Origin of the sequence: Dactylosporangium sp. NPDC051485, assembly GCF_040682015.1 — a bacterium.
Classification (GTDB): Bacteria; Actinomycetota; Actinomycetes; order Mycobacteriales; family Micromonosporaceae; genus Dactylosporangium.
Genome location: NZ_JBFAZW010000021.1, coordinates 56788 through 112856, shown reverse-complemented (window position 1 = coordinate 112856; position 56069 = coordinate 56788). Strand labels below are relative to the sequence as shown.

Below are 56069 nucleotides of genomic sequence, written 5' to 3'. Positions count from 1 at the left end.
CTCGGGGCGGGCGAAACTCGCTTGGCGAAGGCCCGAGTTGCTGCCGCTGATTCGTGGTTGGGTCACCAGGCCGCGATCGTGGCTGGTGAGCGGAACCACGATCACCATGTTGATCGGCAGCGCGTGCAGCCCGTTCGACGACACCACGACGACCGGCCGACGGCCGCCTTGCTCGCGGCCGACCGTGGGATCGAGTTCGGCAAGCCAGATGTCGCCGGTGCGGACGTTGCTCACTCCCACCAGCCGGCTTCGTCGTCGGCGGTCAGCGTGTCCCGATCTGTGCCCGCTTGCCACGATTGTGACTCAGCCCGGTCCGACGCCCAGGCGTTTGGGTCATCCTGGCGGAGCCGTTCAAGCTGTTCCTGCGCACGCGCGAAGAAAGCCTGCCGTTCGAGGGTTTCCGTCGCCTCGGCGAGCAGGGCACCCATGGTGGTACCACGGTCCCGCGCCAGAACGGCCAGCCGGTCCCGGACTGTCGAGTCAACCTTGATCGTGGTGGTGCTCATACTGTCCAGTCTACCGCGCGGTATACCTGCAGGACGACCGTCGTCGGCTCGCTCGATAGCTCCGCAGCGGCAGGTCGCTCGCGCGGTCGAGATCTGAGCGGTTCCGGATTCGGATTCCAGGATCTCCCGTGCCGGATTGCCCGATGGGGCGGACGCCGTGGGTGAAACCGTCGACCACCCATTGCGGTTCGGGTTCACCGCAGGGTTGTAGCCGGCAACGACCGCGACGGCGGCGCCGCTCGACGTCGAGTGCGGTAGATGCGGAACGAACATGCCTGCAAATGCGGAAGAAGCGTGCTCAGAATGCGGAAGTCGCGCATCGTCGTGGCGTGGATGGGGTGATTGGCCTGGCCGAACGTCGATTGGCCGCAGTGCTCGCCGACCGGCTGGGTGATGGCATGTGACACATGCCGATGCGAGGCGCGGGTGTACGCCCGGATCTCGGAGGACGACTTCGGCACCGATAAGCGCGTGACCAGGCACCTTGAGGACGGACGGCAGCTGTCGGCGGCGAGGCGGTCCGAATCCTGCCCGTGACCCGGGCGAGGACCAGGCTTCGACCCGCGAACGGTAGCGATCGTCTGGCGACAGCGGACGTGAGGCGAGTCGACGTGACCGTGTCGGCATTCGCTGGATTACCGCTCCGACGCGAGGTCCTCCAGGTCAACGACCTTGATGAGGGAGACAATTTCCGGCTCGGTACTCAAGTCGACGGGGCCCAGTTCCTTGCTTCGGCCTTGCTGGTTCACCAGCTTCTCCCGAGCCGCCGCATTGAGGATGTCGACCGCATCCGCGTCGTTCCAGCGAATCCCGCGCAGTGCCTCGCGGGTGATGCCGAACGCACCGATGCATGGCATGGCAGGACGTCCGTAGACATCGCGGCCGTCGTTGCGCAGGACGACGACCCGGGCGGAACCTAGTCCAGGAGCAACTGCGAACGCCTCTCGCAAGGTCACTAGGACCTGCCCGCTAACGAATTGCTTGTAGAAGTCTGCCCTGGCGGCCTGCGCGAGCTTCTTCAGCGACACGTTGCCCGCCGCGGTCCGCGACGGCATCTGCTCCGGAATCACGTGTGAGGCCGGTGGCACGAGGAGGACCAGAGAGACCTCGGCACCATCGACGCCGACTGCCGCGGACGCTGCCTCGTTGTCCTCGAACGCTTGGGCCAGTGACTGCAGAACCGCGCCGGGATCGTTGCGGCAGAGGAGCTCCCAGTAGTGGTCGAGTGCCCGTTGCCACTGCGCCTGTTGGGCCTTCAGCTCCTGCCACCGTCGATGAACCTCGGCATCGGCAGATGCGGCAGCTCGCTGTTTGGCTGCCGCGCGTTCGGCCCGCTTCAAGATCCCGATTCCCGCGAGTGCGTGCTTCTCGAAGTGGGCATAGACCTCGGCCCGGTTCGGGGCTGCCGGTTCGGGCGCCACCGGCCGCTGCGCCGGTGGAAAGTCCACCCGATGAAGGCCGAGAATCCGTAGGAAGGCGTCGGCGAGCCGCTGGGCCGTCGCCTCCTTCTCCGCTTGCGCGAGTTGCCGCTGCTGGGTCGCCAGCTGCCGCTGGTAGGCGGCCTGCGCCGATGTCGCACCGCGACGACCTCCGCCACTTCGACGGCCGCCGCCCACGGTGGTGGAGTAGCCGAATGGGCCGACTCCGGTCGACACACTCGTCCGGCCGGCACCGAAATGTACGCGGGCCGCCCGTGGGCCGATGCTGGTCCGGACGCCCCGGGACGAGGCTCTGATGCGTACCCCGGGCGCAAGCTTGATCGAGAAACCCACGTCTCCAGACGCTACGTTTGCATGTGGCGGACTGGGTCGGCCGCATCGTCACGAAGGTCCGCCAGACGTGTGATACCAGGTAGCCAACGCGCAGCTCACGCCGCCCGAAGAAGCGACGACGCCGATGGTACGAAGCATCGTCTGACGCGAGCCGAAGCGCGCGTCCACTCGCTGAGTGGTTGCTGTCACGCGGTGCGGGGGCGTCAGAGTGCACTTGGTGTATCAGGGAGGCCCTCGTCGGCGAGGGCAGCCAGCATGCCGATCGTGCGGCGGAAGGCAGGTCGGGGGTCCCGAGCGGACGGGCTACCAGCCGCGTTCGCGCCAGTCCTTCAGGGACGGGCGCTCGGTGCCGAGGGTGGAGTTCTTGCCGTGGCCGGGGTAGAAGGTGACCTCGTCCGGCAGGCGGTCGAAGAGTTTCGTGGTCACGTCGTGGAACAGTGAGTCGAAGTGGGCCTTGTTGCCGTGGGTGTTGCCGACGCCGCCGGGGAAGAGGGAGTCGCCGGTGAAGAGGTGGCCGCCCTCCTCGGCGTAGTACAGGGCGATCGAGCCCGGCGTGTGGCCGACCAGGTGGATTACCGCGAGGGCGCAGTCGCCGACCTTCAGGGTGTCGCCCTCGTCCAGGGTGCCGGTGACGACCGGGATCTCCGGGGCGTCGGCCGGGTGGGCCAGAGACGAGGCGCCCGTCGCGGCCACCACCTCCTCCAGCGCCATCCAGTGGTCGGCGTGCCGGTGGGTGGTGACGACCGTCTGGATGCCGCCGGGGGAGACGAGGTCGAGCAGCCGGTGGGCCTCGTTGGCAGCGTCGATGAGGACGCCCGAGCCGGTGGTGCGGCACCGCAAGAGGTACGCGTTGTTGTCCATCGGTCCGACGGAGAGCTTGGTGATCTCGAGTCCGGTGGTCATTTCCAGGTCTCCAGGTCGGGAAGGTCGCCGGTCAGGCCGGTGCCGTCCGCGCGGCCCGTGAGCCAGGCGGCGAGCAGGTGGGGCGGGCCGGTGACGGTCGGGGCGGAGGGGACGTCGAGCAGGACGGTGCCGTCCGGGGCGTGCAGGGTGGCGGCGCGCGGGGTCGCCGGGTCGTGCAGCAGGCGCAGTGAGAAGGCCTCGGGCCAGTCGGACGGGGCGTAGGCGGTGGCCAGGTCGACGTGGTGCAGCTCGACCTCGCAGATGCGGGACCACACCAGGCGGGCGGCCGGGATCTCGGTGCCCGACGGGAGCGCGACCGTGGCCGACCAGGCCTCCGCCGGGGTGGCGTCGATGGCGGCGGCCAGGCGGTCCGTGGCGGCGGCGAGGTCGGCGCGCTGTTCGAGGAGGGGCCGGCCCGAGCCGGCCTCGATGTCGGCGTCGCGGGCCGTGGGGCTGGCGTAGGCGGGGGTGCGCACGCCGGTGCGGGCCCAGGCGAGCAGGTTGACGTACGCGTCGGCGTTGCGGGCCAGGTGGGTCAGCACGTGGCCGCGGGTCCAGCCCGGGCACAGCGACGGGGCGGCCAGCGCCGCGTCGTCGAGGCCGTCGACCGTGTCGAGCAGTCGTGCGGTGGCGCGTCGCAGCTCGGGGTGCAGCACCAGCGGGTCGGCCGTCACCGGACAACCTTAACGCTGGCGGACACCCACCGCGGGTGGCAGGTCGCCGACGGCCCAGTGCAGTTCGTCCTCCCAGTCGGCGACGCTGAGGTCCACGCGTTCGAAGCTCAGTCGCGCGCCGATGGGCTTGCCGAGGTACCCCGCGAAAAGGTCATGGACCACGACGAGGCGCTGGCCGACCGCGAAGGCCGCGGGGTCACGGCCGGCGGCGGCGCGCACCTCGAGGCGGCCGTAGACGCCCATGTCGGCGTCGGTGCCGCGCTCCTCCACGATCACGTCCAGGGTCTCGTCCTCGGCGCCGACGTGGAAGCCGTACGACATGCCGCTGAACGTCAGCCAGAAGCGCATCAGCGAGTCGTCCTGCCCGGGGGAGACGTGCCACTGCACGTCGGCCCGCTCGAGGCGGAGTCCGACGGCGCCGGCCAGCACATGCGAGGGGAGCACGTCCCTGACCATAGCCCCGATATTCGGTTTCGCGGCCAGGACGCGCTGCCTACCGTGGTTTTGTCGAACACGGGTACGGAAGGATCATATGGACATCGACCTGTCCGCCCTCGGGTGGGACGACACCTTCGCCGCGGAGTTCGGGCGCGGGTTCGCCCTGCCGGGGCAGCGGCCGGCGCGGGTGAGCCGCGTCGACCGGGGTGTCTGTACCGCGCTCGCGGCGGACGGGCCGGTCCGGGCGAGCCTGGCCGGCGGGCTGCTGGCCCGGGCCGCGCGCGACCCCGGCGCCCTGCCCTGTGCGGGGGACTGGCTGGTCGTGCGCACCTGGCCGGACGGGCGGCTGACGGCCGAGGCGGTGCTGCCCCGGCGCACGGCGATCGTCCGCGCGGTGGCCGGTGAGGAGTCCTTCGGCCAGGTGCTGGCGGCCAACATCGACGCCGTCGCGGTGGTCGAGCCCGTCGACCCCTCGCCCGACCTCGGGCGCATCGAGCGCCTGCTGGCGCTGGCCTGGGAGTCGGGGGCGAAACCTTATCTCGTACTGACGAAGGCCGATCTGGCCGCCGACCCCGAGGCGCTGGCGGCGCAGATGCCGGGGCGCGCCTCCGGCGTCAGCGTGCACGCCGTCAGCACCCGCACCGGGCTGGGCCTGGACGCCCTGCGCCCGCTGGTCGCGCACGGCCGCACGCTCGGGCTGCTCGGGCAGTCCGGGGCGGGCAAGTCCAGCCTGGTCAACGCGCTCGCGGGGGCCACGGTGATGCGCACCCGGGCGCTGCGGGCCGACGGACGGGGCCGGCATACCACCACGTACCGGGCGCTGGTCCCGATGCCGGGCGGCGGCGCCGTGCTGGACACCCCCGGCGTCCGCCTGGTCGGCATGTTCGACACCGTGGCCGGCCTGGACCGGGCCTTCGAGGATGTGACGCTGCTCGCGCAGGACTGCCGCTTCCAGGACTGCCGGCACGCCGACGAGCCGGACTGCGCGGTCCGGGCCGCGGTCGAGGACGGCGAGCTGAGCCCCCGGCGCTATGCGAGCTGGCAGAAACTGCAGAAAGAGCAGATGCTTGCAGCGGTACGGCGGGTGCGCCGGGAAAGCCGCGAACGCAGACGGCCGGCCCGGCCCTAGCTGGCGGGTATCCCCCGTTCGAGGGAGCCCTCGGGCCGGTGGGGCGCAAAAAATGTCATACCCCGTGGCTAGAGTTGCCCCTGGCATCCGTACTGGTGTTCAGTTCTCATCGCCGAGGGGAAGCATGTCGGACCGGTTGATCATTCGTGGCGCGCGCGAGCACAACCTTCGCGACGTCAGTCTCGACCTGCCGCGCGACGCGATGATCGTGTTCACCGGGCTGTCCGGCTCGGGCAAGTCGAGCCTGGCGTTCGACACGATCTTCGCCGAGGGGCAGCGGCGGTATGTCGAGTCGCTCTCCTCCTATGCGCGCCAGTTCCTCGGCCAGATGGACAAGCCCGACGTCGACTTCATCGAGGGCCTGTCCCCGGCCGTGTCGATCGACCAGAAGTCGACCTCGCGCAACCCGCGCTCGACGGTCGGCACGATCACCGAGGTCTACGACTACCTGCGGCTGCTCTACGCGCGCATCGGCGAGCCGCACTGCCCGGTCTGCGGCGAGGCGATCACCAAGCAGACGCCCCAGCAGATCGTCGACCGGGTGCTGGCCATGGACGAGGGCACCCGCTTCCAGGTGCTCGCGCCGGTGGTGCGGGGGCGCAAGGGGGAATACGTCGACCTGTTCGCCGAGCTGCAGTCCAAGGGCTACGCGCGGGCCCGGGTCGACGGCGTCGTGCACCCGCTGACGGAGCCGCCGAAGCTCAAGAAGCAGGAGAAGCACACCATCGAGGTGGTCGTCGACCGGCTCGCGGTGAAGGCCTCGGCCAAGCAGCGGCTCACCGACTCGGTCGAGACCGCGCTGAAGCTCGCCGCCGGCATCGTGATCCTCGAGTTCGTCGACCTGCCCGAGGACGACGAGCACCGCGAGCGGCTCTTCTCCGAGCACCTCGCCTGCCCCAACGAGCACCCGCTGTCGATCGAGGACCTCGAGCCCCGCTCGTTCTCGTTCAACGCACCCTATGGCGCCTGCCCGGACTGCACCGGCATCGGCACCAAGAAGGAGGTCGACCCCGAGCTCATCGTCCCCGACCCGGAGCGCACGCTGCGCGAGGGGGCGGTCGCGCCCTGGGCGACCGGGCACACGCTGGAATACTTCCTGCGCCTGCTCGACGCGCTCGGCGACGAGGAGGGGTTCGACCTCGACACCCCCTGGCGGGCGATCTCCTCCCGCGGGCAGAAGGCGATCCTGCACGGGTCCGAAGACCAGGTGCACGTGCGGTATCGCAACAAGTACGGCCGCGAGCGCTCCTACTACACCGGCTTCGAGGGCGTGGTGCAGTGGATCGAGCGGCGCCACGGCGACACCGAGAGCGACTGGTCGCGGGACAAGTACGAGGGGTACATGCGCGACGTGCCCTGCGGCACCTGCGGCGGCACCCGGCTCAAGCCCGAGATCCTGGCGGTCACCATCGCCGGCAAGAGCATCGCCGACGTCTGCAACCTGTCGGTGGGGGAGTGCGCCGAGCTGCTCGGCGCGATGACGCTCACCGACCGGCAGAAGCTCATCGCCGAGCGGGTGCTCAAGGAGATCAACGCCCGGCTGCGCTTCCTGGTCGACGTCGGGCTGGACTACCTGTCCCTGGACCGGGCGGCCGGCACGCTGTCCGGCGGCGAGGCCCAGCGCATCCGGCTGGCCACCCAGATCGGCTCCGGCCTGGTCGGGGTGCTCTACGTGCTCGACGAGCCGAGCATCGGCCTGCACCAGCGCGACAACCACCGGCTCATCGAGACCCTCGTGCGGCTCAAGGGCCTCGGCAACACGCTCATCGTGGTCGAGCACGACGAGGACACCATCCGCACCGCCGACTGGATCGTCGACATCGGCCCCGGCGCCGGTGAGCACGGCGGCCGGGTGGTGCACAGCGGGCCGTACGACGCGCTGATCACGACCGAGGAGTCGGTCACCGGGGCGTATCTGTCCGGTCGCAGGAGCATCCCGACGCCGGAGATCCGCCGGCCCCGCACGCCGGGCCGCGAGCTGGTCGTGGTCGGCGCCCGCGAGCACAACCTGCACAACCTGACCGTGCCGTTCCCGCTCGGGCAGCTGGTGGCGGTCACCGGGGTCTCCGGGTCGGGCAAGTCGACGCTGGTCAACGACATCCTGCACGCCGTGCTGGCCAACACGGTCAACGGCGCGCGGCTCGTGCCCGGCCGGCACACCCGCATCTCCGGGCTGGACCTGGTCGACAAGGTGGTCGGGGTGGACCAGTCGCCGATCGGGCGGACGCCGCGGTCCAACCCGGCGACGTATACCGGCGTCTTCGACAACATCCGCAAGCTGTTCGCCGAGACGACCGAGGCCAAGGTCCGCGGCTATGGGCCGGGCCGGTTCTCGTTCAACGTCAAGGGCGGCCGCTGCGAGGCGTGCGCCGGCGACGGCACGATCAAGATCGAGATGAACTTCCTCCCCGACGTGTACGTCCCGTGCGAGATCTGCAAGGGGGCGCGGTACAACCGGGAGACCCTCGAGGTGCACTACAAGGGGCGCACCATCTCCGAGGTGCTCGACATGCCCATCGACGAGGCGGCGGGCTTCTTCGAGGCCATCCCGGCGATCCACCGGCACCTCAAGACGCTGGTCGACGTCGGCCTCGGGTACGTGCGGCTGGGGCAGCCCGCGCCGACGCTGTCCGGCGGCGAGGCGCAGCGCGTGAAGCTCGCCTCGGAGCTGCAGAAGCGCTCGACCGGGCGGACCGTGTATGTGCTGGACGAGCCGACCACCGGCCTGCACTTCGAGGACATCCGCAAGCTGCTGCTGGTGCTGCAGGGGCTGGTGGACAAGGGCAACACGGTCATCGTCATCGAGCACAACCTCGACGTCATCAAGACCGCCGACTGGCTCATCGACATGGGCCCCGAGGGCGGGCACAAGGGCGGGACCGTGGTCGCGGCCGGCACGCCGGAGGAGGTGGCCGAGCTGCCGGAGAGCTACACCGGGCAGTTCCTGCGCCATGTGCTCGGGCTGTCCGGCGAGGCCAGCGGCGACCCGGCGGCGCGGGACCGGGCGGCGCAGGCCAACGGGGCCAAGCCCGCTCCTGCGGCCAGGAGGACCGCGAAGGCCGCGCCGGCGAAGGCTGCCGCTGTGGCGAAGGCTGCCGCTGCGAAGGCTGCCCCCGCCAAGGCCGCTCCAGCGAAGGCCGCTCCAGCGAAGGCTGCTGCGGCGAAGGCGACGACCAAGGCCGCGGCGAAGAAGGCGCCGGCCAAGAAGGCGGCCACCAAGCGGGCGTGACGGGTCCTTCCTCCTGGGATCGGCACGCAGGTTGCGCTGCTACGGTGGCCGCTGGCGAGGCCGACCTCAGGAGGAGACACGTGCCGGTCGAGTTCAACCCCTGCGCCACCGCCGCGCGGCGCACCCTGCTGCTGGGCGCGGGCGCCCTGGGCATCGCCGTGGTCGCCGGGTGCGGTGACGCCGACTCGCCGGCCCCGGGCGCGGCGGGCGGCTCCGGCGGGGCCAGCAGCACGCCCGCGGCGGCGCCGACGACGGGCAACCCGTTCGACGACACCGCCGGGGCGAACGGCGGCGGCGGGGCGCAGGTGCCCGCGAACGCGCTGGTCGCCACCGGCGAGGTGCCGGTCGGCGGCGGGATCATCGTCAAGGACACGGTGCTCGTGATCCAGCCGGCGAAGGGGACGTTCAAGGCGTACGACGCGGCGTGCCCGCACGAGGGGGCGATCGTCGATCCGCCGTACGACGGCAACCAGATCATCCAGTGCCCGCGGCACAACTCGAAGTTCAAGGTCTCCGACGGCAGCTGGGTCTCCGGGCCGGCGCCGCGCGGGTTGAAGGGGATCAAGGTCGAGGTCAAGAGCGGGTACGTCGTGCGGTCCTGAGGGCCGCTCCGCGTGTCGCCGTGGCTGCGGCGTTGGCGCTGGATTCTCAGACTTTGTTGAGGATTGAACCGTACGCTCCGGGTTCTGGGTATTCCTGGCCGCAGCCTGCGGGCCTACGACCCATTGGAGGAGCTTGATGAGCGACACGACCCGCCGCGCGGTGCTGGCCGGGGCCGTCGGGGTGACGGCCGCGTCCGTCATCGCCGCCTGCGGAGGCGACAGCGGATCGAACAGCACCGCCGGCAACTCCAGCCCCGGGGGTCCGGTGGCGAAGAAGTCGGAGGTCCCGGTCGGCGGCGGCAAGATCGTCGCGGACGGCGGCGGCACGGTCATCACCCAGCCGGCCGCGGGCACGTTCAAGGCGTTCACGGCGATCTGCACCCACCAGCAGTGCATCGTCTCGGACGTGGCGAACAACACGATCAACTGCCGGTGCCACGGCAGCACGTTCTCGGCCGTGAACGGCTCGGCGACGAACCCGCCGGCGACGGGGCAGCTGGAGGAGAAGAAGCTGCGCATCGACGGCGAGGACATCTACCTCACGACCTGAGGCGGCCACGAAAAATCCCGAACGCTGGCGCGTTCAGAATTTTTCGGACATATCACGATGTTGTGTGATCCTGTGGCGGGGCCGAGGTTGCTTCGGCCCCCGCCGTTTTTGTCATACCCGGCGGATAGTCTCGAACCGTGCCTGACCCGTCCACGTATCGACCCGCACCGGGAACCATCCCCGACACCCCCGGCGTGTACCGCTTCTACGACCCCTCCGGGCGGGTCATCTACGTGGGCAAGGCCAAGAGCCTGCGGCAGCGGCTCAGCAGCTACTTCGCCGACCTGTGGACCCTGCACTCGCGGACCCAGCAGATGGTCACCACCGCGGCGCGGGTCGACTGGGTCACCGTCGGCACCGAGGTCGAGGCGCTCCAGCTGGAGTACAACTGGATCAAGGCCTACGATCCGCGGTTCAACGTCCGGTATCGCGACGACAAGAGCTATCCGTATCTGGCCGTGACGCTCGACGAGGCCTACCCGCGGCTGCAGGTGATGCGCGGGGCCAAGCGCAAGGGCGTGCGCTACTTCGGGCCGTATGCCCACGCGTGGGCCATCCGCGAGGTGCTCGACCTGCTGCTGCGGGTGTTCCCGGCCCGCACCTGCTCGTCGGGCGTCTTCAAGCGGGCCGGGCAGATCGGCAGGCCCTGTCTGCTGGGGTACATCGGGAAATGCTCGGCGCCGTGCGTCGACCGCGTCAGCGAGGACGAGCACCGGCAGATCGTCGAGGCCTTCTGCGACTTCATGGCCGGGCGCACCGACTCCATGATGAAGCAGCTCGAGCGGGAGATGTACCAGGCCTCCGACGAGCTGGACTTCGAGCGGGCGGCCCGGCTGCGCGACGACGTCGGGGCGCTGCGCCGGGCGATGGAGAAGCAGGCCGTGGTGCTCGGCGACGGCACCGACGCCGACGTGGTCGCCTTCGCCGACGACCCGCTCGAGGCGGCGGTGCAGGTGTTCCACGTGCGCGGCGGCCGGGTGCGCGGCCAGCGCGGGTGGATCGTGGAGAAGACCGAGGACCTGACCCCCGGCGACCTGGTCCACCACTTCTGCACCCAGATCTACGGCAGCGAGGCCGGCGCCGACGCCGCCGACCTGCCCCGCGAGCTGCTCGTCCCGGAGCTGCCGGCCGACGTCGACGCGCTGGCCGACTGGCTGAGCCGGCTGCGCGGCAGCCGGGTGGCGATCCGCGTGCCGCAGCGCGGCGACAAGAAGACCCTGGCCGAGACGGTGGCCCGCAACGCCGAGCAGGCGCTGCAGCAGCACAAGCTGCGCCGGGCCGGCGACCTGAGCACCCGCAGCAAGGCGCTGGAGGAGATCGCCGAGGCGCTGGGCATGCAGACCGCGCCGCTGCGCATCGAGTGCTACGACGTGTCGCAGATCCAGGGGACCGACGTGGTCGCCAGCATGGTGGTGTTCGAGGACGGCCTGTCGCGCAAGAGCGAATACCGCCGCTTCGCGATCAACGGCGCCACCGATGACGTGTCCGCGATCTCCGAGGTACTGCGCCGCCGCTTCGCCCGCTACCTCGACGCCAAGGTCGAGATCGACGAGGCCGCCGACACCGACCCCTCCCGCCCCGGCATCGACCCGACCACCGGCCGGCCGCGCAAGTTCGCCTACCCGCCCCAGCTCGTCGTCGTCGACGGCGGCCAGCCCCAGGTCCAGGCGGCCGCCCAGGTCCTGCTCGACCTGGGCATCGACGACATCACCATCTGCGGCCTGGCCAAGCGCCTCGAAGAGGTCTGGCTGCCCGACGACGAGTTCCCGGTCATCCTGCCCCGCGCCTCCGAGGGCCTCTACCTCCTGCAGCGCGTCCGCGACGAGGCCCACCGCTTCGCGATCACCTACCACCGCCAGAAGCGCTCGAAGCGCATGACCGCCTCGACCCTGGACACCGTTCCGGGCCTGGGCGAGATCCGCCGCAAGGCCCTGCTGCGCCACTTCGGTTCACTCAAACGGCTGAAGGCGGCCAGCCTGGACGAGATCGCCGAGGTGCCGGGCATCGGCCGCCGCACCGCCGAGGCCGTCCTGACCGCCCTCGGCGGCGACCTCCCGCCGGGCACCGCCAGCCCGACCGCGACTCCCGCCCCGCCGCCAGCCGATGCCCGGCCTGAGCCGGTGGGGGGCACCTCTGAGCTGGACGATGTCCGGTCCGAGTCGGTGGGGGGCGCCTCTGAGCTGGACGATGCCCGGTCCGAGCCGGTGGAGGGTGCCTCTGAGCTGGACGATGCCCGGCCCGAGTCGGGGGCGGGCGTCCCGGAGCAGGTCGAGTCGGCGGAGCATGGTTCCGTGCGGATCGAGCCGACCGGGTAGGCGGTGGTCGGACGGAGCGGGCCGAGCTGGCGGAGCGCGGTTGCGAGGGGGCCAGCCGGCTGGGCAGGTGCCGGGCGGGTTGAGCCGGCGGGGCGCGGTTCGGAGGGGGCTGAGCCGACGGAGCGCGGTTGGGAGGGGTGCGTCGGCCCGGTCGGCCGGCGGGTTCTGGGCGGATCGAGCGGGTCGGTGGGCTGGGCGGTGGCGGCGAAATGGCAGGTTGACCGGCGAATTCGGCTGGGAAGTTCGATCAAGCAAAGGCGGCGGCGACGGAAGCCGTAGATACCGCTAACTAGTGCAAATGGACCGACTGTCCGATGCGGCGAGCCGATGGACATAAACTCGTCGACGTGTCGAGAGAAGGCGACGTGCCGAGAGACGCCACCGCGCCCGGCAGCGGCGCTCAGCCGCCCGGTGACGCGGCGGCCGGGTATGCCGAAGGGGCGGGGACCGGGTCCCGGGACGATGCGGTGACCGGGTCCCTCGGGGAGGCGTTCCGCCGCGGGTCCGGGGACGGGTCCGGGGACGGGTTCGGGCGTGTGCGGGAGGACGGCGGCGAAGGCGAGCTGCCGGAGCGCAACACCACCGACCTCGTGATCGTGACCGGGGTGTCCGGCGGCGGCCGCAGCACGGTGGCGCGGGCGCTGGAGAACGTCGGGTACTACGTGGTCGACAACCTGCCGCAGGCGCTGCTGCTCGACATGGCCGAGCTCGCGCACGCCGCGCGGGGGGCCGCGCGGCGGACGGCCATGGTGCTCGACGTGCGCAGCCACGCCTTCTCGACGGATCTTCCCGGGGCGGTGAAGTCGCTGCGCGAGCGCGGGTTCAATCCCCGGATGGTGTTCGTCGACGCCGACGACGAGGTGCTCATCCGGCGCTTCGAGAGCGTGCGGCGCTCGCATCCGCTGCAGGGGGCCGGGCGGCTGTCGGACGGGATCGCGGCCGAGCGCAAGCTGCTGCAGGAGGCGCGCGAGCAGGCCGACGTGCTGATCGACACGAGCCACCTCAACGTCAACCAGCTGCGCGGGCGCATCGAGGAGATGTTCGGCGAGGAGGACACGACCCAGATCCGGGTGACGGTGCTGTCCTTCGGGTTCAAGTACGGGTTGCCGCCCGACGCCGACTTCGTGCTGGACGCGCGGTTCCTGCCGAATCCGTACTGGGTGCCGGAGCTGCGCGAGCACACCGGCAAGGAGACGGACGTGAGCCGGTACGTGCTCGGGCAGCGCGGGGCGATCACGTTCGTGGAGACCTACGCGCGGCTGATCAACGCCACGGCGCCGGGCTTCGAGCGGGAGGGCAAGCGGTACCTCACGATCGCCGTCGGCTGCACCGGCGGCAAGCACCGCAGCGTGGCGATCGCCGAGGAACTGGCCCGGCGCCTGCGCGACATGCGGCTGTCCGCCTCGCCCCAGCACCGCGACCTGGGACGCGAATGACGAGCGCCAGCAGAAGCGGCCCGGCGGTGCGACCTGGGACGCGGATGACGAGCGCCAGCAGAAGCGGATCGGTGGCGCGGCCGGCGGTGCGGCCGGGGGCCCGAACGAGGGACAGGATCGACAACACGCCGGCCCTCCGGCGCAGTGCACGGCGCACGGTGGGCGGGAACACGACCATCCCGGCAGCGTGGCCTGGGGAGTTGGCATGACTGGCGGGGACGGCGGCCGGAAGGCCGTGCGGGTGGTGGCGTTCGGCGGGGGGCACGGGCTGTCCGCCAAGCTGCGGGCACTGCGGATCGTGCAGCGGGAACGGCCGCTCGACATCACCGCGGTGGTGACCGTGGCCGACGACGGCGGCTCGAGCGGGCGGCTGCGGGCGACGCGGGACATCCTGCCGCCGGGGGACCTGCGGCAGGCGCTGGCCGCGCTGGCCGACGAGACGGCCGCGGCCGACCTGTTCCAGCACCGGTTCGCCGGGGCGGACGACATCGCCGGGCACCCCGTCGGCAACCTGGTGCTCTGCGCGCTGATAGAGATGGCCGGCGACCCCGTCGTGGCGCTGGACCGGGCGGCGGCGATGCTGCGGTGCGGGGGGCGGGTGCTGCCCATGTCCCGCGATCCGCTGCACATCGAGGCCGACCTGTCCGAGGGTGGCGAAGTGGTCACCGTGCGCGGTCAGCACGAGGTGGCGGTCACGGCGAAGACCATCGACCGGGTGCGGTTGACGCCGGCCGAGCCCGAGGCGTGCGCCGAGGCGGTGCAGGCGGTGCTGGACGCGGACTGGCTGCTGTTCGGGCCGGGGTCGTGGTTCACCAGCGTGATCCCGCACCTGCTGGTGCCGGGGCTGGCGGCGGCGATCCGGGAAAGCCGGGCGCAGCGGCTGGTCACGCTCAATCTGGCCGCCGACAGCGAGACGGCGGGGCTGACCCTGCCGGAGCACCTCGCGGCGCTGCATCGTTACCTACCCGGGCTGCAGGTCGATGTAGTTCTTGCCGATGGGAAAGCCGTAGGCGACCCCGAACCGGTCCATCGTGCGGCAGAATCGCTGGGTGCACGACTGGTGCTCGCCCCAGTGGCGGTCGGCGACGGGGCCCCCCGGCACGACCCGCAGGCACTGGCGGCGGCGCTGCGGCCCCTCCTGCGCGCCCGCCCCGGCGGCGCTGGGGACGCCAGCGCGGGGGTGCGCGCCGTCGGCATTGCCGCGACCGGCCGTGCCGGCGTGAACGGGGGTGGCCCGGGAGCGGGGCACGCCGGGAACGGGGCCCGCGCCGGGGCCGCACAGCACGGCCCGACCCGGGCGGGCACCGCATGAACGTCCAGCTAGACGGACACCGGCTAGATGGACACGCTGACATGAATGCACCACACGACGCGACGCTGAACACGAACCGCGAGGTGACGACAGAATGGCGATGACCGCTGCGGTCAAGGACGAGCTGAGCCGGGTGGACGTGGCGAAGCCCTGCTGCCGGCGCGCCGAGATGGCGGCGCTGCTGCGATTCGCCGGTGGACTGCACATCGTCTCCGGGCGGGTGGTCGTGGAGGCCGAGCTCGACACCAACGCGGCCGCCCGGCGGCTGCGGCGCGAGGTGTCGGAGGTGTACGGGTACGGCAGCGAGATTCACGTCCTGGCCTCCGGCGGGCTGCGCAAGGCCAGCCACTTCATCGTGCGCGTGGTCAAGGACGGCGAGGCCCTCGCGCGCCAGACCGGCCTGCTCGACGTGCGCGGGCGGCCGGTGCGCGGGCTGCCGCCGCACGTCGTGTCGGCCAACATGTGCTGCGCCGTGGCGGCGTGGCGCGGCGCGTTCCTGGCCCACGGGTCGCTGACCGAGCCGGGGCGCAGCTGCGCGCTGGAGATCACCTGCCCGGGGCCCGAGGCGGCGCTCGCGCTGGTCGGGGCGGCGCGGCGGATCGGGATCACCGCGAAGGCCCGCGAGGTGCGCGGGGTCGACCGGGTCGTGGTCAAGGACGGCGACGCGATCGCGGCGCTGCTGACCCGCATCGGGGCGCACCAGAGCGTGCTGACGTGGGAGGAGCGGCGGGTGCGCCGGGAGGTGCGGGCGACCGCGAACCGGCTGGCCAACTTCGACGACGCCAACCTGCGCCGGTCGGCGCGGGCGGCGGTGGCCGCGGCGGCGCGGGTGGCGCGGGCGATGGAGATCCTCGCCGACACGGCGCCCGATCACCTGTCCAGCGCCGGCACGCTGCGGCTGGAGCACCGGCAGGCCTCGCTGGAGGAGCTGGGGGCGCTGGCCGACCCGCCGCTGACCAAGGACGCGATCGCGGGGCGGATTCGCCGCCTGCTGGCCCTGGCCGACAAGCGGGCCCGGGACCTGGGCATTCCGGACACCGAGTCCGCGGTCACGCCCGAAATGCTCGTCGGCTGAAGGCCGCCCGTCCATCGGCACAGCGGCGCCGCCGGGGGCAACGGCGCCCCGGCTGCGCGAAACGGAGTGATCACGTTCTGGAAACGTGTGCTCCGACACCCCGGCGGGATCGTGACCGGTTCGAGACGATAGGGTTCCAGTTGTTCGGCGATGAGGCCGACTCGGGTCGCTCCTCGCTGTTCGATCGCCGCCGCTAAACAACGCCGGACTGGCGGGACCAGGGTGGGCGAGCCAATAACACTCATCTGGCGCCCGGCGCCGGCAAACATCGGCCGGGGCGCGACCTGACGAGGAGATGTGTCGAAGTGACCATCCGGGTTGGCATCAACGGCTTCGGCCGTATCGGCCGCAACTTCTTCCGTGCTGCCCTGGCCAAGGGCGCGGACATCGAGGTTGTCGGCGTGAACGACCTGACCGACAACGCGACGCTGGCGCACCTGCTGAAGTACGACAGCATCCTCGGCCGCCTGGGCGAGGAGGTCAAGGCGACCGCGGACGAGATCACCGTCGCGGGCAAGACCTTCAAGGCGCTCGCCGAGCGCGACCCGTCGAAGCTGCCCTGGGGCGAGCTGGGTGCCGACGTCGTCATCGAGTCGACCGGCATCTTCACCGACGCGGAGAAGGCCAAGGTCCACGTGGCGGGCGGGGCCAAGAAGGTCATCATCTCGGCGCCGGCCAAGAACGAGGACCTGACGATCGTCTTCGGCGTCAACGAGCACCAGTACGACCCGGCGAAGCACACGATCATCTCGAACGCTTCGTGCACCACGAACTGCCTGGCCCCGATGGCGAAGGTCATCAACGACACGTTCGGCATCGAGCGTGGCCTCATGACCACGATCCACGCCTACACCCAGGACCAGAACCTGCAGGACGGCCCGCACAAGGACCTGCGCCGCGCCCGCGCCGCCGCGCTGAACATCGTGCCGACCTCGACCGGTGCCGCCAAGGCGATCAGCCTGGTCATCCCCGAGCTCAAGGGCAAGCTCGACGGCTACGCGCTGCGCGTGCCGGTCCCGACCGGCTCGGCGACCGACCTCACGGTCACCGTCGGCCGCGAGACCACGGTCGACGAGGTCAACGCCGCGATCAAGGCGGCCGCCGAGGGCGCGCTGCGCGGCATCCTGGTCTACACCGAGGACCCGATCGTCTCCACCGACATCGTGACCGACCCGGCGTCGTGCATCTTCGATGCGGGCCTGACCAAGGTCATCGGCAACCAGGTCAAGGTCGTCGGCTGGTACGACAACGAGTGGGGCTACAGCAACCGTCTCGTCGACGCCGTCACCCTGGTCGGCACCGGCCTGTGAAGACGCTCGACGACCTCCTGAGCGAGGGCGTCGCCGGTCGGCGCGTGCTGCTGCGCGCCGACCTGAACGTTCCGCTCGACGGAGACAAGATCACCGACGACGGGCGCATCCGCGCCGTGCTGCCGACCATCAACGCCCTGCGTGAGGCCGGCGCGGCCAAGATCACCGTCATGTCGCACCTGGGCCGCCCGAAGGGCGCGCCCGACCCGAAGTACACCCTCGCGCCCGTCGCCGCCCGCCTCGGCGAGCTGCTGGGCGCGCCGGTGGCCTTCGGTGACGGGGCCGACGGCGACCTGGTGCTGCTGGAGAACCTCCGCTTCAACGCGGGGGAGACCAGCAAGGACGAGGGCGAGCGCAAGGCGTTCGCGCAGGAGCTGGCCGCGCACGGCGACGTCTACGTCGACGACGCGTTCGGCGCCGTGCACCGCAAGCACGCCAGCGTGTACGACGTGGCCGCGCTCCTGCCGCACTACAGCGGCTACCTGGTCGCCAAGGAGCTCGAGGTCCTCTCGAAGCTCACCGGCGTGGCCGAGAAGCCGTATGTCGTCGTGCTCGGCGGCTCGAAGGTCTCCGACAAGCTCGCCGTCATCGAGGCGCTGCTGCCGAAGGTCGACAAGCTGCTCATCGGCGGCGGCATGTGCTTCACCTTCCTCAAGGCCCAGGGCCACGAGGTCGGCAAGAGCCTGCTGCAGGACGAGATGGTCGACACCTGCAAGGACCTGCTGCAGCGCGGCGGCGACAAGATCGTGCTGCCGACCGACGTGGTGACCGCGGACAAGTTCGCGGCCGACGCGGCGACGCAGACGGTCGGCGTGGACGCCATCCCGGCCGAGGAGCTCGGCCTGGACATCGGCCCCGAGTCGGTGGCGGCGTTCACGGCCGCTCTGGACGGCGCGAAGACCGTCTTCTGGAACGGCCCGATGGGCGTGTTCGAGCTGGCGCCGTTCGCGGCCGGCACCCGGGGCGTCGCCGAGGCGATCACCAAGGTCGACGGCTTCACGGTCGTCGGCGGCGGCGACTCGGCCGCGGCCGTGCGGGCGCTGGGCATCCCCGAGGACGGCTTCAGCCACATCTCCACCGGCGGCGGCGCGTCCCTCGAGTTCCTCGAGGGCAAGACCCTGCCCGGCATCGCCGCGCTGGAGGGCTGAGCCATGGCAGAGGTAACCGGACGCCGGCCGCTGATGGCCGGCAACTGGAAGATGAACCTGAACCACCTCGAGGCGATCTCGCTGGTGCAGAAGCTGGCCTTCACGCTCAACGAGCAGCAGCTCAACGACGTGGAGGCGGTCGTCCTGCCGCCGTTCGTGGACATCCGCAGCATCCAGACGCTGGTCGACGGTGACAAGCTGCTGATCGGCTACGGGGCGCAGGACATCTCCGCGCACGTCTCGGGCGCCTACACCGGCGAGGTGTCGGGGGCCATGCTGGCCAAGCTCGGCTGCCAGTACGTGGTCGTCGGGCACTCGGAGCGCCGGCAGTACCACCGCGAGGACGACGCCCTGGTCAACGCCAAGGTGAAGGCGGCGCTGGCCAACGGCATCGCCCCGATCCTGTGCATCGGCGAGGGCCTCGAGATCCGCGAGGCCGGCGAGCACGTGGGCTACACCCTCGCGCAGCTCGACGCCGGCCTGGAGAAGATCAAGACCGACGAGGTCGAGAAGATCGTCATCGCGTACGAGCCGGTCTGGGCGATCGGCACCGGCAAGGTGGCCACGCCGCAGGACGCGCAGGAGGTCATCGGGGCGATCCGCACCCGGCTGGCCGAGAAGTACTCCGGCGGCATCGCCGACCGGGTGCGCATCCTCTACGGCGGCTCGGTGAAGCACGACAACGTCGCGGCGATCATCGAGCAGCCCGACATCGACGGCGCCCTCGTGGGCGGCGCGAGCATCGACGCCGAGGGCTTTGCCCGGATTGTCCGTCTCGGCAAGTAGGTCCGGTAACAGCGGAAACACCCAGCGTCGCGCGGCCTCTCGCAGGTCGCGCGACGCTCTGTTGTGCGGGCCACTCCCTGTTCCGCGGCCGTCCACCGGCGCCTAGAGTGGCGGGGTCCACCACCCCTTGACCTGGCGACGAGCCATCGGGCGCCGGCTCATCCGCCACGAACGGGTGATCCCTCCCGCGGGCCGCGCCGTGAGGACGAGCATGTTGTTCGACAGGCGCCGCCGGCGTGCCCTTTTCGCGACGTTTGCCGGACTGGCGCTGCTGGCAGCCGCTGGGTGCGGCGACGCCGACGCGAAGCACGGGCCCCAGCCGCCGAAGCAGGGCGGCACGCTCCGCGTCGTGGTGAGCGCCAAGCCGTCGCACCTCGACCCGCAGCGGGTCGCCACGGCCACCGAGGCCAACATCAGCCGGCTCGTCTCTCGCACGCTCACCACGTTCCGCTCCGAGCCGGGCGCGGCCGCCAGCGAGATCGTGGGCGACCTCGCCACCGACGCCGGCCGCCCGAGCGAGGGCAACCGGGTCTGGGACTTCCAGCTCAAGGACGACGTGCGCTGGGAGGACGGCACCCCGATCACCTGCGCCGACGTCAAGTACGGCGTCGAGCGCAGCTTCTCCGGCCTGTTCTCGGTGGCCCAGCCGTACGCCAAGATCTACCTCGCCGGCACGGACGGCTACGCCGGCCCCTTCGTCGGCGGCAACAACGGCGGCAAGGGCCTGCAGTCCGTGCAGTGCGTGGACGCCAAGAACATCCGATTCGTACTGAACCAGCCGATCGGCGACTTCGGGTACACGGTGGCGATGTCGCTCTTCGCCCCCGTCCCGCCCAAGCAGGACACCAAGAACGACTACGACAGGAAGCCGTTCTCCAACGGGCCGTACAAGCTGCAGGAGGCCACCGACCAGCAGCTGGTGCTCGTGCGCAACTCCTACTGGGACGCCAGGACCGACACCGTCCGCAAGGCCTACCCCGAGAAGATCGTCATCGAGGCCGACGGCGACCTGCCGACCGTCACGTCCAACCTGATCACCAGCGACGGCGACTTCGCCGACACGATCGACCTGGACAAGAACGTCGCGCCCAACTTCGTGCAGCAGGTCGTCAACGACCCGGAGCTGTCCGCCCGGGCCGTGCAGGGCAGCTACGGCGGCATCCGCTACCTCGCGATCAACAGCAGGCGGATCCCGTCCCTGCAGTGCCGCCAGGCCCTCATCTACGCCTTCGACAAGCGCAAGTTCCGCGCGGCCGCCGGCGGCTCGGTCTACGGCGACTACGCGACCACGATGATCGCCCCGCAGCTGAAGGCTCACAAGGACTTCGACCTCTACGACAGCGCGAACAACCTCGAGGGCAAGCCCGACGTGGCGATCAAGCTGATGGACGAGGCCAAGAATGCCGGCCAGCCCTGCCCGGCCACGCTCACCCTGTCGATCCCGGACCAGAAGGACATCCGCCGCCTGGCCACCACGATCGTGGAGAGCTACCAGCGGATCGGCATCCAGGTCAAGATCAATGGGATCGACCCGGAGACGTACTTCGACGTCATCGGCAACCCGGCGAACACCAACGACCTGCTGTGGGCCGGCTGGATCCCGGACTGGGCGAACGGCTCCGCGGTCATCCCGCCGCTCTTCGACGGCCGGCTGATCCCGACCAAGGCCAACGCGACCAACAACCAGGACTTCGGCCTGCTCGACGACCCCGAGGTCAACGAGGCCATCTCGGCCGCGCTGGCCGAGTCGGTGCCGGACCGGCAGTACCGGGAGTGGGGCGAACTGGACCAGAAGATCGCCGAGAAGGCCGTGACGATCCCGATCGTCTACATGAAGTCCCTGCGCATGGCCGGCTCGAACGTCCGCGGCGGCTTCATCCACCCGCAGTTCGGCCAGCCCGACCTGTGCGCACTCGGCCTCGCCTAGTAAGCTTCCGTCCGGTACAGCTCAGAGACCGCCCACCGAGAGGACGACCGCGCCATGACGGCGTTCGCCTACACCCTGATCGTGCTGCTGGTCATCACCAGCGTGCTGCTGACCCTGCTCGTGCTCCTGCACCGCGGCAAGGGTGGCGGCATGTCGAGCATGTTCGGCGGCGGTGTCTCGTCCAGCCTTGCCGGCTCCTCGGTCGCCGAGAAGAACCTCGACCGCTACACCCTGCTGGTCGGCATCATCTGGTTCGCCTGCATCGTGGGCCTCGGCCTCTGGCTGAAGATCGTCGAGAGCGGCGGCGCCTGAGCCAGCACCCCGGGATGTTCCTCACCTGCGCGCGGTCGGTAGAGTGACCGCGCGCAGGTGTTTTCGCCCACACTCCTGCCTCCGCACGACGTCGCGCCCCCCGACGAACAGGAGCGAGTAATCGTGGCAGCTGGCAACGCCATCCGCGGGACCCGAGTCGGCTCCGGCCCCATACGCTGGGCCGAGCGCGGCGAGCAGGCCCCTCGGCGCAGCATCACCTACTTCTGCGTCAACGGCCACGAGACCTCCCCGGCCTTCGCCGCCGAGATCACGCCCCCGGCCACCTGGGACTGCCCGCGCTGCGGCCTCCCGGCGGGCCAGGACGAGCAGGCCCCGCCGCAGCGGCCCCAGCCCGAGCCCTACAAGTCGCACCTCGCGTACGTGAAGGAGCGCCGCTCCGACGCGGACGGCGAGGCCATCCTGCAGGAAGCCCTGGCTCGGCTTCGGCAGCGCCGCGGATAACGGCGCCGGCAAACCTCGCATAGCGGGAATTGGGCCGGAGCGGCGCAAAAGCATTGCCGGCGGCAATAGCGAACCGGTATGACGGGGCCGAAAGGCCAAGGGCGGCGACCGGGCCGCCATATCGCATGCTGCGCCCTTGTAGGGCGCCACCCGCCCCGCGAACGATATGCGCGTCGGCATCCAGGCCGACCTCTGTTTCCGCTGGGGGGACAGCATGCGCATGTACACGCGGAGAAGAACCCTGCGCGCCATCACCGCGTCGGTGGCCGTCGCCGCCATGGTGGGGGCACTCGTGCCCGGCGAAGCCCACGCCGCCGGCGCGGTCGACTGCACGACGGTGACGCAGCAGCTGCAGCACAGCGAGCAGCAGCTGGCCGCGGCCGAGGCGGCGTATCTCCAGGCCGAGGCCGCCCTCGGCAAGGCCGAGCAGGCCCAGCAACAGGCCCAGAAGGCGTACGACCAGAGCACCACCGCCAGCGACCGGGCCACCCAGGAGCTGGACGCGGCGACGAAGGCCCTCAACGACGCCAAGGCCGCGATCGCCGCCTACGACCGGACGCTGAACGCCGTCAGCACCGACGCGGCGGCGGCTCAGCAGCTGCTCGGCACCCTGAAGACCGGCCTCCCGCAGGAGGGCAACCCGGTCGAGCAGCAGCTCAACCAGATATTCGACCGCGTCGACGACGGGGTGGAGCACTCGGCGAGCTCGGTCAAGACCGGATCGGTCGTGTACGCCCTCACCAGGCTGATCCCGGTGCTGGGGCAGGCCGCCGCGATGATCGAGCTGCTGCAGAAGGTACGGGCGCCGCTGCAGGAGATCGGCATCGCGTTCGCGCTGACCGCGGCGCTGGGCAAGATGCTCTTCGACGAGCTGGAGCTTTCCCGGCGCAAGCCCGAGCACGACGACGCGATGCGGCGGCTGCCCGACCTCGAGCGCCGCTACCGCGCCGCGTTCCAGGCGGTCAAGGACACCGCCGCGGCACACGGACAGCGGCAGAAGGAGCTCGACGCCGCCAACGATGCGCTGAAGAAGGCCCAGGACGCCGACGCGGCGGCTCGCAAGGCCCTGGGCGACGCCTGGTCGGCCGACAACTCGGCCTGGCAGGCCGTCCGGCAGTGCAGCGGCGGCGACGCCACCACCTCCGGCGACCCGCACCTGACCACGTTCGACGGCGCGCACTACGACTTCCAGCAGGTCGGCGAGTTCATCGCGGCGCGCTCCGACCGCGACGACTTCGCCGTGCAGGTGCGCCAGGCGCCGTGGGCCGGCACGTCGCGGACCGTCGCCGGCAACACCGCGGCGGCGTTCCAGGTCGCCGGGCACCGCGCGGCGGTGTACCTCGCCACCGGCGGCTCCGCCGTGACCACGACGGTCGACGGCAAGGGCGTCACCGCCGCCTCGACGACGCTGCCGGGCGGCGGCACGCTCGCCAATGACACCGGCTCCCGGCGGGCGACCATGACGTGGCCGGACGGCACCTTCGCGATCGTGAGCTACGCCGGCGGGGGTTACCTCGACCTGTCCGTCGGGCTCTCGTCCGCGCGGGCCGGCCACGTCAGCGGGCTGCTCGGCAACGCCAACCGCGATCCCTCGGACGACCTCGTGACCCGGGCCGGTGCGGCGCTGCCCTACCCGGCCACCGCGGCGCAGCTCTACGGCGCGTACTCGGAGAGCTGGCGGATCACCCAGGCGGAGTCGCTGTTCGACTACGCCGCCGGGCAGAGCACGGCGACGTTCACCGACCGCACGTTCCCGTCCGCCGTCGCGACCGTCGCCGACCTGTCCGCCGCCGTGCGGCAGGCCGCCACCGCCACCTGCCAGGCGGCCGGGGTGACGGATCCGGCGTACCTCGGCGACTGCATCCTCGACGTCGGCCTGACCGGCAACGCGGCGACGGCGCTGTCCGCCGCGAAGTCCCAGACCGTCGCCGTGGCCCCGCCGGCCGCGGGCGAGCTCGTGACCAACGGCGGCTTCGAGGGCCCGGACGACGTCGGCAGCTTCGCCGAGTACGGCGACGGCTCCACCGCCATGCCCGGCTGGACGGTGACGGGCAGCGTCGACCAGGTCGGCAGCTACTGGGCGGCCCAGGACGGCACCCAGTCGCTGGACCTGGCCGGCTCCTCCTCCGGCACGATCACCCAGACCGTGCCCACCACGGCCGGCACCACCTACGTCCTGAGCTGGTACCAGGCCGGCAACCCCGTCTGTGGCCAGCCGCTCAAGACCTTGACGGTCACCTGGAACGGCGCCACGGCGGCCACCACCACCTTCGACACGACCGGCCACGACGGCACCAACATGGGCTGGACCCGCCATCAGGTCCAGGTCACGGCGACCGGCCCCACGGCCACGCTCGCCTTCACCGACGCCACCGCGGACCACAGCCAGTGCGGCGTCGCCCTCGACACCATCTCCCTCACCAAGTCCTGACGCGCGCGGGCGGCGGCCCGGACCCGGGGTCCGGGCCGCCGCCTACAGGCTGATCAGGACGATCCCGGCGGCCACGAGGACGGCCGCGGCGATGCGCCGCCGGCCCAGGCGCTCGCCGAGGAACGCCACGCCGATGATCGCGCCGATGACGATGCTGGTCTCGCGCAGCGCGGCAATGGCGGCGGTCGCACCGCTGGTCTGGGCCCAGAGCACCAGGCCATAGGCGAGCAGGGAGAGCACGCCGCCCGTCAGCCCGCCGGCGGCGCTCTTGCGCGCCTCGGTGATCAGCTCGCGGCCGCGGCGGGCCCACGCCACGAGCGGGAGCACCGGCCCTTGCAGGAAGAACATCCAGGCGGTGTAGAGCAGCACCGGCGTGGCGTGCACTCCCGCGGCGTCCACGACGGTGTAGGCGGCGATCGCGACGCCGGTCGCCACCGCGGCGGCCAGCGCCGGCAGCCGGGCGCGGGTCGGCCGGCCCCGGTCGAGGGCCATGCTCACCAGGCCGGCCGAGATCGTGAGCACGCCGATCAGCTGCACCGCCGGCATGCCCCGGTGCAGCACCACGATCTCCAGCATGGCGACCAGCCACGGCGCGGTGCCGCGGGCGACCGGGTAGGCCTGGCTGAAGTCGCCGAGCTCGTAGCTGGCCCACAGCAGCAGCTGGTAGACGACGTGGATCAGGGCCGAGCCGACGATGTACGGCCACGAGCCGGCCGGCGGGAGCCCCAGCACGGCGACGGCGAGCCCGCCGATGACCGTGGAGGCGACGTTGATCAGCGCGAAGCCGACCAGCCGGTCCGGCGTTTGGTGCGCGACCGCGTTCCACACCGCGTGGAGGACGGCGGCCAGCAGCGTGACGGCCACGACGGCAGGGGAGAAGGCCAGCATCGAGGATCGAGGATATCGTCCATCGATGCGCGGCGCTGACCCCCGGAGGCGACGGCGCCGCGCAAAGCCGGCTCGACAGCAGAAAAGCCAGAAAGAACGCTCAGACCAGGCTGCGGAACTTCGGCGGCAGGTCGTGCGCGGCGGCCGAGTCGAGCAGCCACAGCGTCAGGTCGCGGCCGTGCACGCCCGCGGCCGGGACCTGGCGCGGACCCGCGTCGGCCAGGGCCAGGCTCACCGCGCTCGCCTTGCCCGCGCCCGACGCGATCAGCCAGACCTCGTCGGCCGTGTTGATGGCGGGCAGGGTCAGGGTGGTGCGGACCGGGGGCGGCTTCGGGCTGCCCCGCACCGCCGAGACCGGGCGCGTCTCGAACGTGACCGGGTGCTCCGGGAACACCGAGGCCACGTGGCCGTCCTCGCCGACGCCGAGCAGCACCACGTCGAAGTGCGGCAACTCTGCCGAGCCCGGCCGGGCCGCCTGCGCCAGCTCGGTGGCGTAGCGGGCGGCGGCGGCCTCGGCGTCGTCGCCGTCCGGGCCGTCCGAGGGCGGCATCGGGTGGACGCGGGTCGGGTCGAGCTTCAGGGCGTTCAGGAAGGCGGCGCGGGCCTGGGTCTCGTTGCGCTCGTCGTCGCCGGCCGGCAGGAAGCGCTCGTCGCCCCACCACAGGTTGACCCGGGTCCAGTCGACCGCGTCGCGGGCCGGGCTGTCGCGGACGGCCTGGTAGATCTGGGCGGCGATGCGGCCGCCGGTCAGCACGACCGTGGCCTCGCCGCGTTCGGCCTGGGCGTCCGTCAGGCGGACGATCAGGCGGGCGGCGGCGGTCTCGGCCAGCAGGCGCGGCTCGGTGTGGACGATCACCTTGCTCTGGGTCACGACGCCACATGCTCCTCTACGGGCGCACCGGGCTCCGGCGCGGGGGCCGCCTCTGGGCGCTCGGCCAGGGCCGGGTCCTTCCAGATGTGCACGCGTGGGGCGCTGTGCTCGGCGAGGCGGCGCTTGCCGGTGCCGGCGGCCAGGGCGGCCGCGTACGGCTGGTCCGGGTCCAGCCGGCGCAGCTCCTCGGCCAGCTCGTCGCCCAGCGGGCGGCGGGTCAGCGGCAGGATGCGGTCCGGCTGGCCGGTGCGCTGCAGGGTGGCGACGCCCGCGTTGAGGTCGCGGACCAGCTTCATCTCGTTGCCGTCCTCGAGCTGCAGCTCGACCGCCTCCATGATCTTGCCGGAGCCGGTGCGGCGGGTCGGGTGGACGCCCAGGCGGGCCTCCAGCCAGCCGCCGAGCAGCAGTGCGGTCGGGTCGTGCTCGGGGGCCACGACGGTGACGGCCCGCACGCCGACCCGGTTGGCGTCGAAGGCGCCGGCCAGCAGGGTGCGCCACGGGGTGATCCGCGACCACGCCAGGTCGGTGTCGCCGGGCACGTAGTCGTCCGAGCGCACGCGCAGCGCGGCGACCGGGTCCTCGGCCTGGGCGCTGTCGGTGATGCGCCGGTCGGCCACCACGCCCAGCGGGTCGTAGGCGATGCGCTCCGGCGGGGTGCACTGCCACCAGGTCACCACCGGGACGTCCGGGGCGAGCAGCGGCATGACCACCGACTCGGCGTGCAGCGCCAGGCGGCCCTGCATGCGCATCACGACCGCCTCGCACGGCCCCAGCCGGCCGCCGACCACGATCTCGGCGTCGAGCCGCGAGCGCTGCTGCGTCACGTCGGCCCGCACGATGATGAGCAGCCGGCACGGGTGGGCGGAGGCGGCGATGGTGGCGGCCGCCTCGGCCTCGCGGACCTGGCGCTCGTCGACCGCCGCGATCAGGGTCAGGGCCAGGCCGCTGGTCAGGCCGCCGGCGCTGCGCCGTTCGTTGGCCAGGGCCTTGACCACCTCGATGCCGGTGGTGTCCCACAAACCGATCATGTCCATGTCTCCCTTGTTGGCCCTACGCCCGGCGCCAGGCGCGGCCCTCGCGGGCCAGCATCTCGTCGGCGGCCCGCGGCCCCCACTCGCCCGCGCGGTACGGCTCGGGCGTGGAACCGGCCCAGGCCGCCTCGAGCGGGTCGATCACGTTCCAGCTGGCCTCGACCTCGGCCGAGTCGGGGAACAGCGTCTTGTCGCCGATGAGGACGTCGAGGATGAGCCGCTCGTACGCCTCCGGACTCGCGTCGGTGAACGCCTCGCCGTACTGGAAGTCCATCGCGATGTCGCGGACCTCCATCGTGGTGCCCGGCACCTTGGAGCCGAACTTCAGCATCACGCCCTCGTCCGGCTGGACCCGGATGACCAGCTGGTTGTTGCCGAGCATCTCCACGTCGGCGTCGTGGAACGGCAGGTGCGGGGCCTTCTTGAACAGCACCGCGAGCTCGGTCACCCGCCGCGGCAGGCGCTTGCCGGCCCGGATGTAGAAGGGCACCCCGGCCCAGCGGCGGTTCTGGATGCCCAGGCGCACCGCCACGTACGTCTCCGTCTTCGACTCCGCCGGGACGTCCTTCTCCTCGATGTAGCCGGGGACCCGCTCGCCGGCCACCCAGCCGGTCAGGTACTGCCCCCGCACCGTCTGCGTGGACACGTCGGCCGGCACCTTGATGGCGTTGAGCACCTTGAGCTTCTCGGTGCGGATCGCCTCGGCGTCGAAGGCCGTCGGCTCCTCCATCGCCACCAGGGCGAGCAGTTGCAGCAGGTGGTTCTGCAGTACGTCGCGGGCCGTCCCGACCGTGTCGTAGAACCCGGCGCGGGTGCCGATGCCGACGTCCTCGGCCATGGTGATCTGCACCGAGTCGACGTAGTTGGAGTTCCACACCGGCTCGAACAGGTTGTTGGCGAACCGCAGCGCCATGATGTTCTGGACGGTTTCCTTGCCCAGGTAGTGGTCGATGCGGAAGACGTCGCGGGCGGTGAAGGCGTCGTCGACGAGGTCGTTGAGCTGCTTGGCCGAGGACAGGTCGTAGCCGAACGGCTTCTCCACCACGACCCGGCGCCAGCCGCCGGACTTCGCGTTGTCCGACATGCCGGTCCGCTCGAGCTGCTTGAGCACGACCGGGAAGGCCGACGGCGGGATCGACAGGTAGAACGCCGCGTTGCCCGGGATGCCGGACTCGTCGTGCAGGTCGCTGAGCGTCTGCGCCAGGTGGTCGAAGGCCTGGTCGTCCTCGAACGAGCCGGGCACGAACTTGATGTTCCCGGCCAGGCGCGCCCACACCTCCTCCCGCCACGTGGTGCGGGCGCCGTTCTGGGCCGCCTTGCGGGCCAGGTCCTCGAAGTCGCCGTCGCCCCAGTCGCGCCGGGCGAAGCCGAGCACCGCGAAGCTGGGCGGCAGCAGACCCCGGTTGGCCAGGTCGTATACGGCCGGGATGAGCTTCTTGCGGGCCAGGTCACCGGTGACGCCGAAGATGACCAGCGCGCACGGCTCGGGAATCCGAGGCAGTCGCCGGTCCTGCGGGTCCCGCAGCGGATTGGTCATCAGTCTCACCCTCCGAGGGCGGCCAACAGTTGGTCGATACCGGTTGCCCGGTCGGTCAGATGGAGCCGGAGCCGCGGCCCGCGCCCCTCCGCCGCCGCCTGGGCGGCCAGGAGCCGGTCGAACGTGTAGGGCCGGCCGGGCACCGGCACGTCGTCGCCCGCGGCGGTGATCTGGATCAGCGCGCCGAGCCCGGGCAGCGGCGGGCGCGGCCCCCAGCCGAACGTGACGGCCCGCGCCACCCTCCCGGCGAGGGCGTCGCGGACACCGGCCGCCGCGGCGTCGGCCTCGCGGTCGAGGTGCGCGGCAACCGCCACGTACCCACCTTCGGGCACGCGACGCATCAGTTCGTCGACCGCGCCGATCACGGTCGTGGCGCGCGTCTCGCCGTACACCTCGATCGCCCCCTCGACGAGGGCGGGTCCGGGGCCGAGCGCGCCGGCCACGAGCGCGGCCTGCTCCCAGGCGAGCAGCTGCGCGCCGAGCGGGCCGTTGACGGACAGGTCGGGGGCGAGGCTGCGGACCTGGTTGCGGCCCAGCACCCCGCCGACGGTCACGCTGAGCACGTCCGGGCCCTCGTGGCCCCAGGAGGACGGGTTCTCGAGGACGACCGGGACGACGTGGGGCGCGACGGCGGCGAACAGCCACTCGAGCCACTCGCCGAGGCCGTCGATGCCGGAGCCGTCCGGGGCCACGGCGAGCTTGTTCCGCCCGTTGCGGGCCGCCTCGCCGACGGCCACGCCGAGGGCCAGCCCGGGCGAGAGATCCGGAGCTTCCGACCTGCGCGGCGTGGGCACGGGACCGACCGGGCCGAAGCCGATCGGGTGCGGGCGGCCGGGGGCCAGGGACGGGGCGAGCAGCGACCGCGCCTGGTCGAGCAGCGCGGCGATGTCGGCGCCGGCCAGGCCGGGAGCCACCAGGGAGTAGGGGCTCAGGGCCGAGTGGGGCGGCGCGGAGGTCAGGAAGGTCTCGGCGCCCAGCGCGGCCCAGGGGGAGCCGGGGGCGGCCACGACGACCAGGTGGCGGGTCAGCTCGTCGCCGAGGAACGCGCCGAACATCCGCAGGTAGGCATCGATCTCGGGGTCGGGCTCGCCGGCGAGCACGAGGGCGGTCCGCGCGAGCGACTCCGGGGACAGGGCCTGCTGCGGGGAGAGCAGCGACAGGCCCAGGGTGGTGGCGATGGCCCGGGACGCCGCGGCGGGCGCGCCGGTCGCCAGGAGGGCGACGCGGTCGAGGCCCCGCGAACGCAGGGCCTCGATCCGGTCGGACAGGTCCGGGCCGGGCAGCGCGGGTGAGGCGGGGAGCAGGGTGCGATCGCCGACGGGCGCGGCGCCGAAGACCGTGAGACCGGCGGCCGCGACCACGTCGTCGAGCAGCTCAGACACCCAAACCCCCTGTATGCCCTCATCTTGGCGCCCGCGGGTGGCGGGCGCGTCGAGAACCCGTGAAACCTCAGGCCGCGGAGTCCAGCGCCTTCTGCACCGTCTCGATCATCTCCTTGCCGCTGACGGTGAACTTCTCCACGCCCTCGCGCTCGAGGACCTCGACGACGTCGTCGTAGTCGATGCCCTGGGCGGCCAGCGCGTCCATCACCTGCTTGGCCTCCTCGTAGCCGCCGGTGACGGCGTCGAGGCGGACCTCGCCGTGGTCGGCGAACGCGTGGATGACCGACTCGGGCATGGTGTTGACCGTGCCGGGCGCGACGAGCTCCTCGACGTAGATCACGTCGCGGTACTCCGGGTTCTTCGTCGAGGTCGAGGCCCACAGCGGCCGCTGCGGGTTCGCGCCCGCGTCGGCCAGGACCTGCCAGCGCGGCTCGGCGAACTTCCGCTCGTAGAGCTGGTAGGCGAGCTTGGCGTTGGCGATCGCCGCCTTGCCCTTCAGCGCCTTGGCCTCGTCCGTGCCGATCTTGTCGAGGCGCTTGTCGTACTCCGTGTCGACCCGCGACACGAAGAAGGACGCCACCGAGGCGATCTTCGTGAGGTCGTGCCCGTTGGCCTTGGCCTGCTCGATGCCGGCGAAGAATGCCTCGATGACGGCCTCGTAGCGCTCCAGCGAGAAGATCAGCGTGACGTTGACGCTGATGCCCTCGGCCAGGGTCGCCGTGATGGCCGGCAGGCCCTCCCTGGTCGCCGGGATCTTGATGAAGAGGTTGTCGCGGTCCACCAGCCACCACAGCGCCTTGGCCTCGGCGGCGGTGCGGGCGGTGTCGCCGGCCAGCGCCGGGTCGACCTCGATCGAGACCCGGCCGTCGATGCCCTTGCTGGCGTCGGCGGCGGGCTTCATCACGTCACAGGCCCAGCGCACGTCGTAGCCCATGACCGAGCGCATCGCCTCGGCGACCGAGGTCTCGCGCAGGGCGAGGTCGCTGACCTGGGAGGCGTAGTCCTCGGCCGAGGTGACCGCCTTGGCGAAGATGGTGGGGTTGGTGGTGACCCCGGCCACGTGCTGGTCGCGGCGCAGCTTGTCCAGCCCGCCGCCGCTCAGCCGCTGCCGGGAAAGGTCGTCGAGCCAGATCGCCACGCCAGCGGCAGCGAGTTCGGCCAGCCGATCGGAACTCATCGCGGTCTCCTTCTGGTACTCAGTTGCCGGAAGTGCTGCCGGTGATCTCGCCGGCCTTGGCGAGGGAGGCGTGCGCCGCCGCGACGACGTGCTCGACGGTGAAGCCGAACTGCTCGAACAGCACCTGGTAGGGGGCGCTCGCGCCGTAGTGCTCGATGCTCACCGGCACGCCGGCGTCGCCGAGGTACTTGTGCCAGGACATCGCGATGCCGGCCTCGACGCTGACCCGGGCCTTCACGCCCGTCGGGATCACCTGCTGGCGGTAGGCCGCGTCCTGCTCCTCGAACCACTCCTGGCACGGCATCGACACCACGCGGGCCGGGATGCCCTCGGCCTCCAGGCGCTCCTGGGCCTTGACCGCGAGCTGCACCTCGGAGCCGGTGGCGATGATGATCACCTGCGGCTGCCCGTCGGAGGCGTCCTTAAGGACGTAGCCGCCCTTGGCCACGTTGTCGGCCGGCGCGTAGACGGTGCGGTCCAGCGTCGGCAGGTTCTGCCGGGTGAGGGCCAGCGCGACCGGCTGGTCCGTGCGCTCCAGCGCCACCTTCCAGGCCTGCGCGGTCTCGTTGGCGTCGCCGGGGCGGACCACGGCGAGGTTCGGGATCGCCCGCAGCGCCGACAGGTGCTCGATCGGCTGGTGGGTCGGGCCGTCCTCGCCGAGGCCGATCGAGTCGTGCGTCCACACGTAGACGACCGGCTGCCGCATGAGCGCGGCCAGGCGCACCGCGGGGCGCATGTAGTCGGAGAAGACGAGGAACGTGCCGCCGTAGGGGCGGGTCGGGCCGTGCAGCTTGATGCCGTTGAGGATGGCGCCCATGCCGTGCTCGCGGATGCCGAAGTGCAGCGTCCGGCCGTACTCGTTGCCCGGGAACGTCTTGGTGGCGAACTCCGCCGGCAGGAACGAGGGCTCGCCCTCCATCGTGGTGTTGTTGCTCTCGGCCAGGTCGGCCGAGCCGCCCCACAGCTCCGGCAGCACCCCGGCGAGCGCGCCGAGCGTGTCGCCGGACGCCTTGCGGGTGGCCACGCCCTTCTCGCTGGGCGGGAACTCCGGCAGCGCCTTCTCCCAGGCGTCGGGCAGCCCGCCCGCGAGCAGCCGGTCCAGCAGCGCCGCCCGCTCGCCGGCGCCCTCGCGCCAGGCGGCGAAGCTCTCGTCCCACGCGGTGTGCAGCTCCCGGCCGCGCACGATGGCGCCGCGGGTGTGCGTGAGGACCTCGTCGGTCACCTCGAAGGACTGCGCCGGGTCGAAGCCCAGGATCTCCTTGGTGGCGGCGATCTCCTCGGCGCCGAGGGCCGAGCCGTGGACCTTGCCGGTGTTCTGCTTCTTCGGCGCCGGCCAGCCGATGATGGTGCGCAGCGCGATGAACGACGGCTTGTCGGTCACGGCCTTGGCGGCCTGGATGGCGTCCCACAGCGCGTGGACGTCCTCGGTGTAGACGCCGTCGCCGGCGTCGTGGCCCTTGCGCCAGTCGACGACCTGCACGTGGAAGCCGTACGCCTCGTAGCGCGCGGCCACGTCCTCGCTCTTGGCGACCCGGGTGTCGTCCTCGATCGAGATCTCGTTGTCGTCGTAGATGACGGTCAGGTTGCCCAGCTTCTGGTGCCCGGCCAGCGCGCTGACCTCGTGGCTGATGCCTTCCTCGATGTCGCCGTCCGAGCACAGGACGTACACGTCGTGATCGAAGAGGCTCTCCCCGGCGGCCGGCTGCGGGTCGAACAGGCCCCGCTCGCGGCGGGCGGCCATCGCGAAGCCGACCGCGTTGCCGATGCCCTGGCCCAGCGGGCCGGTGGTGGTCTCGACGCCGGCGGTGTGGCCGTGCTCGGGGTGGCCCGGGGTCAGGGAGTTCCACTGCCGCAGCGACTTGAGGTCGTCGAGGCTCAGGCCGTAGCCGGCCAGGTACAGCTGGATGTACAGCGTCAGGCTGGAGTGGCCGCACGAGAGCACGAAGCGGTCCCGGCCGAGCCAGTTCGGATCGGTGGGATCGTGGCGCATCACCTTCTGGAACAGAAGGTAGGCGGCCGGTGCCAGGCTCATCGCGGTGCCGGGATGTCCGTTGCCGGCCTTCTCGACGGCGTCCATCGCCAGCACCCGGACCGTGTCGACCGCACGCCGGTCGACGTCGGACCAGGACAGCTCGGGACCCTTGACCTCTTCATCGCTCACGGCGGTGCTGCTCCTGTCGAACGGGGAGGTTGCGTTTTCCTCGAAGGGGTTATCAGGTCGACCCTACCCACCAACGGGTGGCGCCACGCTCGGTCGACCAGGTTTCGGACATCGGCGACGCTGCCGGCGGCAACCGTAGTCGATACCCGCATCCGCCCCGGCCAGTCACCAGGGGCGCGCCGGGGCCGAACTTGATCGATTCAGCTGTGCGCGAAATCCGGGGCGCGCCGCCTTTCCCGGGGTGTTCCCGCGGCCCGGACCGGCGCCTCCGGGCCCCGTCCGCCCGGGGGTGCCGTCCGACCTGCGCCGATCCTGTTCTACGATGCGGAGGCCCGCTGGTCTCGGCGGGACCCTCGCTCCGCCGCACGCTCCACCCGACCTCGGCCCGCCAGCACGATCCGGCCGGCGGGCGTCAGGCGCGGCCGACGCCGGAAGGTGGCACTCCAGACGTGACGCAGCTCGTCGACCACGCAGTCGTAGATCAGCGCGGGTCCGGGCCGGTCCGTCCCACGTCGGCGGCGGCCCTGGCCAGGGCTCAGCAGGCGGAGGCGGCCGGACGGCGGGCGAGTCTCGCCGCGGTGGTGAAGGCGTACGTCTCGCTCACCAAGCCGCGCATCATCGAGCTGCTGCTGATCACCACCGTCCCGGTGATGTTCCTGGCCGCGCGCGGCCTGCCCTCGCTGTGGCTGGTCCTCGTCGTGCTGGTCGGCGGCTCGCTCGCGGCCGGCGCGGCCAACGCGCTCAACTGCTACATCGACCGCGACATCGACCAGCTGATGAAGCGCACGTCGCGCCGTCCCCTGGCCACCCACACCGTGTCGCCGCGCAGCGCCCTGATCTTCGGGCTGACCCTCGCCGCGGTCTCCACGGTGCTCATGGCGACGCTCACCAACCTGCTCGCCACCGCGCTGACCGTCGGCGCCATCGCCTACTACGACCTCGTCTACACGCTGTGGCTCAAGCGCACCACGCCGCAGAACACGGTGTGGGGCGGCGCCTGCGGGGCGGCCCCGGTGCTGATCGGCTGGGCCGCGGTCACCGGCGGGCTGTCGTGGACCGCCTGGATGCTGTTCGCGGTCGTGTTCCTCTGGCAGCCGCCGCATTTCTACGCGCTGGCGATCAAGTTCAAGGACGACTACGCGCGGGCCGGCATCCCGATGCTGCCCGTCGTCGCGAGCATGCGCCGGGTCGGGATCGAGACGGTGGTGTACAGCTGGCTCACCGTCGGCGCCTCCGTCGCGCTCTGGCCGATGGGGATGACCCCGCTGTACGGCATCGTCGCGGTCGTCACCGGCGCGCTGCTGCTGGTCGAGGCGCACCGGCTGCACGGCCGGGCCCGGCGCAACGAGCCGCTGAAGCCCATGCGGCTGTTCCACTGGTCGGTCACGTACCTCACGCTGCTGTTCATCGCCGTGGCCGTGGACGCCCTCATCCAGTAGGGCCCCAACCCCGCCCGAAATGCCGGTCTCAACGGGACTTCACCCAGAAACGCCCGAATTTTTTGTCATATCCACGCCGGTTTACCGGAAGTGACAAACGTCTCGCCGTGAGCGCCGCGACGGCGTGAGGAAAATCCGGATATTGACCGATTTGGCCGGGCGAATCGGCGCGGGGGGCCAGTAAACCTGTTCGTAACAACGGTCACAACGGCGACGCAGTTCACCCGCACGTGGCCTGACGTCCCTCTAGTGTGGCGCTCATGGCAGATGGTTCAGATACGACGATGACCCTGAGCCGCCCGGTGCCGGGCAGCCTCATCACCGGCATCAAGTCCTTCGCGGAGGACCACGGCGGCGCCAAGGCGGTCATCGAGTACGTCGGCCGGCGCGGTGCCCGCATCGTGCTCGTTGGCGAGGACGGCGTCTGGGGCGACCAGTTCGCCGATGGCACGGACATTGCCCGCTCCGCCTGCATGCAGGCCGGGGTCACGATCGAAAACGGGTGGGAGCGCGAGCTGCTGGAGCAGATGCGGCCGAGCAACGACCTGTGGCGCTCGATGGGCCGCCGCACGCTGTCGCGCTGAGCGGCGTCCGGACCGACCTGGACCACCGGCGGTATCGTCGCCGGGTGAGCCAAGATCAGACCTTTTCGTCCACCGCGACCCGGGCCGCCGCCCGGGTCGCTCTCGTTACCTGTGCCGACCTGCCCGACCTCGACGAGGACGACCGGGCGCTGGTGCCGGCCCTCGCCGAGCGCGGGATCGCCGCCGAGCCGGTCGCCTGGACCGACCCGGGCGTGGACTGGTCCGCCTACGACCTCGCCGTGATCCGCAACACCTGGGACTACGCCCGCCGCCGCGAGGAGTTCGTCGCCTGGGCCCGCGGGGTGCCGCGGCTGGCCAACGCGGCCGCCGTGATCGAGTGGAACACCGACAAGCGTTACCTGCGCGACCTCGCCTTCGCCGGCATCCCCGTGGTCCCCACCGCCTGGGTCGAGCCGGGCGAGCAGTGGCGGCCGGTGGGCACCGGCGAGATCGTGGTGAAGCCGGCGGTCAGCGGCGGCAGCATCGACACCGGGCGCTACGACCTCGCCACCCAGGCCGACCGGGCCGCCGAGCTCGTGCGCACCCTGCTGGCCGACGGGCGGGTGGTGATGATCCAGCCGTACCTCGCCGGGGTCGACACCGCCGGGGAGACCGCGCTGCTGTTCTTCCACGGGACGTTCAGCCACGCCATCCGCAAGGGCGCCATCCTCACCGGACCCTACGAGGGCACCGAGAAGCTGTACCAGAACGAGAACATCTCGCCGCGCGAGCCCTCCGCCGCCGAGCTGGCCCTGGCCAAGGAGGTCCTCGCCGCGCTGCCGGCGCCGGCCGAGGAGCTGCTCTACGCCCGGGTCGACCTGCTGCCGTCCCCGGAGGGCCCCGTCGTCATCGAGGTCGAGCTGACCGAGCCGTCGCTGTTCCTCGGCCACGCCCCGGGCTCGGCCGGCCGCCTGTCGGACGCCATCGAGCGGCACCTGCGGCTCCGATAGCGACCCAGCACGCCGATCACGCCGGCCGCCTGTCGAGCGGCGCCTGCGGCTCAGGTGGCGGCCCCGCGCGCCGATGTGGACGGGGTGAAACGGCGCATCGGCGCGGCTCTCGTGCTGACCGCCGCCCTGACCTGCGGGGTGGCGGGCTGCAGCATGCTCCCGGGCCTCGGCGACGGCACCGGCGACACCTCCACCGGCAAGGGTCCGGGCAAGGTGGTGAACCTGCCGGAGAAGACCGTGTACCTGCGCGGCGACGCCGGCCCGTCGCCCGGCGTCACCGGCAGCGCGGTCCGCGGCCCGATCGCCTCCATGTCCCCGTTGCCGACCCGGGCCCGCGCCACCGTCACGCGCGGCGCCACGCCGGCCGACTGCACCGGCGTGGTGCGCCCGGGCGTGGTCAACGGCGCCGACGTCACGCCCGGCACGACCTCGGCCGTGGTCAGCTGGTGGAACATCGGCGATCCGGCGATCGTGGAGTACCGGCTGGCCCCGGTGCCCCAGCATCTCTACATGGGCAGCCAGCCGCCGTGGGCCTGGCAGACGGTGGCGCCGGCCCGGGGCTGCACCCGGGTCAGCAGCACAGTTACCGGGCTCACCTCCGGCGCGCCCTACGTCTTCGTCGTCCACGCGGTGCTGAAGCGGTACGAGTCGCTGCCCCCGAACGCCCCGGAGGTGGCGCGCAGCAACGCCGTTGTGATGCGGTAGGGCCATGGCGAACCTTCCGGAGGCGGCCGACGCGCCGCTGCTGACGTACTACGACGACGCCACCGGCGAGCGGACCGAACTGTCCGCCACCGCGCTCGGCGAGTGGGCCGCGCGGGTCGCCGGGCTGCTGCGCGAGGAGTGCGGGCTGGGCGACGGCAGCCGGGGCGCGGTGCTCCTGCCGCCGCACTGGCTCACCGCCGCCGCCCTGCTCGGCGCCTGGTCGTCCGGGATCGCGCTGTCGCTGCGGGTCAAGGCGACCGCCGGCCTGCCGTCGCTGGAGCCCGGCGGGGACGCGCCGTTCGACGTGACCCTCGTCGCCGCCGACCGCATCGGCTCGTGGCTGGAGGACGTGCCCGAGGGCAAGCACCGGTTCTCCTGCTTCGCCGAGGATCCGCCCGAGGGGTACCGCGACCTGCGCGCCGCCCTCGACACGCACCCGGCGCACGTGCCGGCGTTCGGGCGGACCAGGAGTACCGATGCCGCCAGCGTCGACGGGACGACCTTCGGCGAGTGGGGCGGCCTGGCCGCGGAGCTCGGGGAGCGCTTCGGGCTGCGGGCCGGGGACCGGCTCCTGGTCGACGCCGCCGAGCACGAGCACCCGGTGAAGTGGCTGCTGGCCCCGCTGGCCGCGGGCGCCTCCGTGGTGCTGTGCGCCAACGCCACCCCGGAGGCGCTCAGGGCGCACGCGAAGGCCGAGGGGGTCACCCGCACCCTGCAATGACAACCAGTTGGTTGTTAAAGCGATCGGTTGTGGGTACGGTCGGGGCATGGCGGTTGTCACCGACGAGCTGAGCCTCGTCTTCGCGGCCCTGGCCGACCCGACCCGGCGGGCCATCCTGGAGCGTCTCGCCGAGGGCGAGGCCACCGTGCACCAGCTGGCCGAGCCCTTCGCGATGACCCAGCAGGCGGTCTCCAAGCACCTCAAGGTGCTGGAGAACGCCCGGCTCATCTCGCGCGGCCGCGCCGCCCAGTCGCGCCCGTGCGCGCTGGAGCCCGAGCGCCTGGCCGAGGCGGTCGGCTGGATCGAGCGGCACCGGCAGGTGTGGGCGCAGCGCCACGACCGCCTGGCCGCCCACCTGCAGCGCCTGCAGGGCGGTGCCGCATGACGGAGGTGGGTGAGCTCACGTTCAGCCGGATCCACGAGGCCGGCCCCGAGCTGCTGTTCGACTGCATGACCAGGCCCGAGCACCTGACCCACTTCTGGGGCCCGGCCGGCACCACCACCCCGCTCGACGGCATCGTCGTCGACCTGCGCCCCGGCGGCGCCTTCGAGACCACGATCGTCGGCGGCGACGGCGGCACGCACACCATGCGGGCCGTGTACGCCGAGATCGACCGCCCGCGCCGGCTCGTCTGGATCGAGCCCGGCGTCGAGGGCGGCATGCGCACCGAGATCACCTTCGTCGACCTCGGCGACGGCCGTACCGAGGTCGTCACCCACCAGACCAACGTCCCGGCCGCCTTCCTCGCCGCCCAGGCCCGGGCCGGGTTCGCCACCAGCCTGGACCGCTTCGACGCCTACCTGGCCGACCTCACCCGAGACCGTTAGGAGCCCCATGCCCACCGTCACCTCGACCGACGGCACCGCCATCGGCTACGAGCGCACCGGCGCCGGTCCCGTCCTGGTCCTGGTCGACGGCGCCATGTGCTACCGCGCCGCCGGGCCGATGCGCCCGCTCGCCGCCCTGCTGCGGGAGCACTTCACCGTGGTCACGTACGACCGGCGCGGCCGGGGCGAGAGCGGCGACACGCCGCCGTTCGACCCCCGGCGGGAGGTCGAGGATCTTCAGGCCGTCGTCCGGGCGGCGGGCGGGTCGGCCCGCCTCTGCACCATGTCGTCCGGGGGCGCGGTCGGGCTGGCCGCCGCCGCGCAGGGCTCCGGCATCACCGCGCTCGCCGTCTACGAGCCGCCGTTCGTCGGGCCCGACCCGGCGTACTCGGCGCGGCTGGCCGAGCTGCTCGCCGCCGGCCGCCGCGGCGACGCCGTGGCGCTGTTCATGGGCAGGGTCGGCATGCCGGCCGAGGCGATCGCCGGGTTCCGGGCCTCGCCGGCCTTCGCCACCCTGGAGGCGATCGCCCCGACCCTGGCCTACGACGACGCCGCGCTCGCCCCGGGCAAGGTGCGGCCCGAGGTGACCGCGTCCGTGGTGGTGCCGACCGTCGTCGTCGCCGGCGGGGCCAGCCCGGCGTGGCTGCGCGACGCCGCCCGGGAGACCGCGGCCGCCCTGCCCGGGGCCGCCTTCGAGGTGCTGGACGGCCAGACCCACGACGTCGACCCGGCCGCCCTGGCCCCCCTGCTGGTCAAGCTGCTGGGCTGAGCCGCATGTGCCGGCGGCGGCGCAGGCGGACCGCCGTCAGCGCCGCCGTCAGGCCGACCAGCAGCAGCGCGCAGGCCGCGCCGTGGGCCAGGCCGCGCTGCAGGTAGCCGGCGTCGGTGAGGTCGATCGCGTAGGTGCCGATCTCCCGGTTCGACCACAGCGGCAGCAGCTTGGCCGAGCTCTTGGCCGGGTCCATGAGGAACTGCAGGCCGACCATCGTGATGAGCAGCAGCGTGCCCTCCAGGTCGCGGGGCACCACGGCGCCGATGAGCAGCCCGAGCGGCGCCGCCACCACGACCGTCACGGCGATCATCAGCCCGACCGCGGCCGGCCGGCGCAGGTCCTGGTCGACGGCGATGATGACCCAGTAGGCGGCGCCGAGGGTCAGGCCGATGCCGATCAGGGCGAGCAGCCGCCCGGTGTAGAGCTGCCAGGGCCGGTAGCCGCCGATGCGCAGCCGCGGCTCGGCGCCCTTGGCCGCGGTGCCGGAGAACAGGGCCAGGGCGCTCACCGCGAAGGCCAGGCCGAGGCTGGCGAACCGGATCGACTGGCCCACCTTCTCGTCGTGGCGGGCCAGGTAGAAGGCGAGCGGCACGAAGGCCAGCAGGGCGAGGGCGCCGCGGCGGCGCAGCAGGTCGCGGGCCACCATTTCGGCCACGATGAGGGTCTTGCGCATCTCACACCGCCACGGGGGTCAGGTCCAGAACCGTGTCGACCCGGTCCAGGACGTTGAGCATGTGGGTCACCACCACGACCGCGCGGCCCTCCTCGCGCCAGCGGAACACCCACTCCCAGAAGTCGGTGTAGGAGCCGCGGTCGAAGCCCTGGTACGGCTCGTCGAGCAGGATCAGGTCCGGGTCCCCGAGCGCGGCCAGCACCAGGTTCAGCTTCTGCTGGGTCCCGCCGGACAGGTGCCGGGCCGTGGCCGGGCCGCTCGTGTCCCACGACAGCATCCGCGCCATGCGCCGGCCGGCCCTGCGCGACGCCGCCCGGCCCGTGCCCCGCGCGGCGCCGAAGAGCTCGAAGTGCTCGTCCGGGCACAGGAACTGGAACAGCCCGGCCTGCTGGGGGCAGTACCCGACGGTGCCGCCGATCGTCACGGTGCCCTCGTCGGGGCCGACCAGCCCGGCGCAGATCTTGAGGAACGTGGACTTGCCGGCGCCGTTCGCCCCGACGACCGCCGCGACCTGTCCGGCGCGCACCGTCAGGTCCACGCCGTTCAGGACGCTCCTGCGGCCGTAGCGCTTGGCTATGCCGCGGGCTTCCAGCCGTACCATTGCCATAAATCGGATCGTAACGGTGCCACGGCCGGATCGATGCCCCGACGAAGTCCAGGGCCGTCCGGGCCGGCCGTCATATGCGATCCCCGGGGTGATGAGCGGCCGGGAGCCGAGCCTGCCGAGCATCGGGGACTCGCGGGGCGGAACAAGGGCACCGGCGCCGGCCCCGCGGGGCCGGCGCCGGTGTGCCTACAGGAAATCGGTGAATCCCGGACGGAATCGGTCATCGGGCTTCCCGAATGTCGTGAATGCGAGTCCGCCCCGTGGTTCGACCCCCGGGAGATGTTCGATCATGCGATCGTGTTCAATGACACACGCCAATGCCTGTGTCAGGTCGGACTCGAGCTGGTGGACCGCCTCTTCGAGGTCCTCCTCCCGCCGTGACCAGTCGATGTCGGCCTCGCGTAGCTGCTGTCCGGCGAGCTTCGCGACGGCCTCCGGATCGGTGACCGCGACTTCCAGGCGGCAGTAGATCTGCATGATGAGCGGTTCCGTGTGCCCCATCGAAGAAGGGTCGCACATCGATGATGCAGGGCTCCAGAAAGTGCAGATGAATTTACAACTCGGCAATGCTGTGCGAGTTTCGTGATGATCCGGTGCAGGTGAGCCGCGACGGCGCCGGCCGCTGGCAGCATTCGCCCCGTGCCCTCGACCTTGCCGACCCATCCGCTGGCCGTCCTGCCGCTCAAGCTCTGGCGCCCCCGCTGGTTCGACGGCGTCGCCCTGGCCACCGGCGCCTGCGCGCCCGACTACGCCTACGCCCTGGACGGCATCGGGGTGCGCATCCCCGGTCACACGATTCCGGCCCTGCTGTGGTGGTGCCTGCCGACCGCGGTCGCCACGGCGTGGCTGATCCGCCGGGGCGCGCCCGGGGTCGCCGCGCACCTGCCGTGGTGGCTGCGCGACTACGGGGTGCTGGCCCGGGTGCGCCACCGCTGGTACGTCACCGCCTGGTCGGCCCTGCTCGGCGCTATCAGCCACCTGCTGTGGGACCTCGTCACGCACCCGGGCCCGGTGGCCGCGTGGTGGGCGGTCCGCCGGGTCAGCGACGCCATGGGCCTGGTGCTGATGCCGCTGCTCATCTGGTACGTCGGGCGCAGCCACCTCCTGCGGCGGTGGCACGGCGAGCCGCCCGCCGTCGCCCGGCGCCCGGCCCGCTTCTGGGGCGTGGCCGCGGCGGTGTGCGTCGCCGGCGCGCTGGTCATCGGGGAGCTGCGCGCCGACTACGCCGATCACCTGCACGTGCTCGGGGTGCGGGTCTTCGCCGCCGTGACGCTGGCGTTGCTGGCGGGGGCGTTCGCCGTACAGTCGGCTGGTGTTGACGACAGATCGCCTGCTCCTGCGCCGCTTCCGCGCCGATGACGCCCCCGCGCTGGCCGCCTACCGTTCGGATCCGGACGTGGCGCGGTACCAGAGCTGGGACGCGCCCTTCCCGCTGGCCGCGGCCGAGGCCTTCGTCGCGGACCTCCAGCGGCGGGACCCGCGGGCCGAGGGCTGGTTCCAGTACGCCATGGACTTGGACGGCCACCTGATCGGCGACATCGGGGTGAACCGCCACGACGAGGGGCGCCAGGCGGAGATCGGCTTCACGCTGGCCCCGCGGTTGCAGGGCGGCGGCTACGCGTCCGAGGCCGTCCGCCGGGTGGTCGGCCACCTGCTCGCCGAGGAGGGCCTGCACCGCGTGCACGCCTCGGTCGACGGCCGCAACGCTGCCTCCTCACGCCTGCTGCTGCGGCTGGGCTTCCGCCTGGAGGGCCACGAGATCCAGAGCTACTGGGCCAAGGGAGAGTGGACCGACGACCTGCGCTACGCGGTGCTGGCCAGCGAGTGGTCGCGCTCCGCGGCCTGAACCCGGCGCGGCCGGACGGCCAGCAGCAGGTTGATCGTCGCCGTCCACACCAGGCAGGCGCCCAGCATGTGCGCGATCACGACGGGCCAGGGCAGGCCGTTGAAGTACTGCACGAAGCCCACCACCCCCTGGGCCAGCTCGGCGAGCACGAGGAGCGCCGCCGCCCGGGTGACCCGCAGCGGCGCGCCGAGGGCCCGCAGCCCGAACCACACCGCGATCGAGAGCCCGACGAGCACGAACACCACGTCGGCGTGCAGCTGCGACATCGCCTCGGGGTCGAAGCCGGTGCGGCTGGCCCGGGTGTCCCCGGAGTGCGGCCCGCTGCCGGTGACCACGGTCCCGAGCACGAGCGTCGCCGCCGACACGGCGGTGATGAGCACCCCCGCCGTCTGGATGGCCCGTGGCGCCGTCCAGCGCGGCGGCTCCGGCCGGGTGCGCTGCCAGAACACCACGGCGATGGCGATAAGCACCATGGAGAGCAGGAAGTGGGCCGCGACCGTCCACGGGTTGAGGGCCATCCGCACCGTGATGCCGCCGAGCACCCCCTGCGCGGCGATGCCGGCGAGCACCCAGACCGCCCCGCGCAGCGCCGTCCCGGCCTTGCGCCGCTGCCGCCACGCCGCGGCGAGCGCCACGACGGCGAACGCGCTGAGCACGAACGTGAGCGTGCGGTTGCCGAACTCGATGACGCCGTGGTAGCCCATGGCCGCGGTGGTCACGTAGGACTCGTCGGTGCACCTGGGCCATGTCGGGCAGCCCAGGCCGGAACCGGTGAGCCGCACGAGCCCGCCGGTGCAGACGATGCCGATGTTGGCGATCAGCAGCGCCAGCGCGGAGCCGCGCAGCGTCGAGTCCCGATCGAGCCAGTCGTTCACGCTGCTCACCATTCGCCCCACGGCGGCGATACTACGCGCGGCTACATATCGGTGCTCAGGCCGCCTCGCGGCCGGCCCCGCGCCGGGTGTGGGTGGGTTTGGTTAGGGTTACCTTCCGTGCGGTGGATCACCCGGGCGGTGGTTTGCTCGCGGTTGGCGAATTACGTAACGTTGGTGTTGTGAAAAACGCCGACGCGGTGTCGCGTGCGCAGGTGCCAGGTGCGCCCGCGCCCGATGGCGTGCAGGCGTGCCCGGCCCCGCTCGACGTGCGCACCCGCGACCGGGTCACCGAGCTGCTGCTCCAGCAGGGGTCGGCCACGGCGACCGAGCTGGGGGTCGCCCTCGGGCTGAGCCCGGCCGGGGTGCGCCGGCACCTCGACGCGATGCTCGCCGAGGGGCTGGTCGAGTCCCGCGAGCGGCCCGACCGCGGGCGGCGCGGGCGCGGGCGGCCGGCGCGGGTGTTCACGCTCACCGCGGCGGCCCGGGAGACGCTGCCGCACACCTACGACGGGCTGGCCACGGCCGCGTTGCGCTGGATCGCCGAGCACGGCGGGCCGGCCGAGGTCGCCGAGTTCGCCGCCGCGCAGGTCACCGCGCTCGAGGAGCGCTGCCGGGCGGCCATGGCGGAGGCGGGGGAGGACCCGCTGGCCCGGGCCGAGGCCCTCGCGCGGGCGCTGACGGCCGAGGGATACGCTGCCGGCGCGACCACGATCGCCACCGGTGGACAGCTGTGTCAGCACCACTGCCCGGTGGCCCACGTGGCCGCGGAATTCTCCCAGCTGTGCGAGGCCGAGACCGAGGTGATCTCGCGCCTGGTCGGCACGCACGTCCAGCGGCTCGCCACCATCGCCAACGGCGACGGCGTCTGCACCACCCATATTCCGGCCCGGGTAGAGCCCGGAGCCCGTTCCGATAGGCAAAGGATCGTGAGATGACGACTGCCGATCAGCTTGCCGGTCTCGGCCGGTACGAGTACGGCTGGGCCGACTCCGACACCGCAGGGGCCTCGGCACGCCGGGGCCTCAACGAGGACGTCGTGCGCGACATCTCGGCGAAGAAACGCGAGCCGGAGTGGATGCTCGACCTGCGGCTCAAGGGCCTGCGGCTGTTCGGGCGCAAGCCGATGCCGGCCTGGGGCGCGGACCTGTCGCACATCGACTTCGACAACATCAAGTACTTCGTGCGCTCCACCGAGAAGCAGGCCGCCAGCTGGGACGAGCTGCCCGAGGACATCAAGAACACGTACGACAAGCTGGGCATCCCCGAGGCCGAGAAGCAGCGGCTGATCGCGGGCGTGGCCGCGCAGTACGAGTCGGAAGTCGTCTATCACAAGATCCGCGAGGACCTCGAAGAGCAGGGCGTGGTCTTCCTGGACACCGACACGGCGCTGAAGGAGCATGAGGAGCTCTTCAAGGAGTACTTCGGCACCGTCATCCCGGTCGGGGACAACAAGTTCGCCTCGCTCAACACCTCGGTGTGGTCCGGCGGGAGCTTCATCTACGTGCCGAAGGGCGTGCACGTGGAGATCCCGCTGCAGGCGTACTTCCGGATCAACACCGAGAACATGGGCCAGTTCGAGCGGACGCTCATCATCGTCGACGAGGGTGCGTACGTGCACTACGTCGAGGGCTGTACCGCGCCCATCTACTCGTCGGACTCGCTGCACTCGGCCGTGGTCGAGATCGTGGTGAAGAAGAACGCGCGCTGCCGGTACACCACCATCCAGAACTGGTCGACCAACGTGTACAACCTGGTCACCAAGCGGGCGGTGTGCCACGAGGGCGCCACGATGGAGTGGATCGACGGCAACCTCGGGTCGAAGGTGACCATGAAGTACCCGGCCGTTTACATGACCGGCGAGCACGCCAAGGGCGAGGTGCTCAGCGTGGCCATGGCCGGCGAGGGCCAGCACCAGGACGCCGGGGCGAAGATGGTGCACGCCGCCCCGCACACCTCCTCGACCATCGTGTCGAAGTCGATCGCGCGGGCGGGCGGGCGGACGTCGTACCGCGGCCTCGTGCAGGTGCTCGAGGGCTCGCACCACTCCAAGTCCACCGTCAAGTGCGACGCGCTGCTGGTGGACACCATCTCCCGCTCGGACACGTACCCCTACGTCGACATCCGCGAGGACGACGTCTCCATGGGGCACGAGGCGACCGTCTCGAAGATCAGCGATGACCAGCTGTTCTACCTGATGTCGCGCGGCCTGACCGAGGACGAGGCGATGGCGATGATCGTGCGCGGCTTCATCGAGCCGATCGCCAAGGAACTGCCCATGGAGTATGCGTTGGAGCTCAACCGGCTCATCGAGCTGCAGATGGAGGGCGCGGTCGGATGAGCGCCCCCGTCCTCGTTCCCCCGAAGACGCGCGCCCAGCAGGTGCGCTCGTTCGACGTCGCCGACTTCCCGGCGCTCACCGGCCGTGAGGAGGAGTGGCGCTTCACGCCGCTCAAGCGCCTGCGCGGGCTGGCCACCGCCACCGCCGGACCCGGCGCCACCGCGCCCAAGGCCGAGGCGGGCGAGCTGCCGGCCGGCGTCACGGTGACCACCGTGGACCGCGGCGACCCCCGGGTCGGCTCGGCGCTGACCCCGTTCGACCGGATCAGCGCGCTGGCCGCCGGCGCCGCGACCGAGGCCCTCGTCATCGGGGTGGCCCGCGAGGCGGTGCTGGAGACCCCGGCGGTCGTCCGGCTCGTCGGCACCACCACCGAGACGGCGTTCGGCCACACGGTCGTCGAGGTCGGCGCGCTGGCGGAGGCCACGGTCGTGCTCGAGCAGACCGGCTCGGTCACGCTGGCCGACAACGTCGAGGTGCTCGTCGGCGACGGGGCCCGCCTCACCCTGGTCACCGTCACCGACTGGGCCGCCGACGCCGTCCAGGCCCAGCACGTGCGCTTCCGGCTCGGCCGGGACGCCAGGGTCACCCACGTGCAGGTGACCCTCGGCGGCGACCTCGTGCGGCAGTACACCAGCGTCGACTACGCCGGCCGCGGCGGCGAGATCGACGCGTTCGGCCTGTACTTCGCCGACGCCGGCCAGCACTTCGAGCACCGGCTCCTCGTCGACCACTCGGTGCCCGACTGCCGCAGCAACGTCGCCTACCGCGGCGCGCTGCAGGGCGCCGACGCGCACACGGTGTGGGTCGGCGACGTGCTGATCCGGGCCGAGGCGACCGGCACCGACACCTACGAGATCAACCGCAACCTGATCCTGACCGACGGGGCGCGCGCCGACTCGGTGCCCAACCTGGAGATCGAGACCGGCGAGGTGGCCGGCGCCGGCCACGCGAGCGCCACCGGCCGCTTCGACGACGAGCAGCTGTTCTACCTCATGTCCCGGGGCATCCCGGACGAGCAGGCCCGCAAGCTCGTCGTGCGCGGCTTCTTCCACGAGCTGCTGCAGAAGGTCCCGGTCGAGCAGCTGCGCGACCGGCTCGGCGCGGCCATCGAGGCCCGGCTGGAAGAGGCCGGGGCATGATCCGTGTCTGCGCGGCCGCCGAGGTGGCCAAGGGCGAGGCTGTCCAGGTCACGGTCGAGGGGACCGAGATCGCGCTGGTCCACGCCGACGACGACAACTTCTACGCCGTCTACGACGAGTGCTCGCACGCCGCGGTGCCGCTGTCGGAGGGCGAGATCGAGGGCTGCACCCTGGAGTGCTGGCTGCACGGCTCGCGCTTCGACCTGCGCACCGGCGAGCCGACCGGCCTCCCGGCCACCGAGCCGGTCCCGGTGTACCCCGTCGAGGTCCGCGACGGCGACGTCTACATCGATCTGAACCCGAGCAACGGAGTCTTCAAGTGAGCGAGCTCTCGATCAGCAACCTGCAGGTCTCGGTCAAGCTGCCCGATGGCGAGCTCAAGCCGATCCTCGCCGGGGTCGACCTCACCGTGCGCGCCGGGGAGACCCACGCGATCATGGGGCCGAACGGCTCCGGCAAGTCCACCCTCGCGTATTCGATCGCCGGCCACCCGAAGTACCAGGTCACCGGCGGCTCGGTGACCCTCGACGGCCAGGACGTGCTGGCGATGACCGTCGACGAGCGGGCCCGCGCCGGGCTGTTCCTGGCGATGCAGTACCCCGTGGAGGTCCCCGGCGTCTCGGTGGCCAACTTCCTGCGCACCGCCAAGACCGCCATCGACGGCGAGGCGCCGAAGCTGCGCACCTGGGCCGGCGAGCTGCGCGGCGCGATGGAGAAGCTGCAGATGGACCCGGCGTTCGCCCAGCGCAACGTCAACGAGGGCTTCTCCGGCGGCGAGAAGAAGCGCCACGAGATCATGCAGCTGGAGCTGCTCAAGCCGAAGATCGCGGTGCTGGACGAGACCGACTCGGGCCTGGACATCGACGCCCTGCGGATCGTGAGCGAGGGCGTCAACCGGGTCCGCGAGCAGGGCAACACCGGGCTGCTGCTCATCACCCACTACACGCGCATCCTGCGGTACATCAAGCCGGACTACGTCCACGTGTTCGTCGACGGACGGATCGTGGAAGAGGGCGGGCCCGAGCTCGCCGAGCAGCTCGAAACCACCGGGTACGAGCGCTTCCAGGCCGACGCCGGCACGGCCTCCATCGCTTAGGGGCAGACCTTTGAACGCATTCGACGTCGAGACTGTCCGCAAGGACTTCCCGATCCTGGACCGGACCGTCAACGGCCACCCGCTGGTGTACCTGGACTCCGGGAACACCTCGCAGAAACCGCGCCAGGTGATCGACGCGGTGCGTGAGCACTACGAGCGGCACAACGCCAACGTGGCCCGGTCGGTGCACACCCTGGGCACCGAGTCGACGGAGGCGTTCGAGGGGGCCCGCGAGAAGATCGCGGGCTTCATCGGGGCCACCACCGCGGCCGAGATCGTCTTCACGAAGAATTCGACCGAGGCGATCAACCTCGTCGCCCACGCGTTCAGCGCCACCGCCGACGACCCGCGCCTGCGTCTCGGACCCGGCGACGAGATCGTCGTGACCGAGATGGAGCACCACTCCAACATCGTGCCGTGGCAGCTGCTCGCCCAGCGCACCGGCGCGACGCTGCGCTGGTTCGGCCTGACCGACGAGGGCCGGCTGGACCTGTCGGACATCGACGAGCTGATCAACCCGCGCACCAAGCTCGTGGCGTTCGTGCACTACTCCAACATCCTGGGCACGATCAACCCGGTCGAGCTCCTGGTGGCCAAGGCCCGCGAGGTCGGCGCCCTGGTGCTGCTCGACGGCTCCCAGTCGGTCCCGCACGTGCCGGTGGACGCCGCCGCGCTGGGTGCCGACTTCATCGCCTTCACCGGCCACAAGATGCTCGGCCCGACCGGCATCGGCGCCCTGTGGGGCCGCTTCGAGCTGCTCGACGCGATGCCCCCGTTCCTGGGCGGCGGCTCGATGATCGAGACGGTGTCGATGACCGGCACCACGTTCATGCCGCCGCCGGCCCGCTTCGAGGCTGGCACCCCGCCGATCGCCCAGGCCGTGGGCCTCGGCGCGGCCGTGGACTACCTCGCCGCCATCGGCATGGACAACGTCGTCGCCCACGAGAAGGCCATCACGGCGTACGCCCTGGATGCGCTGCGGTCGGTCCCCGGCGTGCGCATCATCGGCCCGGAGTCGACGGTCGACCGCGGCGCCACGATCTCCTTCACCGTCGAGGGCGTCCACCCGCACGACGTCGGCCAGATCCTGGACGACGGGGGCGTGCAGGTCCGCGTCGGCCACCACTGCGCCCGCCCGACCTGCGTGCGCTTCGGCGTCCCGGCGACCACGAGGGCCTCCTTCTACCTGTATACGACGACCGACGAGATCGACGCGCTCATCCGCGGCGTCGAGCGGGTCCGGAAGGTCTTCGCCTGATGCAGATCGACCAGCTGTACCAGGAGATCATCCTGGATCACTACAAGCGCCCGCACGGCCGCGGCCTGCGCGAGCCCTACGACGCCGAGGCCCACCACGTCAACCCGACCTGCGGCGACGAGGTGACCCTGCGGGTCGCGCTGAAGGCCGGCAACGTCGCCGACATCTCGTACGAGGGCATGGGCTGCTCCATCAGCCAGGCCTCCGCCAGCGTCCTGCACGACCTGATCAAGGGCGCGACGGTCGAGGAGTCCCTGCGCCGCCACGAGGCCTTCGCCGAGCTGATGGGCGGCCGCGGCCAGGTCGAGCCGGACGAGGAGCTGCTGGAGGACGCGGTGGCGTTCGCCGGCGTCGCGAAGTACCCGGCGCGCGTAAAGTGCGCCCTGCTGCCGTGGATGGCCTACAAGGACGCCCTGGCACGCGCCGGTTCGGAACCTTCTGAGGAGAAAGCATGACCGCGGTCCTGGCCGACATCGAAGAGGCGATGAAGGACGTCGTCGACCCGGAGCTGGGCATCAACGTCGTCGACTTGGGCCTCGTCTACGGCATCCACGTCGACGAGGAGAACGTCGCGACGCTGGACATGACCCTGACGTCCGCCGCCTGCCCCCTGACGGACGTCATCGAGGACCAGGCCCGCCAGGCCCTGTGCACGGGCCCGGGCGGCGGACTGGTCTCGGACATCCGCATCAACTGGGTCTGGCTCCCGCCGTGGGGCCCGGACAAGATCACCGACGAGGGCCGCGACCAGCTGCGCGCCCTGGGCTTCAACGTCTGACCCGCTTCAACGCCTGCGCGGGCAGCACCGTGTGACGGTGCTGCCCGCGTTTGGGTCTGATCAGCAGGTCCAGCGGGTGATGTCGATCGGGCCGTCCTTGCCCTCCCGTGTGCCGGTGCCGGCCACGATGGTCCGGCCGTCGGCGGAGATGCCGCCGCCGAGCACTTCGCCGCGGGCGGGGTTGCGCAGCGGCAGCGCCGTGACGGTGCCGTCGTGCCAGACCGCCGGGCGGAAGTCCGCGGTGTCGCGCACGCCGAACGCCCGCCCGGTCGCACTCAGGCCGATCGTCTGGAAGGCACCCATGGCGTCGGCCGTGCCCGTCCGCCGGTTCCAGCGCGCGTGCGCCGTGGCGACCGTGGTGACGTCGGCGGGGCCGACCTTCCCCTCGCCGACGACCCAGTCGCCCGCCACCCGGTAGGCCTGGAAGACCGGGCTGTCCTCCAGCACGGTGCCGGTGCCGTCGAGGTTCCAGCGGTACGTGACCAACCTGTGGTCCCGCTCCACCCAGCCGAGCATGACGCCGTCGTCGCTCAGGGCGCTCGCGCCGACCGGGGTGGAGTCCTTCGGCTGCAGGTCCGGCGGGGCGACCACCGGGACCACGCCGCCCGCCGCCGGCCACACCACCGGCAGGTAGTACTCCCACGTCGCCTTGCCCTCGATCGTGGCGCTGCCGAGCGCGTCGCCGTTGGCGTCGATGGCGAACACCTGGCTCGAGACGCCGCCGTCCGGCAGGGGCAGCCGGGTGATGCCGCCGCCGCGGACGATCGCGGCGCGCTTCTTGCCGTCCGCCTGCACCTCGAACCCGCCGATGGCGCCCGACGCGTTGACCGCCGCGGGCACGAAGCGCGGGACCGGGTTGGTGACCTTGTCGTCGTGCCAGACCAGCAGGCCGAGCGAGGAGTGCCCGACGATCCACCGGCCGGTCGGGTCGATCGCGTCCACCGTCCGCTTGAGGGGCGTGTCGCCGGGCATCTCGGGCAGCGCCGACGGCGTGCACGTCAGCGGCGCCGCCGATCCGGTCACCGCGGGCGGCCAGACCCGGGCCGCCGGGCTGGCCGAGGCGCCGGCGGACGGCGGTACCGCGGGCAGCCCCCGGTCGGGCCGCCGCGAGGGCAGCGCGAACGCCACCCCGGCCAGCACGAGCAGCGCGGCGGCGCCGGCCACGACGACGACCCGCGCCCGGCCGCGGCGCACGGTGGCCCGCGCGGTCCGCAGCACCTCGTCGGCGCTCATCCGGCCCGGCTCGACGTCCTGCTCGGCGTACGACTGCAGCACTTCCTCGGGGCTCACGCTGGCCTCCTCGCCCGCAGTTGCGCGCCCGGGTCCGGCGCATCGAACATTCCCCGCAGCGTGCGCAGCGCCACCGACGTCTGCGCCTTGATCGTGCCCTCGGACCGCCCGAGCACCTCCGCGACGTCGGCCACCGACATGTCGCACAGGAACCGCAGCGCCACCACGAGCCGCTGCCGCTCGGGCAGCCGCCGCAGCGCCTGCCGCACCGCCAGCCGGTCGTCGACCGCGCCGGTCCCGGCGTCGACCCCGATGTCGGGCGGGGCGCCGCCCAGGAACACCCGCGTCCACGGCCGCCGCTGATCGGACAGGCAGGCCCGCACCACCATCGAGTGCACGTACGCGTCGAGGTTGGCCACGTCCGCACGGCGCGACCAGCGCCGGTACAGCGTCGTCAGCGCGCTCTGCACCGCGTCCTCGGCCCGGTGCCGCTCGCCGAGCACGAGCACCGCGACCCGGTACAGCCGCGGCAGGTGGGCCTCCACGTACTCGACGTACTCGCGTTCATCGTCGACCCGCACCAGCGTCGTCTCCCCTCCGTGGCAAGTCCGCCCAGTAGACGCACGCGGTGCGCCGCGGGGTTTAGAAAAATTGTTGGCGGGGCGATCGGCCGGGCCGCGATGATGCGCGGCATGAGTCGATACCGGATCTCGTTGCCGCCCGGACAGCCCGTCGCCGTTGGTGGAGAGGCGAGCCGCAAGCAGCAGGCGTGAGCGGTCCGGAGCGGAGCGGAGGGGCCGCTCACCATGGGCTCAGTTCCTCGCGCCGGGGCCGCAGCGTTGCGGAGGTCCCGGCGTGAGCGGCCCGGGGCGGAGCGGAGGGGCCGCTCGCCATTGGCTCAGTTCCTCACGTCGGGGCCGCAGCGTTGCGGAGGTCCTGGCGTGAGCGCCGGGGTCGGCGAGGCGGTCGTGAGCGGCCTGCTCGCCGGGTACGGCGTCGCGATCCCGGTCGGGGCGATCGGCGCGCTCATCGTCACGCTCGCCGCGCGGACCTCCCTGCGGGTGGGGGCCGCCGCGGCGTTGGGGGTGGCGACCGCGGACGGGCTGTACGCCGTCGTGGCGGTGCTCGGCGGGGCCGCGCTCGCCGGCGTCATCGCCCCGATCTCCACCCCGTTACGGTGGGTGGCCGCCGTCGTGCTCCTCGCGCTCGCGGTGAAGACGGCCCGGGACGCGCTGCGGCACCGGGGTGAGCGGGCGACCGCGCGGCCGGCGGACGGGCGGACGGGCCGGCCCGGCGGGGCGTACCTCACGCTCCTCGGCCTCACGCTGCTCAACCCGGCCACGATCGTGTACTTCGGGGCGCTCGTCCTCGGCCGCCGGGCCGACGACGGGCTCCCGGCCGGGGCCGAGGCGCTCTGGGTGGCCGCCGCGTTCGCCGCCTCGGCCAGCTGGCAGCTGCTGCTCGCCGGGGGAGGCTCGCTGCTCGGGCGGCTGCTCACCGGGGCCCGCGGGCGGATGTGGACGGCGCTGGTGTCCAGCGCGGTCATTGCGGTGCTGGCGGTCCTGCTGCTGGTCCCAGGTTCTTGAGCGCCTCCCGCACGGAGAGCGGGGACAGGTCCGGGTGCGCGGCCACGAAGCCGCGCACCGCGGCCGGGTCCGTCTTGGCGTGCTCGCGCAGGGCCCAGCCGATCGCCTTGCGGATGAAGAAGTCGGGCTCGGCGGCCCAGCGCCGGCAATAGTCGCTCAGACGGGCGAAATCGAGGCTTTCCCGGTACCGCAACTGGTGCAGGATCGCCGTGCGCACCAGCCAGTGGTCGGTGCCCTCGCGGGTCCACTCGTCCATGGTGGACACAAGCCCGGGGTGGGCCCGGACCATCGGGCCGGCGACGTGCGCGGCCAGGACGTCGACCGTGTCCCACCAGGGCTTGGTGGTGACCAGCTCGCGCAGCAGGGGCATCGAGGCCGGGGTGAGTGCCTTGGCGTGGCGGCGCAGCAGGTCGCAGGCGAAGTACTGGTACTCCCGCTCCGGCAGCGCCCAGCAGGCCCGCGCCGTCTCCCGCAGGTCGGCCTCCGAGAACGGGCCCCGCAGCAGCGGGCGGCTCAGGGCCGCGCGGGCCGGGCTCGGGATGCCCAGGAACGGGAACTGCTCGCGCATGTAGGCGCGCATCGGCGCGGCGCGCTGGGGGTCAGCGGCCGCGCCGAACGTCTGCCGGAGGCGGTCGATCACAGGGTGCTGGCGTGGAACGTGTCGCACTGGCGCGGGTCGCCCGTGTTGTACCCCTGCAGGAACCACTTCTTGCGCTGGGCGGACGTGCCGTGGGTGAACCCGTCGGGGTTGACCTTGCCGCCGGCCTTCTTCTGGATGGTGTCGTCGCCGATGGCCTCGGCGGCCTGCACGGCCTCGGCCACGTCCTGCTCGGAGATGGACTTGAACAGCGCCTGGCCCTTCGGGTCCTTGGTCTGCGTGGCGTGGTTGGCCCACGTGCCGGCGTAGCAGTCGGCCTGCAGCTCCAGGCGCACCGAGGCCGAGCTCGCCCCCTGCTGGGCGCCCTGCTGGGCCTGGGCGTTGGTGCCCAGGAGGTTCTGGACGTGGTGGCCGTACTCGTGGGCGATCACGTACGGCGCGGCGAACTCGCCCTTGGCGCCGAAGCGGCTGGAGAGCTCGTTGTAGAAGGTCAGGTCGATGTACACCTGGCTGTCGGCGGGGCAGTAGAACGGCCCGACGCCGGAGTCGGCGGCGCCGCAGCCGGTGCTGACCTTCTGGCTGAAGAACACCGTCTTGGCGGGCTGGTACTGCTTGCCGAACGCCTTCGGCATCTCGTCCTTCCAGTACGCCTGGACGGAGTTGATGTAGAGGACGTTGCGGCAGTCGGCGTTCTTGAACCGGTCCGCGTTGGACTTGTCGCACTGCTTGTTGATGTTGGTGTTGTCACCCCGGTTGCTGCCGCCCCCGCCCCCGCCGCCGATCAGGCCGCGGCCGAAGTATCCGCCGCAGCACACGATCGCCAGGATGATGACGGTGATGATCAGCCCGCCCCGGCCACCACCGATCGGGATCGGGATGCCGCCCAGGCCGCCGCCGAAGCCGCCGAAGCCGCTTCCGCCACCGCCCGATCCGCGCTGGTCGCTGACCTGGTTGGTGTCGAGATCGGCATCGTCGTTGAACTCCATCGCACACCTCAGGGGGTTGGTATCGACCGGCGCTGCGCGATCCGGAGGTACCCGATGATCTTGTGACGTAATCGTGTGGCGGGGTCGCCCGGATCGCACGGTAGAATATCGTCGTGATCGCGCAGAGGGAGTGACCGACGCTACTGCGTCCGGAGTCTGTCCTTTTCCTGTCTCTGCCCGAGAGTGAGTTCCAGCTGTGATCACGGCCAACGGCCTCGAGCTGCGCGCCGGCGCGCGTATCCTGCTCAGCGACATCAACCTGCGCGTCCAGCCCGGCGACCGCATCGGCCTCGTGGGGCGCAACGGCGCCGGCAAGACCACCACGCTCAAGGTCCTCGCGGGCGAGGGCACGCCGCACGCCGGGCAGGTGGAGCGGCGCGGGCCCGTCGGGTACCTGCCCCAGGACCCGCGCACCGGCGACCTCGAGGTGACCGCGCGCGACCGGGTGCTGTCCGCCCGTGGCCTGGACACCATCTACGCCGAGATGAAGGCCCTCGAGGAGCGCCTCGGCGACGACGAGAAGCTCATCCGCCGCTACGGGCAGCTGGAGGACCAGTTCGCCGGGCTGGGCGGCTACGCGGCCGAGGCCGAGGCCGCCCGGATCTGCGCCAACCTCGGCCTGCCCGACCGGGTGCTCGCCCAGACCATCGGCACGATGTCGGGCGGCCAGCGCCGCCGCATCGAGCTGGCCCGCATCCTCTTCCGCGACGCCAGCGCCACCGGCGGCGGCATCCTGCTGCTCGACGAGCCGACCAACCACCTCGACGCCGACTCCATCGCGTGGCTGCGCGGCTTCCTGTCCAGCCACAAGGGCGGCCTGGTCGTGATCTCCCACGACGTCGACATGCTCGACGCGATCGTCAACAAGGTGTGGTACCTCGACGCCAACCGCTCGACCATCGACTTCTACAACGTCGGCTGGAAGCTGTACCAGCAGCAGCGCGAGACCGACGAGAAGCGCCGCAAGCGCGAGCGGGCCAACGCCGAGAAGAAGGCCGGCGCCCTGCTCGCCCAGGCCGACAAGATGCGGGCCAAGGCCACCAAGACGGTCGCCGCGCAGAACATGGCCCGCCGGGCCGAGCGGATGCTCGACGGGCTGGAGGACGTGCGCGCCGCCGACAAGGTGGCCAAGGTGCGCTTCCCCGAGCCGAAGTCCTGCGGCAAGACCCCGCTGACCGCCCGCGGCCTGTCCAAGTCCTACGGCTCGCTCGAGATCTTCATGGACGTCAGCGTGGCCGTGGACCGCGGCTCGCGGGTGGCCATCCTCGGGCTCAACGGCGCCGGCAAGACCACCCTCCTGCGGATGCTCGCGGGCGAGCTCGTTCCCGACACCGGGGAGGTGACCCCCGGGCACGGGCTGCAGCGGGGGTACTACGCCCAGGAGCACGAGCAGCTCGAGGTCGACCGCACGATCCTCGAGATCATGCGCTCGGCCGCCCCGGAACAGAACGACACCGAGCTACGCAAGATCCTCGGCGCGTTCCTGTTCACCGGCGACGACGTCGACAAGCCGGCGGGCGTGCTCTCCGGCGGCGAGAAGACCCGCCTGGCCCTGGCCACCCTGGTGTGTTCGGGGGCGAACGTGCTGCTGCTCGACGAGCCGACCAACAACCTCGACCCGGTGAGCCGGGAGCAGGTGCTGGACGCCATCGCGCGGTACCCGGGCGCCATCGTCCTGGTCACCCACGACCCGGGC

55 protein-coding genes and 2 pseudogenes (2 of these 57 only partly in view) are annotated in these 56069 nt (G+C 71.9%); 36 read left to right on the top strand and 21 right to left on the bottom strand.

All coding sequences use genetic code 11. From position 1 onward, the window contains the following. Positions 1–234: the 5' portion of a type II toxin-antitoxin system PemK/MazF family toxin gene (locus tag AB0M46_RS15060; protein ID WP_363336172.1), read on the bottom strand. The gene continues 108 nt to the left of window position 1, outside the view; the window shows 234 of its 342 coding nt (coding positions 1–234); its start codon is at positions 232–234; its stop codon lies beyond the left edge, outside the window. Further along, a complete protein-coding gene (locus AB0M46_RS15055) occupies positions 231–506 on the bottom strand; it encodes a hypothetical protein (RefSeq protein WP_363336170.1) in 276 nt (91 codons plus the stop codon). Before AB0M46_RS15055 ends, AB0M46_RS15060 begins: the two co-directional genes overlap by 4 nt. A gap of 281 nt (positions 507–787) precedes the next feature. Here AB0M46_RS15055 and AB0M46_RS15050 point away from each other — a divergent pair, with 281 nt between their 5' ends. Continuing rightward, positions 788–910 carry a hypothetical protein gene (locus AB0M46_RS15050; protein ID WP_363336168.1) on the top strand — a complete coding sequence of 41 codons (123 nt, stop codon included), beginning with the start codon at positions 788–790 and terminating at the stop codon, positions 908–910. Positions 911–1141: 231 nt separating this feature from the next. Here the strand turns inward: AB0M46_RS15050 and AB0M46_RS15045 are convergent, their stop codons facing one another. The 4 genes from AB0M46_RS15045 to AB0M46_RS15030 all read right to left on the bottom strand — a co-directional run bounded on the left by AB0M46_RS15045 (position 1142) and on the right by AB0M46_RS15030 (position 4299). After that, complete coding sequence (locus AB0M46_RS15045) at positions 1142–2278, bottom strand: DUF4236 domain-containing protein (RefSeq protein WP_363336166.1); 1137 nt, start codon at positions 2276–2278, stop codon at positions 1142–1144. Positions 2279–2581: 303 nt separating this feature from the next. Then, positions 2582–3181 carry an MBL fold metallo-hydrolase gene (locus tag AB0M46_RS15040; protein ID WP_363336164.1) on the bottom strand — a complete coding sequence of 200 codons (600 nt, stop codon included), beginning with the start codon at positions 3179–3181 and terminating at the stop codon, positions 2582–2584. Continuing rightward, positions 3178–3855 carry a maleylpyruvate isomerase family mycothiol-dependent enzyme gene (locus tag AB0M46_RS15035; RefSeq protein ID WP_363336162.1) on the bottom strand — a complete coding sequence of 226 codons (678 nt, stop codon included), beginning with the start codon at positions 3853–3855 and terminating at the stop codon, positions 3178–3180. The genes AB0M46_RS15040 and AB0M46_RS15035 overlap by 4 nt, the downstream gene beginning before the upstream one ends. Before the next feature lie 9 nt (positions 3856–3864). Continuing rightward, positions 3865–4299, bottom strand: a complete 435-nt coding sequence (locus AB0M46_RS15030) for a hypothetical protein (protein ID WP_363336160.1) — start codon at positions 4297–4299, stop codon at positions 3865–3867. 88 nt (positions 4300–4387) lie between these two features. Between AB0M46_RS15030 and rsgA the strand changes: the two genes are divergently transcribed. The 15 genes and pseudogenes from rsgA (at position 4388) to AB0M46_RS14955 (ending at position 24317) form a co-directional block, all read left to right on the top strand. After that, positions 4388–5422 (top strand): ribosome small subunit-dependent GTPase A, encoded by a 1035-nt coding sequence (gene rsgA / locus AB0M46_RS15025; RefSeq protein WP_363336158.1) that lies wholly within the window; start codon positions 4388–4390, stop codon positions 5420–5422. Between the two features lie 124 nt (positions 5423–5546). Continuing rightward, a pseudogene (gene uvrA, locus AB0M46_RS15020) lies at positions 5547–8498 on the top strand (excinuclease ABC subunit UvrA); the annotation flags it as partial. A gap of 233 nt (positions 8499–8731) precedes the next feature. Beyond that, the gene (locus AB0M46_RS15015) at positions 8732–9253 is read left to right on the top strand and encodes a Rieske (2Fe-2S) protein (protein ID WP_363336156.1); all 522 of its coding nucleotides are present in this window, start codon (positions 8732–8734) and stop codon (positions 9251–9253) included. A gap of 136 nt (positions 9254–9389) precedes the next feature. Continuing rightward, positions 9390–9803 carry a Rieske (2Fe-2S) protein gene (locus AB0M46_RS15010; protein WP_363336154.1) on the top strand — a complete coding sequence of 138 codons (414 nt, stop codon included), beginning with the start codon at positions 9390–9392 and terminating at the stop codon, positions 9801–9803. A 137-nt stretch (positions 9804–9940) separates the two neighbouring features. Then, the gene (gene uvrC, locus AB0M46_RS15005; RefSeq protein WP_363336152.1) at positions 9941–12118 is read left to right on the top strand and encodes an excinuclease ABC subunit UvrC; all 2178 of its coding nucleotides are present in this window, start codon (positions 9941–9943) and stop codon (positions 12116–12118) included. 536 nt (positions 12119–12654) lie between these two features. Further along, complete coding sequence (rapZ, locus tag AB0M46_RS15000) at positions 12655–13554, top strand: RNase adapter RapZ (RefSeq protein WP_363336190.1); 900 nt, start codon at positions 12655–12657, stop codon at positions 13552–13554. Between the two features lie 205 nt (positions 13555–13759). Further along, a pseudogene (gene yvcK, locus AB0M46_RS14995) lies at positions 13760–14701 on the top strand (uridine diphosphate-N-acetylglucosamine-binding protein YvcK); the annotation flags it as partial. A gap of 259 nt (positions 14702–14960) precedes the next feature. Further along, positions 14961–15941 (top strand): DNA-binding protein WhiA, encoded by a 981-nt coding sequence (gene whiA, locus AB0M46_RS14990; RefSeq protein ID WP_223102186.1) that lies wholly within the window; start codon positions 14961–14963, stop codon positions 15939–15941. A 305-nt stretch (positions 15942–16246) separates the two neighbouring features. Then, a complete protein-coding gene (gap, locus tag AB0M46_RS14985) occupies positions 16247–17251 on the top strand; it encodes a type I glyceraldehyde-3-phosphate dehydrogenase (RefSeq protein WP_363336150.1) in 1005 nt (334 codons plus the stop codon). After that, on the top strand, positions 17248–18399 hold the full coding sequence (locus AB0M46_RS14980) for a phosphoglycerate kinase (RefSeq protein WP_363336148.1): 1152 nt from the start codon (positions 17248–17250) through the stop codon (positions 18397–18399). Before gap ends, AB0M46_RS14980 begins: the two co-directional genes overlap by 4 nt. A 3-nt stretch (positions 18400–18402) precedes the next feature. Then, positions 18403–19185 (top strand): triose-phosphate isomerase, encoded by a 783-nt coding sequence (tpiA, locus tag AB0M46_RS14975; RefSeq protein ID WP_363336146.1) that lies wholly within the window; start codon positions 18403–18405, stop codon positions 19183–19185. 211 nt (positions 19186–19396) lie between these two features. Beyond that, complete coding sequence (locus AB0M46_RS14970) at positions 19397–21112, top strand: ABC transporter substrate-binding protein (RefSeq protein WP_363336144.1); 1716 nt, start codon at positions 19397–19399, stop codon at positions 21110–21112. Positions 21113–21166: 54 nt separating this feature from the next. Further along, complete coding sequence (gene secG, locus AB0M46_RS14965; protein ID WP_363336143.1) at positions 21167–21424, top strand: preprotein translocase subunit SecG; 258 nt, start codon at positions 21167–21169, stop codon at positions 21422–21424. A gap of 123 nt (positions 21425–21547) precedes the next feature. Beyond that, on the top strand, positions 21548–21886 hold the full coding sequence (locus AB0M46_RS14960; protein ID WP_363336141.1) for an RNA polymerase-binding protein RbpA: 339 nt from the start codon (positions 21548–21550) through the stop codon (positions 21884–21886). Positions 21887–22100: 214 nt separating this feature from the next. Further along, entirely contained in the window at positions 22101–24317 is a 2217-nt protein-coding gene (locus AB0M46_RS14955) for a choice-of-anchor C family protein (protein WP_363336137.1), read from the top strand. A 42-nt stretch (positions 24318–24359) separates the two neighbouring features. On the opposite strand, the gene AB0M46_RS14950 is transcribed toward AB0M46_RS14955, so the two are convergent. From AB0M46_RS14950 to tkt, 7 genes are all read right to left on the bottom strand, one after another. Further along, positions 24360–25205, bottom strand: a complete 846-nt coding sequence (locus AB0M46_RS14950) for a DMT family transporter (protein ID WP_363336135.1) — start codon at positions 25203–25205, stop codon at positions 24360–24362. Between the two features lie 100 nt (positions 25206–25305). Next, the gene (gene pgl, locus AB0M46_RS14945; RefSeq protein WP_363336133.1) at positions 25306–26076 is read right to left on the bottom strand and encodes a 6-phosphogluconolactonase; all 771 of its coding nucleotides are present in this window, start codon (positions 26074–26076) and stop codon (positions 25306–25308) included. Then, the gene (locus AB0M46_RS14940; RefSeq protein ID WP_363336131.1) at positions 26073–27104 is read right to left on the bottom strand and encodes a glucose-6-phosphate dehydrogenase assembly protein OpcA; all 1032 of its coding nucleotides are present in this window, start codon (positions 27102–27104) and stop codon (positions 26073–26075) included. The genes pgl and AB0M46_RS14940 overlap by 4 nt, the downstream gene beginning before the upstream one ends. A gap of 22 nt (positions 27105–27126) precedes the next feature. Then, a complete protein-coding gene (gene zwf, locus AB0M46_RS14935) occupies positions 27127–28644 on the bottom strand; it encodes a glucose-6-phosphate dehydrogenase (RefSeq protein ID WP_363336129.1) in 1518 nt (505 codons plus the stop codon). A gap of 5 nt (positions 28645–28649) precedes the next feature. Beyond that, positions 28650–30026: a hypothetical protein gene (locus AB0M46_RS14930; RefSeq protein WP_363336127.1), complete on the bottom strand. Its 1377-nt coding sequence runs from the start codon at positions 30024–30026 to the stop codon at positions 28650–28652. A gap of 67 nt (positions 30027–30093) precedes the next feature. Further along, positions 30094–31203 carry a transaldolase gene (tal, locus tag AB0M46_RS14925; protein ID WP_363336125.1) on the bottom strand — a complete coding sequence of 370 codons (1110 nt, stop codon included), beginning with the start codon at positions 31201–31203 and terminating at the stop codon, positions 30094–30096. A gap of 19 nt (positions 31204–31222) precedes the next feature. Then, positions 31223–33364 (bottom strand): transketolase, encoded by a 2142-nt coding sequence (tkt, locus tag AB0M46_RS14920; RefSeq protein ID WP_363336123.1) that lies wholly within the window; start codon positions 33362–33364, stop codon positions 31223–31225. 524 nt (positions 33365–33888) lie between these two features. Between tkt and AB0M46_RS14915 the strand changes: the two genes are divergently transcribed. The 8 genes from AB0M46_RS14915 (at position 33889) to AB0M46_RS14880 (ending at position 39360) form a co-directional block, all read left to right on the top strand. Further along, positions 33889–34803 (top strand): heme o synthase, encoded by a 915-nt coding sequence (locus AB0M46_RS14915; protein ID WP_363336188.1) that lies wholly within the window; start codon positions 33889–33891, stop codon positions 34801–34803. 260 nt (positions 34804–35063) lie between these two features. Next, the gene (locus AB0M46_RS14910; protein ID WP_363336121.1) at positions 35064–35387 is read left to right on the top strand and encodes a hypothetical protein; all 324 of its coding nucleotides are present in this window, start codon (positions 35064–35066) and stop codon (positions 35385–35387) included. Between the two features lie 44 nt (positions 35388–35431). Next, positions 35432–36337 (top strand): hypothetical protein, encoded by a 906-nt coding sequence (locus AB0M46_RS14905; RefSeq protein ID WP_363336120.1) that lies wholly within the window; start codon positions 35432–35434, stop codon positions 36335–36337. 84 nt (positions 36338–36421) lie between these two features. Further along, complete coding sequence (locus AB0M46_RS14900) at positions 36422–37042, top strand: hypothetical protein (protein ID WP_363336118.1); 621 nt, start codon at positions 36422–36424, stop codon at positions 37040–37042. A 4-nt stretch (positions 37043–37046) separates the two neighbouring features. After that, positions 37047–37763, top strand: coding sequence for a TIGR03089 family protein (locus AB0M46_RS14895; RefSeq protein WP_363336116.1), 717 nt, complete (start codon positions 37047–37049; stop codon positions 37761–37763). Between the two features lie 46 nt (positions 37764–37809). Continuing rightward, on the top strand, positions 37810–38148 hold the full coding sequence (locus tag AB0M46_RS14890) for a metalloregulator ArsR/SmtB family transcription factor (protein WP_363336114.1): 339 nt from the start codon (positions 37810–37812) through the stop codon (positions 38146–38148). Continuing rightward, complete coding sequence (locus AB0M46_RS14885; protein WP_363336112.1) at positions 38145–38591, top strand: SRPBCC domain-containing protein; 447 nt, start codon at positions 38145–38147, stop codon at positions 38589–38591. Before AB0M46_RS14890 ends, AB0M46_RS14885 begins: the two co-directional genes overlap by 4 nt. Positions 38592–38598: 7 nt before the next feature. Beyond that, entirely contained in the window at positions 38599–39360 is a 762-nt protein-coding gene (locus AB0M46_RS14880; RefSeq protein WP_363336110.1) for an alpha/beta fold hydrolase, read from the top strand. On the opposite strand, the gene AB0M46_RS14875 is transcribed toward AB0M46_RS14880, so the two are convergent. From AB0M46_RS14875 to AB0M46_RS14865, 3 genes are all read right to left on the bottom strand, one after another. Next, complete coding sequence (locus tag AB0M46_RS14875) at positions 39344–40036, bottom strand: hypothetical protein (protein WP_363336108.1); 693 nt, start codon at positions 40034–40036, stop codon at positions 39344–39346. The genes AB0M46_RS14880 and AB0M46_RS14875 overlap by 17 nt on opposite strands. Position 40037: 1 nt before the next feature. Further along, a complete protein-coding gene (locus AB0M46_RS14870) occupies positions 40038–40643 on the bottom strand; it encodes an ATP-binding cassette domain-containing protein (protein ID WP_363336106.1) in 606 nt (201 codons plus the stop codon). Positions 40644–40829: 186 nt separating this feature from the next. Next, the gene (locus AB0M46_RS14865; protein WP_363336104.1) at positions 40830–41144 is read right to left on the bottom strand and encodes a hypothetical protein; all 315 of its coding nucleotides are present in this window, start codon (positions 41142–41144) and stop codon (positions 40830–40832) included. A gap of 138 nt (positions 41145–41282) precedes the next feature. On the opposite strand from AB0M46_RS14865, the gene AB0M46_RS14860 reads away from it, so the two are divergent. Both AB0M46_RS14860 and AB0M46_RS14855 read left to right on the top strand, forming a co-directional pair. Then, complete coding sequence (locus AB0M46_RS14860) at positions 41283–42002, top strand: DUF4184 family protein (RefSeq protein ID WP_363336102.1); 720 nt, start codon at positions 41283–41285, stop codon at positions 42000–42002. Next, positions 41956–42489 (top strand): GNAT family N-acetyltransferase, encoded by a 534-nt coding sequence (locus tag AB0M46_RS14855; RefSeq protein ID WP_363336100.1) that lies wholly within the window; start codon positions 41956–41958, stop codon positions 42487–42489. Before AB0M46_RS14860 ends, AB0M46_RS14855 begins: the two co-directional genes overlap by 47 nt. On the opposite strand, the gene AB0M46_RS14850 is transcribed toward AB0M46_RS14855, so the two are convergent. After that, entirely contained in the window at positions 42447–43364 is a 918-nt protein-coding gene (locus tag AB0M46_RS14850) for a COX15/CtaA family protein (RefSeq protein ID WP_363336098.1), read from the bottom strand. The genes AB0M46_RS14855 and AB0M46_RS14850 overlap by 43 nt on opposite strands. Positions 43365–43576: 212 nt before the next feature. Between AB0M46_RS14850 and AB0M46_RS14845 the strand changes: the two genes are divergently transcribed. The 8 genes from AB0M46_RS14845 to AB0M46_RS14810 are packed head-to-tail and all read left to right on the top strand — an operon-like array spanning position 43577 to position 49973. Then, a complete protein-coding gene (locus tag AB0M46_RS14845) occupies positions 43577–44299 on the top strand; it encodes an ArsR family transcriptional regulator (RefSeq protein ID WP_363336186.1) in 723 nt (240 codons plus the stop codon). After that, positions 44296–45702 (top strand): Fe-S cluster assembly protein SufB, encoded by a 1407-nt coding sequence (gene sufB, locus AB0M46_RS14840; protein WP_363336097.1) that lies wholly within the window; start codon positions 44296–44298, stop codon positions 45700–45702. The genes AB0M46_RS14845 and sufB overlap by 4 nt, the downstream gene beginning before the upstream one ends. After that, a complete protein-coding gene (sufD, locus tag AB0M46_RS14835) occupies positions 45699–46841 on the top strand; it encodes a Fe-S cluster assembly protein SufD (protein WP_363336095.1) in 1143 nt (380 codons plus the stop codon). Before sufB ends, sufD begins: the two co-directional genes overlap by 4 nt. Beyond that, the gene (locus AB0M46_RS14830) at positions 46838–47164 is read left to right on the top strand and encodes a bifunctional 3-phenylpropionate/cinnamic acid dioxygenase ferredoxin subunit (RefSeq protein ID WP_363336093.1); all 327 of its coding nucleotides are present in this window, start codon (positions 46838–46840) and stop codon (positions 47162–47164) included. Before sufD ends, AB0M46_RS14830 begins: the two co-directional genes overlap by 4 nt. Continuing rightward, positions 47161–47937, top strand: coding sequence for a Fe-S cluster assembly ATPase SufC (sufC, locus tag AB0M46_RS14825; RefSeq protein ID WP_363336091.1), 777 nt, complete (start codon positions 47161–47163; stop codon positions 47935–47937). Before AB0M46_RS14830 ends, sufC begins: the two co-directional genes overlap by 4 nt. A 10-nt stretch (positions 47938–47947) precedes the next feature. Continuing rightward, positions 47948–49195, top strand: a complete 1248-nt coding sequence (locus tag AB0M46_RS14820; protein WP_363336089.1) for a cysteine desulfurase — start codon at positions 47948–47950, stop codon at positions 49193–49195. Beyond that, positions 49195–49650, top strand: a complete 456-nt coding sequence (gene sufU / locus AB0M46_RS14815) for a Fe-S cluster assembly sulfur transfer protein SufU (protein ID WP_363336087.1) — start codon at positions 49195–49197, stop codon at positions 49648–49650. The genes AB0M46_RS14820 and sufU overlap by 1 nt, the downstream gene beginning before the upstream one ends. Next, positions 49647–49973 carry a metal-sulfur cluster assembly factor gene (locus tag AB0M46_RS14810; protein ID WP_238011286.1) on the top strand — a complete coding sequence of 109 codons (327 nt, stop codon included), beginning with the start codon at positions 49647–49649 and terminating at the stop codon, positions 49971–49973. The genes sufU and AB0M46_RS14810 overlap by 4 nt, the downstream gene beginning before the upstream one ends. 60 nt (positions 49974–50033) lie before the next feature. Here the strand turns inward: AB0M46_RS14810 and AB0M46_RS14805 are convergent, their stop codons facing one another. Continuing rightward, positions 50034–51263 carry a hypothetical protein gene (locus tag AB0M46_RS14805; RefSeq protein ID WP_363336085.1) on the bottom strand — a complete coding sequence of 410 codons (1230 nt, stop codon included), beginning with the start codon at positions 51261–51263 and terminating at the stop codon, positions 50034–50036. Further along, on the bottom strand, positions 51260–51784 hold the full coding sequence (locus AB0M46_RS14800; protein ID WP_363336083.1) for a SigE family RNA polymerase sigma factor: 525 nt from the start codon (positions 51782–51784) through the stop codon (positions 51260–51262). The genes AB0M46_RS14805 and AB0M46_RS14800 overlap by 4 nt, the downstream gene beginning before the upstream one ends. A 360-nt stretch (positions 51785–52144) precedes the next feature. On the opposite strand from AB0M46_RS14800, the gene AB0M46_RS14795 reads away from it, so the two are divergent. Continuing rightward, positions 52145–52789 (top strand): LysE family transporter, encoded by a 645-nt coding sequence (locus tag AB0M46_RS14795; RefSeq protein ID WP_363336082.1) that lies wholly within the window; start codon positions 52145–52147, stop codon positions 52787–52789. Here AB0M46_RS14795 and AB0M46_RS14790 read toward each other — a convergent pair. Further along, on the bottom strand, positions 52746–53429 hold the full coding sequence (locus AB0M46_RS14790) for a DNA alkylation repair protein (RefSeq protein WP_363336080.1): 684 nt from the start codon (positions 53427–53429) through the stop codon (positions 52746–52748). The two genes, AB0M46_RS14795 and AB0M46_RS14790, sit on opposite strands and share 44 nt — an antisense overlap. After that, a complete protein-coding gene (locus AB0M46_RS14785; protein ID WP_363336079.1) occupies positions 53426–54373 on the bottom strand; it encodes a neutral zinc metallopeptidase in 948 nt (315 codons plus the stop codon). Before AB0M46_RS14785 ends, AB0M46_RS14790 begins: the two co-directional genes overlap by 4 nt. 196 nt (positions 54374–54569) lie before the next feature. Between AB0M46_RS14785 and AB0M46_RS14780 the strand changes: the two genes are divergently transcribed. After that, on the top strand, positions 54570–56069 hold the 5' portion of the coding sequence (locus AB0M46_RS14780; protein ID WP_363336078.1) for an ABC-F family ATP-binding cassette domain-containing protein. Its footprint extends 99 nt past the window's final position; the window shows 1500 of its 1599 coding nt (coding positions 1–1500); its start codon is at positions 54570–54572; its stop codon lies beyond the right edge, outside the window.

Excerpts from the sequence above, each read along its gene's own strand:
- AB0M46_RS14950 (WP_363336135.1), bottom strand. The coding sequence starts at position 25,205 with ATGCTGGCCTTCTCCCCTGCCGTCGTGGCCGTCACGCTGCTGGCCGCC.
- tal (WP_363336125.1), bottom strand. The coding sequence starts at position 31,203 with ATGAGTTCCGATCGGCTGGCCGAACTCGCTGCCGCTGGCGTGGCGATC.
- AB0M46_RS14910 (WP_363336121.1), top strand. The coding sequence starts at position 35,064 with ATGGCAGATGGTTCAGATACGACGATGACCCTGAGCCGCCCGGTGCCG.
- secG (WP_363336143.1), top strand. The coding sequence starts at position 21,167 with ATGACGGCGTTCGCCTACACCCTGATCGTGCTGCTGGTCATCACCAGC.
- AB0M46_RS14955 (WP_363336137.1), top strand. The coding sequence starts at position 22,101 with ATGCGCATGTACACGCGGAGAAGAACCCTGCGCGCCATCACCGCGTCG.
- AB0M46_RS14785 (WP_363336079.1), bottom strand. The coding sequence starts at position 54,373 with ATGGAGTTCAACGACGATGCCGATCTCGACACCAACCAGGTCAGCGAC.
- sufB (WP_363336097.1), top strand. The coding sequence starts at position 44,296 with ATGACGACTGCCGATCAGCTTGCCGGTCTCGGCCGGTACGAGTACGGC.
- AB0M46_RS14885 (WP_363336112.1), top strand. The coding sequence starts at position 38,145 with ATGACGGAGGTGGGTGAGCTCACGTTCAGCCGGATCCACGAGGCCGGC.
- whiA (WP_223102186.1), top strand. The coding sequence starts at position 14,961 with ATGGCGATGACCGCTGCGGTCAAGGACGAGCTGAGCCGGGTGGACGTG.
- sufU (WP_363336087.1), top strand. The coding sequence starts at position 49,195 with ATGCAGATCGACCAGCTGTACCAGGAGATCATCCTGGATCACTACAAG.
- AB0M46_RS14890 (WP_363336114.1), top strand. The coding sequence starts at position 37,810 with ATGGCGGTTGTCACCGACGAGCTGAGCCTCGTCTTCGCGGCCCTGGCC.
- AB0M46_RS14970 (WP_363336144.1), top strand. The coding sequence starts at position 19,397 with ATGTTGTTCGACAGGCGCCGCCGGCGTGCCCTTTTCGCGACGTTTGCC.
- AB0M46_RS14830 (WP_363336093.1), top strand. The coding sequence starts at position 46,838 with ATGATCCGTGTCTGCGCGGCCGCCGAGGTGGCCAAGGGCGAGGCTGTC.
- AB0M46_RS14810 (WP_238011286.1), top strand. The coding sequence starts at position 49,647 with ATGACCGCGGTCCTGGCCGACATCGAAGAGGCGATGAAGGACGTCGTC.
- AB0M46_RS15055 (WP_363336170.1), bottom strand. The coding sequence starts at position 506 with ATGAGCACCACCACGATCAAGGTTGACTCGACAGTCCGGGACCGGCTG.
- AB0M46_RS15010 (WP_363336154.1), top strand. The coding sequence starts at position 9,390 with ATGAGCGACACGACCCGCCGCGCGGTGCTGGCCGGGGCCGTCGGGGTG.
- AB0M46_RS15050 (WP_363336168.1), top strand. The coding sequence starts at position 788 with ATGCGGAAGAAGCGTGCTCAGAATGCGGAAGTCGCGCATCGTCGTGGC.
- AB0M46_RS14880 (WP_363336110.1), top strand. The coding sequence starts at position 38,599 with ATGCCCACCGTCACCTCGACCGACGGCACCGCCATCGGCTACGAGCGC.
- AB0M46_RS14895 (WP_363336116.1), top strand. The coding sequence starts at position 37,047 with ATGGCGAACCTTCCGGAGGCGGCCGACGCGCCGCTGCTGACGTACTAC.
- AB0M46_RS14875 (WP_363336108.1), bottom strand. The coding sequence starts at position 40,036 with ATGCGCAAGACCCTCATCGTGGCCGAAATGGTGGCCCGCGACCTGCTG.
- AB0M46_RS14870 (WP_363336106.1), bottom strand. The coding sequence starts at position 40,643 with ATGGCAATGGTACGGCTGGAAGCCCGCGGCATAGCCAAGCGCTACGGC.
- AB0M46_RS14940 (WP_363336131.1), bottom strand. The coding sequence starts at position 27,104 with ATGATCGGTTTGTGGGACACCACCGGCATCGAGGTGGTCAAGGCCCTG.
- AB0M46_RS14865 (WP_363336104.1), bottom strand. The coding sequence starts at position 41,144 with ATGGGGCACACGGAACCGCTCATCATGCAGATCTACTGCCGCCTGGAA.
- sufD (WP_363336095.1), top strand. The coding sequence starts at position 45,699 with ATGAGCGCCCCCGTCCTCGTTCCCCCGAAGACGCGCGCCCAGCAGGTG.
- AB0M46_RS15040 (WP_363336164.1), bottom strand. The coding sequence starts at position 3,181 with ATGACCACCGGACTCGAGATCACCAAGCTCTCCGTCGGACCGATGGAC.
- rsgA (WP_363336158.1), top strand. The coding sequence starts at position 4,388 with ATGGACATCGACCTGTCCGCCCTCGGGTGGGACGACACCTTCGCCGCG.
- zwf (WP_363336129.1), bottom strand. The coding sequence starts at position 28,644 with ATGACCAATCCGCTGCGGGACCCGCAGGACCGGCGACTGCCTCGGATT.
- tpiA (WP_363336146.1), top strand. The coding sequence starts at position 18,403 with ATGGCAGAGGTAACCGGACGCCGGCCGCTGATGGCCGGCAACTGGAAG.